The sequence below is a fragment of the Paenibacillus sp. OK060 genome, assembly GCF_900101205.1.
GTDB classification, from domain to species: domain Bacteria; phylum Bacillota; class Bacilli; order Paenibacillales; family Paenibacillaceae; genus Paenibacillus; species Paenibacillus marchantiae.
The window spans coordinates 1-57,671 of sequence record NZ_FNFR01000001.1; the positions used below are offsets into that span (position 1 = coordinate 1).

The window sequence follows — 57,671 nt, forward strand, 5'->3', positions numbered from 1 at the left end:
GGAGCCACTGGGGCAACGGGGCTTACTGGAGTAACTGGAGCCACGGGAGCGACAGGATTTACTGGCGTGACAGGTGCAACGGGTTCAACTGGGGTAACTGGTGCGACAGGTGCAACCGGAACAGGAGCTACGGGAGCCACTGGTGGAACGGGCATTACTGGGGTAACTGGTGTGACAGGTGCAACCGGAACAGGAACAACTGGAGCCACAGGTGCAACGGGTCTTACTGGGGTAACAGGTGTGACAGGTGCCACCGGAATAGGAACAACCGGAGCCACTGGTGCGACGGGTGTAACTGGGGTGACAGGCGCAACCGGAACAGGAACAACTGGAGCCACAGGTGCAACGGGCTTAACTGGGGTCACCGGTACGACAGGATCAACGGGAACAACCGGAGCCACGGGAGCAACGGGTCTTACTGGAGTAACTGGTGAAACAGGCGCAACCGGAACAGGAGCAACTGGAGCCACAGGTGCAACGGGTTTTACTGGAGTAACAGGAGTGACAGGAGCAACGGGAACAGGAACGACTGGAGCTACTGGTGCAACGGGTCTTACTGGAGCCACAGGCGCGACGGGTTTAACAGGTATAACTGGTGCAACAGGTGCTACCGGAACGGGAACAACAGGAACCACCGGCGCGACAGGATTTACTGGGGTAACAGGTGTGACAGGTGCCACCGGAATAGGAACAACAGGAGCCACAGGTGCAACGGGTCTTACTGGAGTAACAGGTGTGACAGGTGTAACAGGAACGGGAGCTACAGGGGCAACTGGAGCCACCGGCTCAACTGGGGTAACTGGTGGAACAGGTGCTACCGGAACCGGAGCTACGGGAGCCACTGGTGCAACGGGGCTTACTGGAGTAACTGGAGCCACGGGAGCGACAGGATTTACTGGCGTGACAGGTGCAACGGGTTCAACTGGGGTCACCGGTACGACAGGATCAACCGGAACGGGAATAACCGGAGCGACCGGCGCGACGGGTCTTACCGGGGTAACTGGTGCGACAGGTGCAACCGGAACCGGAGCTACGGGAGCCACAGGTGCAACGGGGCTTACTGGGGTAGCTGGTGCGACAGGTGCAACCGGAACGGGAACAACCGGAGCTACCGGAGCAACGGGTTCAACTGGGGTCACCGGTACGACAGGATCAACCGGAACAGGAACAACTGGAGCCACTGGTGCAACAGGACTTACTGGAGTAACAGGTGCGACAGGTGCAACAGGAACCGGAACGACTGGAGCCACAGGTGCAACGGGGCCTACTGGTGTAACTGGTGTGACAGGTGCAACGGGAACAGGAACGACTGGAGCTACCGGAGCAACAGGACTTACGGGTGAAACAGGTGCGACAGGAGCCACGGGAACGGGAACAACGGGAACAACCGGCGCCACAGGATTTACTGGTGTAACTGGTGTGACAGGTGCAACGGGAACAGGTATAACCGGATCCACAGGCGCGACAGGATCTACTGGGGTAACAGGTGTGACGGGCGCAACCGGAACCGGAGCCACAGGTGCGACGGGTTCAACGGGTGTAACGAGTGCAACTGGTGCGACAGGTGCAACGGGAACGGGAACAACAGGCGCAACTGGGGCTACCGGGGCGACTGGAGTTACTGGATCCACGGGAGCCACAGGGGCTACGGGTGCATCAGGGCCCAATCTAGCTGCACAAGGATTTTCTGCATTTTTGGCTAACCTATCAACAACAACCAGTGCACAGTTAACCAACTGGAGTACAGCAAGTCCTTACTATGGTAATGCAAATTTTAATGCAACTACAGGCAATTACACGGCGCCGAATACGGGGACCTACTCGATTGTGGCAACAATCAATTTTTCTACAACTGCCGCAATCGCCATCTCATTGGGTGCTGGGGTCAATCCAGCGTTTCTGGTGCAAAGAACATCCCCCACTACGACAACATTGGTCAATGGACTATTGCCAATCCTGAATATCAGCGTAACGCTACTTACGTTGCGGGCAGTTCTTGGTAGTGGAGCCGTAACGCTAGCGGCGCAGGTTACGCTGAATGCAGGCGATGTGATTGGGTTGTTTTACGCAGCGAATGGATTAACGATTACTCTGAACTTGGGGATTGGAGCAACGAACGGTATTGTATGGTCAGTACACGAATTGACATGAGGTATTAATTCTTCAGCACCCCACCTATTTAAAAATAAGACAACACGAAAACAGATCCGGGTTGGATCTATCGTTAATATCCAACCTGATCTGTCTTTTTTACATACAGGACGAGATCATTAAAATTTGGTTTCGTTATAGTTAACAAGCATGTTAGATATTTTTAGGTCTGATGACAAGAAATCTGTCGTGATATTCAAAAAAATGACCCCAACTCATATAATAACGCTAATCCTTATGAAAATGATGTAAGGGATTGAGACGGAATCATCGTCTTTATCCATATGGTAAATGAATTAGGCTGCTTTGAACTTGCAGAATATCCATTAAAAAAACAAATTATTACACAAACATAACATTAAACGAGCGGTTCGTAGCAGCATACGAGTGGACGTTGAAAGGGTTGATGAATGATGAGCCTTGAAACATTAAACCAACGAGTACAAGATGATCTGGCTTATCTCGCATATGGAGGTGCGGATTGGATTCGCCCACGCGAACATGACGAAGGCCATATCTATGATGTCGTTATTGTAGGTGGTGGGCAGAGCGGTTTGGGGGCTGCTTTTGGATTCCTGCGTGAGCGGATATCCAACATTCTGGTCATTGATGAAAATGCCGCAGGGTTGGAGGGACCTTGGGAAACTTACGCGCGTATGGTCACGTTACGTACACCAAAACACCTGACTTCCATTGATCTCGGTATTCCTTCGCTGACGTTTCGAGCATGGTGGGAGGCTCAATCAGGCTCCTCCGGATGGGATGCGGTTGATAAAATTCCGCGCAGCGAATGGATGAACTATCTGCGCTGGTACAGGCAAGTGCTTAATCTGCCTGTCATGAATGAAGTGAAATTGAGACTGATTGAACCTGCAGATGGAGGCATACACCGACTGCACATTACAGGTGTAGGCGCTCCAAGTAATATGTTGCTGGCACGAAAGGTTGTTTTGGCTACGGGCATCCAGGGTGGTGGGGAGTGGCATGTACCACCTCTGATCGCTGAGAAAGTACCTAGGCATCTTTACGCTCACACATCGGAGCTGATTGATTTTGAACGGTTACGAGGAAAAAGGATTGCCATACTTGGCGGCGGAGCTTCAGCCTTTGATAATGCCAACTTTGCACTAGCCACAGGTGTGGCTGAGGCCCACGTATTTGTGCGGCGGGAACAATTGCCGAGCATTAACCCGATACGTCAGATGGAACAATCCGGTATGATCGAACGGTTTCACGTTTTGTCGGACGAGGATAAGTATGCGACCATTTCCCATTTTTTCAAATACAATCAGCCACCAACCAACGATACCTTCAACCGAGCCGCTGCATGGCCAGGCTTCCAATTACATCTTCAAGCGCCTTGGATGGATATACAGATGAAGGATGGGAAAGCGGTAGTGACTACGCCACAGGGACAGCACTCCTTTGATTTTCTGGTCATAAGTACGGGGATGGTGAGTAATCCGTCACTGCGTCCCGAGCTCAGAATGGTGGAGGCACATATTGCACGCTGGGCAGACCGGTTTCAAGCTCCGACGGTACAGAGGAATGCACTGCTTGACGCACATCCCTACCTTAGTCCCGGGTTTGCAATGACCAGCAGAGATGAGGAGGGGCAGGATAAGCTGCGTGGGTTGTTTGTCTTTAACTACTCTGCACTTGCAAGTTGCGGCCTGTCCGCCTCAGCAATATCGGGGACAAAGAATGCTGTGCCGAAGTTGGTTTCAGCTGTAGCCGACCAGCTTTTCCTAGATGACCGGGAACAGATCTTGGAGCAATTTTTTAAGTATAACGAGCAGGAATTTACTGCGAGTTGGGTGAAGAGTGAAGTTGGAATCTGAGTATTCAAAATAACCGTACAGCGGGGTAAGATGCTGTACGGTTTTCCTTTTTCTAAAGTTACATTTACGGGTGCTTATATAATGCTGTAAAATATCGAATTATACAGCGTTAAGGCAGGCGATAGATTATTGTGAGAATCATGGATTATGAGGGGTTCAGAACCCATTTGAAGAAAGCGTCACGCAAACGAAATGAACCCTTGATCAAAATTGTAGCTTTTCAGGAAAAGTATATGAAGATTGAAGAGATCCAATATTATGATGTAGAGCAGAACTATATGAGTGTTCAGGCGTGTAATACGCTGTGGATGAACTTGAAAGATAAATCGTTCCGCAATCTGGTGTCCCATGATCTGAAGTATTTCCAAACCATGGACAACCTCGGCCGTCATTCATTGGAGAATCTAATTAAAGAACTGTACGACATGGCTGTTCCAATCCTGCTGGATTATGATCCAAGTGATTTTTATAGTTTGCAGCAGTTGTCTGAAATTCTGGTACTGGATGAGATGAAGCTAGTAGAGAAATTGGAGATGGGGCGTTTCAAGGGTGCATTTATTAATGAAGAAGGAAATTGGGTAAAACCCAAACCAGACAGGGCTGAGCTAATCCTATAATTGAAAAAAGAGACTCGTGTCAATTCCATAATGACCGTATATCCATTCTGCAATGGTACGCCGAATACGGCACATTGCAGTTTTTTTCATTAACGAACTGTCTACGAAGAAGTCTCAGCCGTTTCGTTTCACGACAAAAGAGTCACCGCTTGGTCCTGGTGTTCCTGGAATGGAAACAACCTGTTTTTGCTGAATCATGATGCCTTTCTCTTTGACGATGAAGCCGGGGCAGCGACCGTTCAGGCGACAACACTTGAAGGTGACAGGCGTGATTTTTGCCATCCGGGAGATGGTGTTTCCCAATGATGGAGCTTCTACAATCCATTCCGCGGATGATTGCTGGCCTGTATATTGCTGAACGGTGCGGAAAGTCCAATTTTGGGTCAGGTTATGAAGTGTGATACACCAGCGAGTTCGATTGATTCTGTAAATGGCCGCTCTCATCCGATCTCCCGGTGATACAGGAAAAGGGATGATCGTTTCAACGTCCGGAAGAATTTCCCACCAGGCATAATAACTAGCTTGGCCGTTAACCCAATCATGGCCTGTTCCAGTCTGAATGAGATTGGAATTCTCGTATCCATCAATTCCGATCCAGGCTGAGGAGTATGAGGACTTGGACGATGGTAAAACAAAGGGCACGTTCCATTCAGCCGAGATACGTCTGAATTCAGCTTTGTCACCCGCTCGGGCATAACCACTCCAGTTGGAGGAAATCCACCCGAAGCGTAGTGAAGAATTTGTTTTGCCTGTATGAGGTATACAGGGTTTTCGGCGTTTGTTTCGATTATTCGCCATACGGCCACCTCCCATGTGAAAATAGAGACGAAATCATTCGTTCGATATTATCAAATGCATGGAAGACGAAAGAGGACATGGACAATCTGAGAAAGAAATAAGGTTTGAATGATTTTGAACGATATTTAGGGTTGAATGCGATCTTTGATGTCTATAAAATGTCGAATGTTGATGGTTTTTGAATGATTTTAAATTAATTTGAATGAAAGTGATTGTTTTTTGAGGGATTTATGTTACTATAAAAGCAGTTGGAGGAATGAAAATGCTAACTGAAGAACGATATGCTGCAATTATAGAGCGCTTACACGAAAGAGGCATTGTGAAACTGCAAGAACTCGTCGATGTGCTGGGTGCTTCTGAATCAACGATACGGCGTGATTTAATTGACCTGGAGAGCCGTCAGATGCTGAAACGCATACATGGTGGTGCTGCTCTAGTGAATGAAAAGACGCCGGAACCCGGTATGGAAGAAAAAACGTTCAAAAACATTCAACAGAAAACAGCGATTGCTCGTTTAGCTGCGCAGGAAATCAACAATGGTGAATGTATCTATCTGGATGCAGGGACGACGACATTAGCCATGATTGCCTATATTGAGGCCAAGGACGTTACGGTAGTGACGAACGGACTTTCTCATGTAGAAGCGCTGGTAAGTAAACGAATACGCAGCTATCTGCTTGGCGGAATGATGAAAATTCACACCAAAGCCGTGATTGGCAGTATCGCATTACAGAACATGGACAACTTCCGTTTTGATAAATGTTTTATCGGAACCAACGGAGTGGATGCCGAAATGGGGTATACAACTCCCGATCCGGAGGAAGCCTTGATTAAAAGACGTGCACATCAATTGTCCGGGAAATCTTACGTGCTGGCTGATTCCAGCAAAATTGGGGAAATTACTTTTGCCAAACTGTTTGACCTTGAGGAGGCAGACTTGATCACAGAACGTATGCCGGAACACTGGCGCTCTGTAATCGCCCAGAAAACTAAAATAATTGAGGGATAGCCATGATATATACCGTAACACTTAATCCTTCCATTGATTACATCGTGGAAGTGGATGATCTGAAGCTTGGTGATTTGAATCGTATGAATCGGGACCTGAAACTTCCTGGAGGCAAAGGCATTAACGTATCGCGAGTGCTTAATCAACTGGGAGCCAAAAACACTGCACTCGGATTTCTGGGAGGGTTCACAGGCCGTTTCATTAATGACAAATTGCAGGAAGACAAGATTCTGACGGACTTCGTTACCATCGCAGATGATACCCGAATTAACATCAAGCTGAAGCATGGGGAAGAGACAGAGATTAACGGACTGGGACCAGCCATTCGACCAGAGGAAGCAGAAGGGTTGCTTAACAAGTTATCCGCATTGCAAAAAGGAGATATCGTCATTCTTTCGGGAAGTGTACCACCTTCACTGGGAGCTGATTTCTACAATCGTCTGATCAACGTGTGCAAACAAACGAGTGCCGAATTTGTAATCGACACGACAGGACCCGCTTTAATGGATGCTTTGGTACATGAACCGCTGCTGGTGAAGCCGAACCATCACGAACTAGCTGAACTTTTCGGAGTAACCATCGACACTCAAGAGGAACTGGTGACCTATGGTCGCAAGCTTTTGGAAGCAGGTGCCAAACATGTGTTGATCTCCATGGCAGGAGAAGGAGCGCTGTTGATTACCAAAACAGATGTCTACCATGCGAGCGTTCCAAAAGGTGTCGTGAAAAACTCGGTTGGTGCTGGAGATTCCATGATCGGTGGATTCGTAGGTACATTTGGATTAAACGAAGACCTGCTTGAAGCGTTCCGAACGGGTGTTGCTTCGGGTAGTGCAACGGCTTTCTCAGATGATCTGGCGACTCGTGAACTCATCGAAGAGCTGCGTACTCAAGTCACCATAACCAAAATATAGTCCGTACAAAATGAATGGAATACAGGCCCCTTTTTAGAAGAGGGGATTCAGTTAATAGCAGATAACAGCGTAAAAAGTACAATTATAAGTCGGTCTGTATCACGCAGGCTGACTGAATTTAAGGGAGTGTACCAAATGAGAATAACAGACCTGATGATCCAGGAAACGATGATCATGGACCTGCAAGCCACGACGAAAGAAGAGGCTATTGATGAACTCATTGCAAGTTTAAACCGTAGCGGACGTATTAATGATCCGGTTCTGTTTAAGGAAATGATTTATAAACGCGAAGCGGAATCCAGCACGGGGATTGGTGGCGGTATTGCCATGCCTCATGCCAAAACAACAGCAGTTAATGAACCTACGGTTGTATTTGCCAAGAGTCGAAAAGGACTTGATTTTGAAGCGCTTGATGATGAACCGGCTCATATATTCTTCATGATTGCAGCTCCAGAGGGGGCGGCCAATACGCATCTTCGTACACTTGCGGCTCTTTCCAGGCTGTTGATTGATAGCGATTTCATCTCGCAGCTAATGAGCACGGACACTCCTGAAGAAGTGACTGCATTATTCGATGCCAAACAGGCGGAAGAAGCGGAGAAAAAAGCTGCCAAAGAAAAAGCCGAAGCGGAGAAAGCAGCAAATGCTGCAAATGGAACAAACGCTGTATCTGGCGCGGGCAATGCGAATGGACAGAAGCAGAATACATCAGGCCTTATTGTTGGTGATGCGGCATCTGAAGATTTTGTCGTTGCAGTAACCGCTTGCCCAACAGGTATTGCTCACACGTTCATGGCTGAAGACGCTCTCAAAAAGAAAGCACAGGAAATGGGCATTAATATCCGAGTAGAGACCAACGGTTCCGAAGGAGCACAGAACGTACTGACAGCTGATGAAATCGCTCGTGCCAAAGGGGTTATCATTGCGGCAGATAAAAATGTGGAAATGGCCCGCTTTGATGGCAAACCGGTATTACAAAGACCCGTAAGCGATGGCATTCGCAAATCCGAAGAACTGATTCGCAAAGCAGTTAACGGGGACGCTCCGATCTACCGAAGCCAAGGCGGCAACGGTGGGAAGGGTGAAGGAGAAAGCCAAGGCAAATTGAGCATGGGCAGCAAGATTTATAAAGATTTGATGAATGGGATCTCGCATATGCTTCCATTTGTTGTAGGTGGCGGGATTTTGCTCGCCATATCCTTCTTGTTTGAACAAATTGCGAGTCCGGACAATCCTATTGTGCAATTGTTGCAGACCATTGGTGGCGGGACCGGTGCGTTCCACTTCCTGATTCCTGTCCTTGCCGGATTTATTGCGATGAGTATTGGTGATCGTCCGGCCCTGATGCCTGGTATGGTCGGTGGATTGATGGCTGTGAATTCGAACGCTGGTTTCCTTGGTGGTCTGGCTGCCGGTTTCCTGGCAGGTTACGTTGTAATTGGTCTGCGCAAACTGTTTAAAGGACTGCCTAAAGCAATTGACGGATTGAAACCAATCCTGCTGTATCCTGTGTTCGGATTGCTTATCGTTGGTGCAATAAGTTTCTATGTCTTTGATCCAATCTTCGGTTCTCTTAACACATGGCTTGTAGATGCACTTGGAAACCTGGGTACTGGAAATGCTGTATTGCTTGGCTTGCTGCTTGGCGGCATGATGTCCATCGATATGGGTGGACCGTTTAACAAAGCGGCTTATACATTTGCTATCGGTGTATTCACATCCAGCGGAAATACAGATGGTGCTTGGATGGCAGCTGTTATGGCAGGCGGTATGGTACCGCCGCTGGCGATTGCACTCGCTACAACGTTCTTCAAATCCAAATTTACGGAGCAAGAACGCAAATCAGGTTTGACGAATTATGTGCTCGGATTTTCCTTCATCACAGAAGGTGCCATTCCATTTGCTGCGGCTGACCCGCTACGTGTTCTGACATCCTGTATTCTCGGTTCTGCTGTTGCAGGTGGACTGACTCAACTGTGGAGCATTAACGTACCTGCTCCGCATGGCGGAATCTTCGTTGCGGCACTGGCGAATCACGCATTACTCTTCCTGCTTGCTGTAGCAATCGGTGCAGTAATCTCCGGTCTGATTCTCGGACTGTGGAAAAAATCGCCGACCGTTCTGAAATAAGTCAAAGGGTAAAGTTTCCCTAAAAGTTATAAACAATCTCTATCTCATAGATTATTTAAAATAAGATGGCATCTCCTCAGTGAAATTCACTGGGGAGATGCTTTTTTATTTCGCTGCAGGTCATTCTGTGATAAGATAAATAATATCTAATTAATGAAACAATGTTTCATCTAATGAAACTATAAGGAGGGAACAGCATGTCTAATGATCAGATTAAAGGACAGGTACGCAAACAATTTGCGAAAAATGCGGAGAAATATGTGACTAGTGCCGGTCATGCCAAAGGTGATGATCTGGCATTGCTTGTGGCTTCATCTCAAGCAAGCTTGGATATGAAGGTGCTGGATATTGCCACTGGCGGAGGACATGTTGCCAATGCATTAGCTCCGCTTGTTGAGCAGGTTATCGCATTGGATTTAACGGATGAGATGTTACAAGTGGCTGAACATTTTATCCGGGGAAATGGGCACCAGAATGTGGATTTTGTTGCAGGAGATGCTGAACACGTCCCTTTCGAGGATGATTTCTTTGACCTTGTGACCTGTCGCATTGCTGCACACCATTTTCCAGACGTATCTTCCTTTGTATCCGAGGCGCTTCGAGTAATGAAACCTGGTGGCAGACTGTTATTAATTGATAATGTGGCACCTGAACGTGATGAGAATGACCAATTTTACAATGAAATCGAGAAGTGGCGTGATGGAAGTCATGTTCGGGCATGGCGTAAGACGGAATGGATTCGGATGTTGGAGCTTGCCGGATTTCGAATGGAAGCGATGGTTTCCTTTGAGAAACACTTTATATTTGAAGACTGGTGCAATAGGGCTGGACTCCCGGAGTCGGAAAGTAGAGAGCTTGAAGCAAGCATGCTGAGCGCGCCATCTGTGATTAAGAAGTATTTCAATTTTGAAGTGACGCATTCTGGCAGACTCGTTAGCTTCAAAGGAGAAAGTGTATATATTCAGGCGGTAAAAGGAAAATAAGGTTTCGCCATTATTAATTAATTCGTTTAAGTGAACAAAAGCAAAAGCAAAAAAGGCAGAGGGCCCGCGTAAGGGACATCTGCCTTTTTAGATCGTCGTCACATAATCAAGGTTTCAGTATAACTTTGGTACACTCGTCTTCGTGTTCGTAGAAAATCCGGTAAGCTTCCTTCGCATTCTCCAGCGCAATGCGGTGAGAGATGATCTCGGTAGGGTCGAATTCGCCAGCCGTGATTTTGCGGAAAAGCTCCGGCATATAGTGAATAACAGGGGCTTGTCCCATTCTCAGGTTGATGTTTCGTTCAAACAGATTGCCTAGGGGGAACATGTTATAGGTCGAGCCATAAACACCCGTCAGTTGCATCGTCCCGAATTTGCGCACAGCCTTGATACCGATCTCAATTGCACTTAATGTACCGCCTTGAATTTTCAGCTTCTGTCCAATTTCCTCCAAAGTGGATTTCTTGCCATCCATGCCTACACAGTCGATGACAACATCCGCTCCGCCTTGGGTTATTTCGCGAATATGTTCACCCATATCATCGTAATCTTCAAAATTAAATACTTCGGAATTATTCATTCGTTTGGCTTTGTCCAGTCGATACGGAAGACGATCCACAGCAATGACTCGCTTGGCACCTTTCATCCAGGCGAATTTTTGTGCCATCAGGCCAATCGGCCCGCTGCCAAGCACAGTTACAGTGTCTCCCGGCTTCACCCCGGCGTTCTCAACACTCCAGTACGCAGTAGGGAGCACATCGGACAGGAATAACAGGGCTTCATCCTCGAGCTCACATGATTCGGGAATCACAAAAGGCATGAAATTCCCATAAGGAACACGCAAAAATTCAGCCTGACCGCCCGGATAATTTCCGTATCGTTCCGTGAAGCCAAAATAACCTCCGGTATGAACCTCCGGATTGCGGTTTGAGTTATCGCACTGGCTCTCCATGTCGTGATTGCAATAAAAGCATTCGCCGCAGGAGATGTTAAAAGGCAACACCACACGATCTCCTTTTTTTACTCGCGTCACTTCAGGTCCCACTTCCTCAACAATGCCCATCGGCTCATGGCCGATGACATAATCCTTCTGGGCTGGCAGAGCTCCCTGATAAATATGAAGATCTGATCCACATATGGCTGTAGAAGTAATACGCACGATGATGTCATCCTTTTGCTGCAATCGTGGATCTTCCACCTCTTTGACTTGAATATCCTTGGTTCCTTGAAAAGTAACAGCTTTCATCTTCATATTCCTCCTAGATGTATTCCTATTAAACAACAGGCCATTTTTCTTTACGCAACGAATGGAGCAGTTCGGGGGAAGCGTTCAGGTTGTCATGCACTAGCTCTTCCGGGGTTAATGCCATCCATTGATTCAGGGAGATATCCTCAAAGCGGTCACTTCTAAACATCTCCAAAAACCATAACGTATCGGTGCCCGTATTCTGAATATAATGCCCCATGGCTACAGGAACGTATCCAACATCTCCAGCCCGATAGTCGAATGTGCGTGCAATGCCATTCCCTCCAAAAACCGTCATTCTTCCTTGCCCGGTCAAATAGTATTGCCATTCATCCGCATTGGGATGCCAGTGAAGTTCGCGCATACCTCCAGGCTTGATTTCCACGAGTGCTGCGGCAACGGTTGTTGAGATCGGAAAGTTAGTGGAGTCCACAATGCGCACACTGCCTCCCGGTGTAACGATCGGTTTCTGAGCTAATAGCCGATGTTTGAAGGAGAGCGGAACCGTGCCATAGGGGGACTGCACTTCCTGGCTTGAGAGGGAACCAGGGACCTGATCCTGAAAAATGTAAACCTGTTCTGTTGGCATGGATTGGAACGCGGATTCGGGTATGCCAAAATTGACGGACAACACTTCCGGTGGCGTATGCGCAAACCAATCAGAGATGGATAATGTATTCAGATCGGAGAAGGACCCATCATCAAATACAAGCAAAAACTCACATCCATCGGCCAAGCCCTGAATGGAATGGGGCAGACCTTTTGGGAAAAACCACAGATCTCCCGGCCCCACATCTGCAATAAAATTACGACCTTGCTGATCCACGGACGTAATTCGTGCCGTACCCCAGATCATATACGCCCATTCCGATTGCTGATGCCAGTGCAACTCCCGTACACCTCCAGGTGTAAGGCTCATATTCACACCAGCTAGTGTCGTAGCGATGGGCAGATCCCGTACCGTAATTTCGCGGGACCAGCCGCCATGGTTCAACTGCATATGTGTATCGGAAAAAGACATTCTCAGGTTGGGTAATAAGCCGTTGTCGGTTACCGGAGGTACCAGCATATCCGGATTTTGTAGATCTCTCATCACATCCCGAGGCCCCAGATCCGGACTTCCGGCACCGTCTTTTCGTATCGGCTGCGGTATAATTAATGGCTTGCCATTGTTGTTGTTTTCATTTTTCATATGCAGATTCCTCCAGTTCATCACTTCGTCCCATGACAGATGTCGGTATAGTGAAGATTATGAACCAGAGCCTGGCAATTATGAGGGACGGGAATAATCTGCGTTGGCGAAGTGGAAAATAACGTGAAAATTCACGATAGGTGGTGAGAGGAATGCGCAAACGTTTCAGGTTATTGCTTTACATCTGTTTCATTGTTGGGACTGTCGCTTCTTCAATCGCTGCGAGGCCACTGGAGGTTCTGGCCAGTCCGGATGACATAAGGAAAGACAATGTAGCTTCTTCACAGGAACAGTTGGCTTATTCGCTTGGGGTTCAGGCTTACATATACGGCTATCCGCTGGTAGTTATGGAACAAACGAGACAGATGGCTCTGAAAACAAGAGCCCCACTCAATCAGTTTTATTACTCCAGCATGCTGGCTTCTCCGCAATATCACGATATTGTAACTCCTAATAGCAATACACTTTATTTTAGTGCCTGGCTGGATCTCTCCAAAGGCCCGGTGATACTGAACGTTCCGGCTAACACGGATGACCGTTATTACACCGTTCAAATGCTCGATGCGTATACCAATACGTTCAGGAATGTGTCCAATCGTACGACAGAAAACAAGGCAGGGCAGTTCACCATCGTTGGACCCGGTAGAAGCAGTGATATAACTAAAGCATCTATCCATGCCCCAACGCCAATCGTTTGGCTGCTCGGACGTGTGCAAGTGAATGGTAAAGAGGATCTGAACCGTGCAGTTGCTTTCGAGAAACAATTCACCCTGTCAACGCCAACCAGTAATCCTTCCAGTGGTATAACAGACGGTTCGTCTTCGAATCAGATGTCTTCCATGAAGAACGACCCGTTTGCTTTCTATAAAATCATGACGGAACAGATTCGGCAAAATCCTCCGCCCGCCTGTGATGCAGTTCTGCTGGATCAGTTCAAGCTAATCGGCATTGATCCTGCCAAGGGATTTGAATCAGCTGATCTGAATGCTGCCACGAAAGCCGGACTGTTGCGTGCCGCAAAGGATGCGCAACGTATTATTGCAAATTCAGTCAAGTCGATTCCGACCGCCAATGGATGGTATATCGGCCATGATATTGGAACCTATGGTACCCAATTTCTGCTGCGAGCTGTCGTTGCATATTCCGGTTTGGGCGCCAATGTCCCGGAGGAAGAGCTATATGCACGTGCATTTGTAGATCAAAATGGGGAAAAGCTGCATGGCAAGCAACGTTATGTGTTGCATTTTAACAAGAATGATCTTCCGCAGGTGACCGGATTTTGGTCTCTCACCCTGTATGGTTCGAATTTTTATCTGGTCGATAATGCCATTGGCAGATATTCGATTGGGGATTTGACGAAAGGTTTGCTGTACAATCCTGATGGTTCACTGGACCTTTATATTCAGCAGTCTGCTCCTGAAGGGAAGGAATCGAATTGGCTTCCTGCACCACCAGGAGACTTCAATTTGGTGCTAAGGATGTTTGCTCCGAAACCATCCATGCTGGAAGGGGAATATGAAGTACCTCCGGTCGCTCGGATACAATAAGAAGCCTGGATACCATACATGTAAGGAGTAAAATGAATCCAAAGGAACAACAAAAAGACGTGACCGATACGCTCGGTCCCGTCTTTTTGAAGAAAGCTCAGACACTTTTTTTGCTTACGGGATCGGTCTTGGAGTCAAGCTGCAAAAATTCATGCTCATAAATTTCATGTACTCTGTTCAAAATTGCCGAGCCTTGATCCGTAAAACGAAGATGGGCGGGTTTGTTTTTCATCAGGAACGTACCGGATGTAAGTTTGGTTTGCGTAATGGCAGCATTATAAAGCAGAGAAGCTCCGTGACTTGGATGTGGGAAGAACAGCTTCATGATTGGTTTGATATAAAAGGGCAGTCCAGATGTTTTATTACCTCTAAGTGTATTGTTGCCCCCGGGGTCCACACTGAGTAACCGAATTCCTTTAGCCGCAGGGGTAGAAGCAGCTTCGCGTGTCCATAAAGACAGTGCGAGCTTTGAAGTCGCATAAGGACCGAACAGTTTTTTGAACTCGGCTGGATGTTCCAGGATGTCCAGGTTAAACTGTTTAACCATATTGAACGCACTGGTGGATGTATTAATAACGGTTTTCAAGGTGCTTTTGTGAAGAAGATCCTGTAGTTCCATGTAAATGATGTACGGCACCACGGTCTGTAATTCAAAGTGCATTTCATGTCCCTGATCGGACAAACGAAGATCATAACCGCTGCCCCCGGCATTATTGAACAACACATCGATGGTATCCGTTTCGGATTTAATTTGATTCAGTGCTTTTCTCAGATTATCGTACTGAGTAAGATTAGCTTGAACCCAACGGAGCTGACCGGAGCGCAATCCGTCCTGAATATCACTGTCTTCCTTCGGAAAAGCGGAACGGTTAAGGCCGATAACTTGCCAGCCTTCCGCTAACAAGGTGCGGGTCAGTTCAAGACCGATTCCCGAAGTTGAGCCTGTAATTAAGGCTGTACGAAGTGTATGGTTTGAATTCATATAAATACCTCCTGAGTGAATGGTGTGACAGGGCCAATCTGTCTAATGCGCTCATTCTACAATTTGGAGTCGACTCCAAGTCAAGCGTGCTGTTGGTTTATATTTTAATTTTTTGGATGCGGTATCCATAAACGCATAACAACCTTGACTTGGAGCTGACTCCAAGTTGTAAGATAGAGATCAATGAAGGCGGAGGAGGTCGACGATGATGAATGATACTGAAGTGTTCTCCATTAAAGAGACGTCAGAACAGGCCGGGCTATCGGAAGATACCATTCGTTATTATGAGAAGATTGGACTTCTTCCCCGGGCTGAACGCAAGGCCAATCGCCATCGGGTATACCGTCCGGAGGACATCCAGACAATGAAGCTTATTACTTGTTTGAAAAAAACAGGCATGTCTCTGGAGGAGATGAAGCCTTATCTACAGATGTCGATGGATTCGGACCTTGAAGATTTCCCGGATGAGCGTGAAATGCTGCTGAACCATCGGAAAAAGATTGAAGCCCAGATTGCATCCTTGCAGCAGATCGTCGATTTTATCGATGAGAAGATGAAGAAGCGTAGCATGTTTCCGGATGAGTGCCCGATTACCGGGGAGAATCAGATGTCTGTATTTGAAAAGAAGAACATCTTCTCCTGAGCGCTGCTAGCCAGCGGAACAAAAAAACCACGTCATTATGACGTGGTTTTTTTGCTTATATTTAGCATTCGATATGGAGTATATGGCGAAGGCGTTTGATATCACTTTTGGGAGGAAGACCATACATGCGAGCGTACTCCCGACTGAATTGGGAAGGACTCTCGTACCCAACCTGGAATGCAGCATCGGCTGCATCGGTTAAACCTGCAAGCAGCATTCGCCGTGCCTCCTGCAATCGAATCTGTTTTTGATATTGTAGTGGGCTCATGGCGGTAATGGCTTTGAAATGATAATGCAATGAGGATGTACTCATGTTGATCATGGAAGCCAATTGCTCGATTCGTAGCGGATGGGCGTATTCTGAATGAATCAAATCAATGACTTGAGCGATGTGCTGTGCGTGACTGTTCTGGACTGCAAACTGCCTGATGGAATGTCCATGTTCATCCTGAATCAGGCGATATAGAACCTCGCGGATCATAAGCGGTGCAAGTACGGGAATGTCTTCAGGTGTATCCAGCAGTCGAACCAATCGGATTACGGCTTCCAGAAGCGGAAGTTTGGTTGAACTTACAAACAATCCACGACGTGTTGAATTGTCGGGTTTGGTTTGTGTAGAGGGAGAATCCTGAATAAGATCAAAAATCTGACCTGAATCAAAATCAAGTCGCAGACAGAGATAGGGATGTTCTGTCGTAGCCTGTACAACTTGCCCTGAAATAGGCAAGTTTATGGAAGCAACCAAATACTGTGAAGAGTCATAGGTGTAGCTCTCTTGTCCGAGAATAACCAGTTTGGACCCTTGGGCCACAATGCACAGGGCGGGTTCGTGTACGGCATGAATGGGCTCTGAAACATGGGAAGCACGAATCAAAGCAAGCGAAGGAATCGCTGTTAGATGAATCCCGTCTTCATGGGTGAAACGGCCGATTAAGCGAGCCAATTCCTGCTGCTGCTGAATAATAGCTGTATCCTGTTCCATTTTTGAAAGCATCGATTGCTGGCCCTCCTTTCCTCGTACTCGTTTAACTATTTTAGAATGTGCTGGAGGAATAGGCAAGAATACTATGGGATTCTTCTATCGCACATAGACTGATCCCTTACATAATGAAGGCAAGCAATTGAATCTGTTGGCAATAGAAAGGAGTGTCGTGGAAATATGGTAGGCAATAGATCAGGAGATAGACAAGAAGTGAAGCACTCGTATGTTGGGATGTGGGTGACGAAGGATGGGTACATCAGGCATGAACTTCTCCCTGACGGTCGCTATGATGAAGCACGGGGAAATAGGCAAAGTGCATATCAAGGACGATATGTAGTCGATGGAGACCATATTGAATATGTCGATGATACTGGCTTTACCGCAGATGGAGACTTTAAGGACGGCGTGCTTTATCATGCGGGCATGATTTTGTACAGAGAAAATGCACAATAAATTATCTAATAGGGAGAGAAATCAACATGTCTAATGTAAAAGGGAAAGTCGTTGTGATCACTGGTGCAAGCAGCGGAATTGGGGAGGCAACGGCGCGTCTGATAGCAGAGCAGGGAGCACATGTTGTCATTGGTGCAAGACGAGTGGAACGTCTAGAGGCGCTGGCGTCCTCCATTCGCTCGGAAGGTGGTTCAGTAGAATATCATACACTTGATGTTACACAGCTTGAAGAAATGCAAACGATCGTAGAGCTTGCGCTCAATCGTTATGGACGTTTGGATGTGATTGTTAATAATGCGGGAGTCATGCCGCTATCACCCCTTGAAGCACTAAAAGTGGACGAGTGGAATCGTATGATTGATGTTAACATTCGCGGAGTTCTACACGGCATTGCAGTTGGGCTGCCTGTTATGAAAGAACAGGGTTCCGGCCAGTTTATTAATATCGCCTCCATCGGAGCTTATGCCGTGACACCAACAGCCGCGGTATATTGTGCAACCAAATACGCAGTCCGTGCGATCTCGGAGGGTCTGCGCCAGGAGGTAGGCGCAGATGTCCGCGTGACCCTTGTATCGCCAGGTGTGACTGAATCCGAACTTGCCGAATCCATCTCTGATGATGAAGCACGCGAGCTTATGAAAGATTATCGGCGCATATCCATTCCGGCCACGGCTATTGCTCAGAGTATTCTGTACGCGATCAACCAGCCGGCTGTGGTGGATGTGAATGAAATCGTGGTGAGACCCACAGCAAGCATGGCTTAAATCTCGCAGTAAGACACTAAAGATGTCCACAACCATATGTACGGGTTGGGGGCGTCTTTTTATACCCTGAAAGAGAGCTCGTCTGGGTTGCAATATGGTATAGTATGATCAAGTAACGCACCAGAGAGAGGGGAATAATACATTGACGCTGCAACAGCTAAAATATGTGATTGAAGTCGCCACGCGTGGCTCGATGAATGAAGCCGCCAAGCGGCTGTTTATTTCCCAGCCCAGCCTGTCGAATGCCATCCGGGATCTGGAGCAGGAGCTGCGGATTACCATTTTTGAACGCACGAATAAAGGGATAACCTTGTCCAAAGAAGGCGTGGAATTTCTAAGTTATGCACGCCAGGTAGTGGAGCAGGCGGAATTACTGGAGAATCGTTATTTGAACGCGAAGCCGTCTCCGCAACATTTTTCCGTCTCCACACAGCACTATGCGTTTGCAGTAAATGCATTCGTGAAGCTGGTGCAGCAGTATGGACAGGATGAATATGAACTGGCTCTGCGGGAAACGAAAACGTATGAGATTATCCAGGATGTAAAAAGCCTGCGCAGCGAAATTGGCATACTATATCTGAATGAATTCAATTCCAAGGTAATTAACAAATTGCTTAAGGATGCGGGGCTGGTGTTCAACAGTCTGTTTGTTGCCAAGCCGCATATTTTTATCAGTGTGCAAAATCCGCTGGCGAAGCAGGAATCGGTTGCGATTGAACAGCTTCAGGATTATCCATACCTGTCCTTTGACCAGGGGGAGTATAACTCCTTCCATTTTTCAGAGGAGATCCTAAGCACGCTTTCTCATCCCAAAAGCATACAGGTTAACGACCGAGCCACGCTGTTTAATCTGCTGATCGGTTTGAACGGATACACCATCTCAACAGGTGTGCTTAGTGCCGACCTGAATGGGAATGAGATTATCCCCGTCCCGCTGGAGTGTGAAGAGACCATTAATGTTGGCTGGATCAGCCATAAGAATGCTTCGCTTTCCAATCTGGGCGTGGAGTATGTCCAGGCTCTGCATGAGGCGATTCAATCCTAAATGGTCATGGGAAAACCGTTTCCGTTCCAGCGGAGTCGGTTTTTTTTTAGAAACACACTTATACTTATAATCATTGCGTAAAAGTACGAAGGGAGAACGGTCAGTGCGAGTTTTATACCGAAATAAGAGTGAACAGCATGAGTTGACGATATATGATACATCCAAGCTTTATGGAGATAAGGGCCGATTTCGTGTGCTGGAATTCTCCAATGCAGCAGTTCAGGGGGCAATGGATCTGGACGAGCCATCCCGAATGGTACTGGAGTATCCAAGAGCAATGGTTCACTTGATGGAACGAAATAATCCCGATTATGAATCGGTTTTTATAATTGGACACGGCATCGGAACCCTATCAAGCTACTTGTCTAACCGTCAAGTAAAAGTCGCTGAACTCGATGCGGAAGTCATTGAGCTCAGCAGAACTTTCTTTGGATATCGTGGAGATCATGTGCTGGTTGGTGACGGTCGTGAACTATTGGAGCAGGAGGCATCAGACTCATACCATTATATTATTGTAGATGCTTTTACGGCTACGGGAACACCTGCACAGTTTACTTCAAGCTCATTTTTCACGATACTAAAAGACAAATTGCATTCTGGTGGTATCGTATTGCTGAATGTATTTGGGCGTGCGAGCAATGACAGACTGGTGAATGCGATTCATACCACGTTACAGGAACACTTCGCTTATACGCGCTCATTTGCATTGCCAGCTGAAACAACGGATGAAGTCCAAAATCGTATTTTGGTCGGTTGTGACGAACCGATTGCATTTCAAACGCGTCATATGGCTGGGTTTGTAGAACAGCAGCCTGGCGAGGGATATGTTATTGTGGATTCAAATGAATCTTAATCTCAAATACAGTTCCAGATGATTTCGAAGAAAAGTGTCATATCATGTTATCAATTGTCATTAAATCGTCAATCTTACTATGTAATTATTCGAACTTCACAAACTATTTATTTCTTCTTAACAACTTTCGTATAAGATAGAAGGAATATGCCTTTTCATGAAAAACCGGGGGAAGCAATAATGATCGCAAAGAATAAAACATCCAGATTAAGAAGAAAAGTAAGGGAGATCAAAAAAATCAGCCTTACCGCTCTGTTGAGTGGATTGGTCACCATTGCCGTTTTGATGACATTGACCATTATGTTTATTTCGTCTTATACATCCCAGAAGCAATCGCTGATTGATAATACGCTCTCACTTAATTATTCAAGTGCCATGCAGATGAGCCAAACACTGGACTCGTTGTTTCAATCCATGCAGGGCAGTTTGAAGTATTCAGCCAACTATTTTCCGGATATAGACTATGCAGACGCCAAAAAACTAGATCCCACACTGGATTTGATTCGAAACAGCAGTAATTATTTCAATTCGGTTTCTCTGATAGATGAATCGGGAATAATCCGGGGTTCATCTCCTTATTTGGAAAAAAGCCTCGGACAGCCTATAACTTCTAATGCAGCGAAAAATGCGTTTAAATCGAGGTCTTCCTATATATCCGAAGCGTATCGTGCGCCTTATTCGGAACGCAGAGTCGTTTTTGTGAGTGAACCGATCTTCAGTCCATCAGGTGAATTCAAAGGTTTAATTAGTGGGAGCATCTATCTACAGGAAAATAACATTTTGAATCTGTCATTTGGCAGCCAACTGAGGACCAGTAATGGCTCTTATTTTTATATTGTGGATGCCAACGGGACGTTGTTGTTTCACCCGGATACGGAAAGAATCGGTGAAAATCTAAGCAAAAATCAAGTGGTGCAGAAATTGCTTAACGACCATACGGGCAAAGAACAATATAAGAATCTGGCGGGTGTGGATTCACTCGCAGGTTATTATAAGGTTCCGACAACAGATTGGGGAGTTGTCGTTGTATCTCCAACCCAGATGGTATACGATCAGCTGAATCAACATATTCGCATGTTGCTGCTGTACACCTCAATTCCGTTTATCATTCTGACACTTATCGTTATTCGTGTAGCGCGCAAGCTGGCCAGTCCATTTGTTTATCTTGCAGACCTGGTTAACCAGGTGGATCAGGGTAAAGTAGATCTGCCTGTAATGAAGCCGCATTGGAACAGGGAAGCGGATTTGTTAACACGAACCGTGCTGACTGCATTGGCGAATTTTCGCAAGCAGAAGGATCAACTTACTTATGATGCCAGAACGGATGTATTAACCGGAATGACCAATCGTAGAACATTTGAAGAAGTCATTCAGCAGTGGATTGATGAAGAAGTTCCGTTCTCCATTGTGGTACTGGATATTGATCGCTTCAAATCCATAAACGATACGTATGGGCATCATGCGGGGGATCAGGTTCTGAAGCATATCGCGAATATCATTAAACTGTCGGTTCGGACGCAGGATATATGTTCCCGGTTTGGCGGGGAGGAGTTTGTTGTGTTATTGCGACATACGGATTCGAAAACAGCGTATCAGATTGCCGAGCATATCCGTGTATCGGTGGAACAAAGTATATTGCCCATTGATCGTTCTGTGACGATTTCGGCAGGCATTGCCGAATATCCACTGCATTCCACAACAGCGACAGAGTTGTTCCATTTGGCGGATAATGCGTTATATCAAGCCAAGGAAGAGGGACGTAATCGGACCATTACCATTCAAACGGTCATAAAATAAGGTTTACTCATCTTTCATTTCGAAATCAAAAGAAGCTAATCCCATCTAAGAGAGGGATAGCTTCTTTTGTCTTTTGTTTAGACATCTTGTGATCTGGCCTGGACTTCATTTGTATACTGTTCTCCCCAGTCTCGCATGCTGTAAATAATCGGCTGGAGCGTTTCTCCAAACGGTGTAAGCGAATATTCCACTTTGGGTGGAACCTGAGGATAGATTTCCCTGTGAACAATTCCGCTGCTTTCCAGCTCTCTTAATTGGAGAGTTAACATCCGCTGAGTAATATCAGGGAATAACTTTCTAATCTCGTTGAATCTTAACGAGCCGGAGAATAGGTGATATAGAATCGCACCTTTCCATTTGCCTCCAATGACGCTCAGCGTGACTTCGACGGAACAGCCATAAGGCGAGGGGCACCCATCGGCCGGGTTTTTTCTCATTATAATTGCACCTCCAGTTCGTGGTGGTTATTTATAGTATCAATTTTAGTACTACAGCACATAAATGTACATATCACTCATCTATGAGCATATCACTTCTCCCTTGGATTATAAACCCCATCCCATACATCTGCATGAAGATAAAACAACAAAGAACCCCGGTTTCGTATCACGAAACACCGAGGTTCTCAGGAATGAAAGGCTTGATTAGAATAAAGTGTCCAGGGAGTAAGCTCCTGCACCCGCAAGTGCAACACCGATCAGTGATCCGAGCATAACCAGATTGTACTCGAATCCTCCGTTCAGATTCCAAAGTCCTTTACCTGCATGAACTTTTGCTATGGCAACAACCATAGGGATGATGAGCAAAATGACAGCAAAACCAGTCCACAGACCTGCTCCAAACAGGAATCCGCCGATCAACTCAATAAGACCTCCACAGACAGCCATAACTCTTGCGGGCCTCAGACCAATCGCCCCGAAAAATTCGGCTGTTCCTGATATGCCTTCTCCACCAAACCAGCCAAATAGTTTCTTGCATGCATGACCCATCATAATGAAACCAATAACAAGTCGAATGATAAGTAATCCGGCGTCTAACATGTGCTTCTTTCCTCTTCTCTAGTTGTATAAAATGATTGGTCTTATATATCATATGAATGTCAGATCAGCGACGCCAGAATGGTATCACATAACGCCATGGTTTCAATATTATCCTTACCACTGGAATGTGGATCAGATTTGTTCTGACAGCATTCCATAAAATGAGCCATCTCCCCTACAAATCCTCGTAAGTAGAGGTCGCGATAAGCGCCTGACATAGGAGAGCCGGAGGGAGTGAAAACAGTATCCTGCTCCTCAAGGGATTTCCAGGGAAGGTTATCCCCTGTACGAGATTGATGAACCGTAAGTGTATTAATCTCATCTGCTAACGCAAATCCGTCGTCAAAGGTGACTAGTACACTTTCGCTTTCGCGTGACCATGCACTCATGCCAACAAAGTAGGCACTGCCCACCACACCATGATCAAATTTCAGGGAAATGCCCTGGTTAATATGTTCTCCGTCCTTAACCGTTGTGCCTGTGACCTGTACGGCTTCCCCGAACAGAAAACGCATCAGATCGACCATATGAATGGCAGCGAGCTTCATGAATTGTTCCTCATCCTTGCAGAATGGTGTGCTATCTACAGCAAATTTCATTTGGAAAGAACGTGCTCTGCCCATTGTTCCACCATCAATCAGTTCCTTGAGTTTCATGTAGACCGGTGCATATCGTTTCATGAATCCAACCATAACAACCACACCGGCCTTTTGGGCAGCTTCAGCCACAGCAGCAGCTTCGGCAGCGTTCCATCCGAGGGGTTTATCCACGTATACATTTTTGCCAGCCCGGATGCATTCAAGGGCAAGTGCTGTCTGATCCTCTGGTTGCGCCACAACAACGACGCCGTCACAGTCTTCATTCTGCAGCATCAGCTGAGTATTGTCATAGGCTTTCCCTCTGCTCCCAAAACGAAGGAGAGCCGCCTCGGACCGTTCAATACTGCGAGTGGCGATGGCCTGAATGTCTGCTCCTGCTTCAATAGCAGAAGGATATAAATTCGTGGATGCATGGAATCCTGCACCGATAAAACAAAGTTTGGCTTTTCTCATATGGACCTCTCCTTTAAATTCATATCACCATTCTTAATGACTAGATCTTGTAGCTTAAATGCTTCAGCATCTGTCCGGCAATGGTGTTGTTAACGCTATGAGGAACCGGCTGTGGTCCGAGGGTGAGATGTTGGCGTTGCTGTACAAGATATAGGAGGGAGGCGGCTTGCAGGGACAAGCCTAGATCCATCGTTTCGGCAGGGTTGCCGCTGCCACCAGCCAGGTTCAGCATCTCGCCTTGAGTAAGTAGCATGAGTCGACGTCCGTTATTTAATGTAAATTGTTCGATATCCGCTGTCAGTTGTTCCGTATGCTCCGCCTCCTGACGGAGACTTTCCAGATCCATCTCCCAAGAAAAATGTCCGGCATTGGCGAGGATCGTTCCATCATTCATTTGATTAAAATGTTCCTTCAGAATGGCGTTAGGACGGCCAGTGACAGTAATGTACACTTGGGCAAATGCAAATGTATCCTCCAATCGTGCCACTCTGAACCCATCCAGCGCCGCTTCCAGGCCAGCAATCGGATCGGTTTCAACAACGACGACCTGACTGCCCAGATTTCGCAAATATCTGGCGATGCCTCGTCCACAGGTTCCATAACCTACGATGACGAAACGACGTGTAGGCAGAATCAGGTTTGTAGTACGCATGAAACCTTCAATAATGGTCTGTCCAACACCATGTTCATTTTCCATGATTCTTTTGAGTGGACTATCATTAATAACAATGATGGGGAAAGGAATGTTCTCATCCGTCTCTTCACGCAGAAGATTGGCCCCGGTCGTTGTCTCCTCCGTACCACCAATAAGAGAGTTAGTATCATACTGTTGAATGAAGGTACGCGCCAGATCAGCTCCATTATCCATGAGGAGATGGGGTTGGTGACCAAGTACACTTTGGATATTTTGCAGGTGCTCATTGCGCCTGTCCGCACGTTGACCATATACCGTGATGCCTTCTTCTTGCAGAGCTGCTGCGACGGCGTCTTTGGTTGTACCCGGGCTGCCAGTCAATACAACGTTGGCTCCACCTGCTTGGAGTGTGCGGCATAATACAGCTGTTTTAGGTTCTACATGAATACATATACCGATGGTTAAACCAGCAAAAGGCAGCTCTTTGGCAAAATGGGATTTCAATTCCCCGAGCAGGGGCATATGCATTTCCGTCCAGTGAATGCTGCGTTTTCCTTCTTCAATACGTTCATGTGTTGTGTTCTTGATCGTCATGCAAAACTCCCCTTTTCTATGCAAGGTATAGCGTGTCCAACAGGACACTTGATCTGCTTAATGTCTACGATAGGGAGTTTGATGGGGTTAAAAAAGGACATATGTCCTATTCATTGCAGCTTGGAAAAAAGGTATTGCAAACTTATTACAGAGCATGTATACTCTTAATTACGGTAAAACAAGCAATTGCTTGACCGGAGTACTTTTCATCCATGATGAGAAGATACATATTATGCGGTCGTGGCGGAATTGGCAGACGCGCACGGTTCAGGTCCGTGTGGGCTAACCCCCGTGGAGGTTCGAGTCCTCTCGACCGCATCGAAGAAAAAAGCTCGCAAAATTGCTCTAAAGGCAATTCGCGAGCTTTTTTTGTTTTTTTATTTATTGAAAATGAATTGTTGCACACATAGGCCTGCAATCGCTCCAGCAATACCAAAGAGCGCAACACTTGCCATCACCTCATATGCCTGGAAGCGAAACAAAAAGGCGATGCCGCTGCCAAATGTCGTTCCTGCGAGAAATCCGAGAGAAATTCCTATTTCTTTGGTTAATTTCATAGGTTCACCTGCTTGGGAATGTGAGTTTGGGGTTTGCAAATTTTTAATACAGGAAGTAAAGTGTGATCAGGAAAATACTCACATTTTATTTCCTTTTTTCATTTTGTGGTTTTAACCATGTAATTATGCATGATATTTCTTAAGGGAGGTTAAAAACGGATGAATATGAACAAGCGAATTGCCGTATGGAACGAAGAAGCGCAAAATTGTACTTGTGGGCATGATCATCGGTTGGTGCAAATGCAGGTCTATCTGGAGCATGGAGCTATTCAGCGGTTACCTGGCTATTTGTCCGAGCAAGGGTACAGACATGTAACAGTGGTATATGATCGATTTACAGGTCCGGCAGCGGGACACGAGGTGGTAAAGAACATCCGAGAAGCGGGCGTTCATGTGGATGAGATATGCATGCCAGAGAACAAAGCAGGCGACGTGATCGCCGATGAGGGTGGGATTGTGCAGGTACTGCTCGGTGTGAAACAAGAAAGTCAGGCGATCATTGCTGCTGGTTCAGGGACCATTCATGATCTGGTGCGATTTGTTTGCTCCAAAATGAACAAGCCCTTTCTGTCAGTGCCTACAGCAGCTTCGGTTGACGGATTTACCTCAGCGGGTGCACCTCTTATTGTAAGCGGCGTCAAACAAACTTTCCAGGCGGTACCGCCTAAAGCTATTTTTGCGGACATCGATATTTTGGAGCAAGCCCCCCAAGAGATGAATGCAGCCGGATTCGGAGATATGCTTGGTAAATATACATCACTTGCGGACTGGGTGGTTTCCAGGGATCTGGGTGGAGAACCGTTCTGCCCCGTAGCTTATCGCATGACAGAAGAAGCACTAACGACCTGTGTGGAGCATGTAAATGGTATCGCTGAAGGACGGGCCGATGGTGTGAGTGTATTGATGGATGCGCTGATTGCTTCCGGCATTTCCATGCTAATCATTGATCATTCTCGTCCGGCATCCGGTGGAGAACATCATCTGTCTCATCGGTGGGAGATGGATCTGATGGAGTCAGGGCACAAGCCTGTTTTGCATGGTGCCAAGGTGGGAGTGGCCTGTGCACTGCTTACCATAAAATACAAAGATCTTGCACAAAAATCCGACGAGCCGATATTCCATGTATACAATAATCTGCCGGATGCATCTCAGCTTATAGCTTGGCTTGAGCAAGTTGGGGGACCTACAACGACTGAACAACTAGGTGTATCCATGGAGATGGTGGAACATGCTTCCAACACAGCTCATTTGCTTCGTGATCGTTATACGGGACTGAAATATATCAACGAGATTCTAAACGTGGGTTCGAAATAAGGATGGGAAAAATAATATGAACAAGTGTTATCTTATGGATTTAGTTGTACGTACAAATTAAGAGTGAATCCTGTAATGTACGAGACAAGGAAGTGTTGTTGTTTGCGCTAGAGGTGCTTGTGCTTAATTCGATAGCAACAAATCACATGAATTTTTGAAAAACACGGTCTTACAAGGGATAAGGATAGATCGAACCAAACGTTATACGAGCTGAATTAGAGTTTGAATTAAGCCTACTCCCTTAAGGGACAGGCTTTTTTTTATACTTCATATAAAGTGTTGGGTTAAATTGTTCGTACAAATATATTATGAAAATGAAGCTAACCATGAAGTTCTATTTCTTTAAATGATCCATGATTTAATGGACTGGTTGGTTAGCATTGATGAGGTATATATGGGTATAAGTCGCCGCGCCTTTCGACAATGGGATTTTCGCCTCGTTCAGAGAGCACGCTGTACCGGCCCAGGTTAAGGAGTGACTGGGAATGAAGGAATGATGCATCCAAAGCTGTTTGGAGGGCAAGAGGGCCGCTTATCGCCCCTGAGAGACGATGCTGAGTACACCCGACTGGAGAAATGGTAACCTAATAAAATTTGTACGATGAAAGTGGTATTTTAAAAAGGCTCTGTCTTTCCCAATGGGGAGAGGACAGAGCCTTTTGGTTGTTCGCTAATTTAGTTATTGTGGCGATCTTTCAAGATGACATCTGCGAACAAAATAGTTTTCGGGATGCGGAAAAATTGTTCCGCTTGTTCCTGAAACGCAGCAGAAGGCAGCGTTCCCTGATGCAGCCATTTGCGGAAAGTGCCGGGGTGAACCCCGATCCAGTGGCTGACATCTGTCACCGACAAATCATGGACCATACACAAGCCTGTTAGAATACGGTTGCTAACCGGAGAACGGGTCACCGTACGCTTCATGAAGCGGGAAGGCTCGGGCTGACAAATGACAGGGCTTTTGCGTACCACCTCTTCATTAAAAAGAATGTGGCGCGGGTAGCCGAGCAATTGGCATGCCTTGTCCAAATTGGTACTGCCGGGTATCCGTCCTTCATACACCCACGCGCTGACGCTGCGTGAAGAGATGGATAGATCTTCGGCGAGCTGAGACAACTTGATATCATTGGCCATCAGCACGGCAAGAAGAACACGGTTGCGGATTTGACAGCGTGTCGGTTTTCGGAATCGTTTAACACGGACGCCTTTTCCCAAATATTTACGGTTGATCAGAGACCACGCCTGGATGGAATGTTGTTCTGGTTGATTAGGCATATTTCCTCCGATTTTTTTAACCAAATACTACAATAAGTACGGGGGTACTTTCAAGTGCCGGGTGCACCTGTTTCAAATGAGTGGATGCGCGAATCCGCTACAAAGGAGGAATTATGAACTAGACCAGACGCAATTCACATCCTAGTATATTCCTAGATTACAATGTTTCACTAAATTTAAGGGATCAAATAGATAATGAATAAAAATAAAATGAGTCTAATTACCTATTAGTGAGACTTTAGTACTTTTATCTATTTTTTGTTGATATGATGCGGTTTATTTCCCTGATTTACCCATAAATATTCGATTCCCGTTAAAGGAACCCATTTCCAATGTGCACAAATCTGAAATTAGAAATCCGCGTGTTCAGCAAGGCATGTGGACTGTCAAAATCTCTTATTCTTACATATCTTGTATGGAGATCAAGTGAGAGGGAGAGGTGAGAAACGTGAGTCCATCCGTAAGTACCTTTGCTGCCATTTCAGGGGCGTTCATGACGTTTGCTTTTGGTGGATGGGATCAGCTGCTTAGCTTGCTGGCGGTTGCAATGGCTGTGGATTATATTACGGGTCTCGCTGCGGCAGTAAGAACGGGAAAAGGATTGAATAGTAATGTTGGATTCTGGGGGCTCGCGCGCAAAGGTCTCATGCTAACGGTTATTCTGCTTGCCCACCGAATTGACATGCTCATGGGAACTGACATCATTAAAGGGGGAGCCATCTACTTTTATCTGGTGAATGAGCTGATATCCATTACCGAAAATTATGCCCGCATTGGGCTTCCATTGCCTGACAAGCTCAGACAGGCTATAGCGGTGCTGAAAAAACAGGAGGGGTTGTCTGACAGGGAGTGGCCTCAACCACAGCCGAACGTGGAGAATAAGGAGACAAAAGAACAAGCAGCAGAAGTCGTACCGGAAAAACAGACAAACCAAAGTGAACAGACGGATAATATGTCTCAGGAGAAATCCAAAGGGAATGAAAGCAGCCCCGATTAGATTGTCTTTGAAGAGAACGTTTCCAAGTATCCTTTCGTAATAGAGGACGTTATGATATATTTTGGATACAAGAAAATTCAATCATACCAATTATTATACTTAAATGAGGTGCTTGTTTGATGATTAAACATATTGTTCTGTTTAAAATGAAAGATCGTTCTCCTGAAAGTATCGAAGCGGCTGCGAATGTTCTTCGCAATCTGCAAGGGAAAATTGATGTTCTGATCTCGCTTGAAGTGGGTATTGACGTGCTTCGTTCGGACAGATCTTTTGACATCTCACTTACGGCAGAATTTGCATCACTGGAAGATCTTCAGGCATATCAGGTGCATCCGCTGCATCAGGAAGTCATCAAGTATATGAACGAGGTCAGAGAGCAGTCGATTGCAGTGGACTACGAAATCTAATCTGTTATTCATTCTATTTTGGATAAAGGGGACTCTGCATGAGCGATTTAAGAGACGTTATGGAATTTTTATATATTTTTGTCGTGTTTCTGATCGCTTGTCCTGTGATGTTATTTTGGCTGAAGCGAAGAGGAAAAAGGAACCGATAATTCACTGAACGGGAAGTGAACACATTGTATTACGTAAACAGAGAACAGATTGCCCGCCGGCTTGCTGCCGTACCGGAGGTGGCTGAAGGTCTTCGTCGCGCGTCACAAGCTTGGGATGGCAGTCTCATGCTGGGTCTGGTACAGGAACGCTGTCTTCATCTGGCGATTGAAATCGTTACGGATGTTGGGAGTTATCTCATTGATGGCTTCATCATGCGTGATGCGAGCAGTTATGACGATATTATTGAAATTAACCACGAAGAGAAAGTTTTTGATCATGCAACCTATGAGGTGCTTAGTCGCCTCGTATCGTTGCGCAAGCCGCTCGTTCAGGACTATTACAGCTGGGAGCGGTCTGAACTGCATCCGCTGAGCAGTGACTTGCCGGGCGTGCTTGAACATTTTTCCCATCAGGTCAATACCTATGTGGAAAAAGAACTCGGACCTTTCCAGACTGCACAGGCCGAGGGACAGAGCAAGGAATGAGGGGAAACAGCATGACGAACGAACGGAAAGAAGCTCGAGAAGTAAATAATGAAACGAATGACATACCTTCCGGGTTTCATCCGGTATATATGATTGAGCTGTTATTTCAGGAACGTCCTGTTATAGATCAGGGGCGTTTGCATGATGCACTGAGCCGTCATACCGGACAAGTCCGGCTTGACGTGAAGCAGGGTAATGAGGAGCATAATCCTGAGATGCTGGTTTTCTACCACCTGGATTATAAGGTTTCTTTTCAGGAAGGTAATATTCCAGCACAGACTTGCATGCTCCCCATTACTGAAATTGTAGATCGTGCCCGCTTTGGAGGGGCTTTACAGCAAGCCTGGCATTGGCCAGAAGCAGGACAAGCTATGGAAACGATCCAATATTCTATCCGACTTCATGATATGTTCACTGCTGCCATGCCGCGCAAACAACGACTCGAATTGTTCCAAAAGACGATTCAGGCTGTCATGGAAGTGTTGCCTTGTGAGGCGTTATACTGGTACGGCAGTGACAAATTAGTTGAACCAGAAGCCTATGTGCTGTCACAGGAGCGTGAGGAGCATCTCTACGCTGCGATGAATGTGCGCATGTATCAGGCTGGGGGCACGGAGGAACAGCGTCAGCTGGTTATGGACACGGTAGGTTTGTCAGCACTTGGTGTGCCTGATGTACAGTGTCATTTTATTGGACTCGATCCGGATACGGTAGCCCAGACATTACTGGGTGCCGCCTATTACATATTTGATCAGGGAGATGTTCTACAGGATGGACAGACGCTGGGATCTTCCGGCGGACGACGCTGGCGTTGTGAGCATCAGGCGGCGTTGATTGCACCAGGACGATATGTAATTGACCTGGACCCGGGTGATGAACATGCTGCTGCTCCGCTTGAGCCGGCGCGGCAGACCTGAGACATATCTCGATAACGTCAGAAGGTGCGAAGACGGCATCCAGAATTTTTTTTGGTATCCGAGTGTCAGGTCAAGCCCTTGCTGCTTATACTGCATCAACAGAGTAGGCATTCGCCCGGATTGACGAGCAACAGGCCGTTGCTTAGTTATTCGGTACTTCATTTAAGGTAAAGGGAGAGATGAGACGTGAAGGATTCTAACAAAAGTTTGTTGTGGGGAGCATTAATCGGCTCGGTTGTAGGTTCAGTGACAGCTTTGCTGCTGGCGCCAAAATCCGGACGCGAACTTCGTCAAGATATTTCGGAAGGTGCACGTCAGGTGAGTGAGAAGGGTCAGGAACTGGCTAGCAAGGTAGGAGAACAAAGCGCACAGATCGTATCCAAAGTAAAAGAGACGGCAGATGTCGTTATCCAGGATATCCAATCGTGGCGCAATTGCGCTGAAGGTAAAGAAGTGCGCGTATCCGCCGTCATTACTGATTCCGATTCTTCCATCGATGCAGATGCAGCAAATGAGTCTGGCATTGAAGTCATTGCGAAGCTTCCTGCCGACGACTCCAAAGATAACATCTAAAGCTAAGCTTGAACGCGAGCAGGCTTTCCTCCATCTGGAGGGGAGCCTGCTTTGTTGTGCGTGGTCGTGCAGGAGTTGTACGATACGGCATTTTGTTTGAACCCTGCGATGAAATCGGGTAAGATGTAGGTACCTTTTTGCCTGAAAATTCATACGGTAGGAAGAAAGCTCTGGGAACCAATATGTTAACAGAACCAATTCAATGAAGAAGGAAGCGGTGTGTTCGTGCAGCAAGCAATCGCTATATTAGACTCCGGTGTAGGGGGATTGACGGTCGCCAAGGAAGTGATGCGTCAGCTCCCACGGGAAAAGATCATATATTTTGGAGATACTGCCCGGACACCGTACGGACCCCGTTCGTCCGAACAAGTTAAACAATTCACGGAACAAATCGTTGATTTCTTGATCCAGTTCGATCCGAAGGTTATCGTTATCGCCTGTAATACGGCTACGGCAGCAGCGCTCGACTATATTCGAGCCAAGGTGAATGTGCCTGTCATTGGTGTCATTCATCCTGGAGCACGAGCAGCCATCACAGCGACACGCACAGGACGCATCGGTGTCATTGGCACCGTGGGGACCATTGGAAGTGGTGCATATACGTCTGCACTCAAACAGTTGTCTCCCTATATTGATGTGGTCAGTCAGGCTTGTCCGGCACTTGTGCCACTGGTGGAGCAAGGCGAATTCCGTTCCGAGCAAACGACAAGTACGGTGGAGCAATCTCTAGGCCAGATTAAACAACAGCCGATTGATTGTCTTATTCTGGGTTGTACGCACTATCCTTTTCTCATGGATACCATTCAGGAGGTTATGGGGCAGGAAGTGAAGCTGATTAGTTCGGCAGATGAAACGGCAAGGGAAATCAGTACGATTTTGTATGATAAACGAAAGCTGGCCAGTGGGGATGAGACGCCGGTCCATCAGTTTTTTTGCACAGGGGACCCCCGCATGTTCCAGAATATTACCCGCCAATGGCTCGGAGAGCAGATCTCCAAAACGCCAGTTGTGTGGCAGGTTACCCAATTACCATAACTTTTTTTGATTTCAATGCTTATAAGAATCCCGGAACACTAAGTGTTCCGGGATTCTTTTGTTTATATCCGAAAGTATAAGAAGCTCAGATGTATCATCACGTTTTTCTTATGTTGGAGGGATTTACGCGATTCATGTCACATGACGGACAACCAGACCCGCATACATATTACATACAGTAAGGACACAGGCGAGAAAAGGACGGGAGATTACACAATTTCCTAAGGGAAAGGAGATCGACATGGAGCTGCAATGGATTATTGTTCAACAGGGAGATACCTTGTCGCGTATTGCGGCAGCGAACCATATGACGAAGGAGTTACTGGCTGCTCTCAACCCTGAAGCAGCGTCCCAGCCCTATTTGCTAACAGGACAGATGCTGCACATTACGCCGGGAATGGGACGCAGGTATGCAGTGCAACCAGGGGAGAAAGTGGCTGTGATTGCATTACGTTTTGGAATGAATGAAGAAGAATTGCGCGAGGCCAACCCAGAAATAGCGAACATTCCGGACTGGTGCGGACGATGTATTCATATTCCAGATTCAAATGGAAAAACTATCGTCAAGTTGCAGGGAGAGTATGGTTATCGTGAAATGAGCCGTGATATCGGTTTGCTCGAAAAGAAGTATCCATTTATCGAGATTGGCTCCATTGGCAGCAGTGTCATGGGCAAGGATTTGCCTTATCTGCGTTTGGGTCAAGGCCCCAGACATATTCATGTCAACGCATCAGTTCATGCAAATGAGTGGCTGACAACGGCGGTTCTGATGCGGTTCATTGAAGAATATGCGAAGGCCTACAGTACACATACGCCATGGCATCAATTCCAGACGGAACGCTGGATGCAGGAAACTACGCTGTGGGGTGTGCCCATGGTCAACCCGGATGGAGTTGAATTGGTGCAAGAGGGCGTGGTCAATGATCATCCCCATGCAGAAGAATTGCTGGCATGGAATGCTGGACGCTCCCATTTTACGCATTGGAAGTCTAATATCAGGGGAGTAGACCTTAACGATCAATTCCCGGCTTATTGGGAGGAAGAAGCAGCTAGAAGAGGGATAACGACTCCAGGGCCCAGAGATTATGCAGGAACCGCTCCCTTATCGGAACCGGAGGCATGGGCACTTGCACAGTGGACCGAGCAACATCATTTCGATGCTGTCGTTTCGCTGCACAGTCAGGGACAAGAAATTTATTGGAACTACCGAGATTTGGAGCCAAAGGAGAGTGCCCCGCTTTCACGCAGACTGGCAAGGGCTTCGGGATACAAGGCAGTTAAGCTGGGTGGAAGTGATGCAGGGTACAAAGACTGGTTCATTCAGAAGTTTCGAAAGCCCGGCTTCACGGTAGAAGTGGGACTTGGGGTCAACCCGCTGCCCATGGATCAGTTCGATGACATCTGTGTAGAGGTTGGCATGCTGTTGGCTGAATTATTAACAGATCGAGAGCACTAACAGGGAAGACCGGGAATCCATGAAATCTGACTTCACATAATCTGGATGGGAAGACATGAAACTTAAAGGTTGTCCACTCGTATAACAGGAACGGGCGCTGTGACCGGCGTTCGTTTTTTTAATCTGCATATTGCATCATTCGTTCCGGATCGCTCTGGAACGGGTAATGATGGGTGTGACTATAACGTGTTCTGTTTTATTTCAGTGCAATAATCATACGGAGGGGTTCATATGAAGTGGAGAAGACTGCTGTCATTCAAACGATGGACACAAGTATTCAAACGGCTGCCGCGTCTGTTGCGGGCTCCTCAGATCCCTTTGGGTGAGAAGCTGCTGTTCATCATCCCGGCGCTGCTCTACTGGGTGCTTCCTGACGTGATGCCGTTCATGCCTATAGATGATATCGGGGTTACGTTGTTGCTGATGAACTGGTTTGTAAGTCGTGCGGAGCGCAAATATCCGGTACTTACAGCGGGTGCGTCGTCTTAATCCGACACAAAATGGGTGGTTTTAACATCGATTTTGCATCAATGTTATTGCGAAGCGCAGTAATTTTCTTTACAATAGATGCTGGAGTTTAGAAATACTGAAAAATTGTTGGAACCAGCAATTACGATATAGGAGATGAATGAAATGAACTGCAAAATTACACGTAATGCCGCGAAAGTATTGAAACTTGAACTGGACAAGCCTGAGAACGAAGGTAAATTGCTGCGCGTTGTGATCACACATGCACATGGAGATCATGCCCACTACGGACTCGATATCGATACGCCAAAAGAAAATGATACGGTTGTATCTACCGATAAAGAGATCGACGTTATTCTTGAGAATGATCAGCCTTTGCTGGATGGCGTTAAAATTGATTACCTTTACTTCCCTGAAGAAGGCTTCGTTATTACGAACCCATCCCAAGGCAACCACGGCGACCACTAAGGGAGCGAAGAAGGGGAACTCATGGCTAACGATATCCGCGTATGCGAAAAATGTAATCATATCAGACTAAAATCGATTGTAGCCAAGTTGGAGAAAATGGCTCCGGATACGGAGATCAAAATTGGTTGCAAATCGTATTGCGGTCCTTGCGCGAAGCGTGCTTTTGTTTTCATCAACGGTAGGTACATCAGTGCTCCGTCAGAAGAAGAAGTGCTTGCAAAAGTAGCGAAATTCGTAAAGTAATTGTATGAATTTACATTGGGCAAACTTGTCCACGAAAGGAAAGAGAGGCCGCGGCCTCTCTTTTTTTAGTTGTGATTAGGAACGGTACAGGGTTAGAACGTAAAGCCCTGCATCATTTCAAAAATCTTAAAGGTATCCTCTTGAATCTCAATGGCGATGATAGTATCGCTTTTTTTAAAATAATGAACATTCCCCATTCGCTCTTCTTCCACTTCAACCCATCCGGCTTCGGATAACTTCTCGAAATAATCGGAGGGTACATATAATCCCTGTTCTCCCCCGATATGTTTCAATTCATATTTAATGCCCGTTTTAATGTTTGGATTGTCTGAATATGTCGTTACGTTCAGCTGCTTTGCATTCACGGGGACCGGAATCTCGTTATTAATAGAGGAGCCTGTATATCCCGTTATTTCATACGTCGAAGGTGTACAGCCGCTGATGAGCAGCAATAAAGATAGCAGTATGAACATAATCCCAAAGTTCTTCAAACACACGCCTCCTTGTGAAAAGGTACTTATCAAATAAACGCAGTCACACCGGAAAAAGTTATACACATCATTGATATTTATCACTAATCGTTTAAGGGGAACAGTGAAGCGATCCGTCATTGTTTTAGCAAAAGAAGAATAAGGAAGGCCGATGTCAACCATCCTAAAGGGGTAACAGGAACATGATCCCAAGGAGGAATACTCATGCCGAAGCGTTATGATTCCAGTTTGCAAGCCGATACGACCGTATCCCAGGCGCAGAATGCAGTGAACAAACTTCATTATGCCGTTTCACAGGCAATGTCACATCCAACAGAACAGACCATTGAACAGGCAGAACGCCGTTTGGCGCATACCGAGCAGGCCATGCGTCAAGCTGAACGTTCGCTTGGAGGTCAGGGCGTTGAGCTGGCAGAAGAGATGTTCATTGAGGAGAAGAGAAGATTGAACTCGATCCAGAGTCAGAATGGGCAAGGGGATCTATAGGCGTTCCTGTCACACCAGAAACCCGCAGAGCAGCAGTGCTTTGCGGGTTATTCATGTCTCTTTTGAATGACCCCAAGAAGTGGATCCAGCCAAACTGTATGCAAAGTGCCGCTTAAAATTTGGTGAGAAGGTTAATAGACCAAGAGCAGGCAAATTTCACACAGGAGGTACAGAATGACAAAACATATTACAGATTGTACGATTCTGAACAACGGAGTGACGATGCCATGGCTGGGATTTGGGACTTATCGAGCAAAAGGCAAGGAAGTACAGCAAGCGGTGGAGACTGCATTGGAAGTCGGATATCGGAGTATTGATACGGCGTCCGTTTATGGAAATGAAGAAGAAGTGGGACAAGCCATTGCGAGCAGTGGTGTTGCTCGGAATGAGCTGTTTGTGACAACCAAGCTGTGGAACGAGGATCAAGGGTTTGATTCGACCTTGAGAGCATTTGAGGCCAGCCAGAAGGCGCTTGGATTAAATGTCATTGATCTATACTTAATTCACTGGCCTGGTAGAGACCAGTATAAGGAGACGTGGAGAGCATTCGAACGTCTATATAGCGAAGGAAGTGTACGTGCCATTGGTGTAAGTAATTTCGAAGTACACCATTTGCGCGATATCATAGATGAAGGTGGAACGGTACCTGCGGTGAATCAGGTGGAACTGCATCCAGGTCTGATTCAACAGGAACTGCAGGATTTCTGCGGGGAGCAGGGCATTCAACTGGAGGCATGGAGCCCCATTATGAGAGGTAAACTGAACAAGGAATCGGCTTTGAAAAGTCTGGCCCAGAAATACGGAAAAACACCAGCGCAAGTTATTCTGCGTTGGGATATTCAGAACCAGATCGTGACGATTCCGAAGTCGGTTACCCCGGAGCGGATACGCGAGAATGCGGACATCTTTGATTTTGAACTGACTCCCGATGAGCTGAAACTGATTGATGCGCTGGATTCGGATAAACGGACGGGACCACATCCGGATCAGCTGTTTTGGGATTGAGCGTGTAGCTCAATTCCAAAATGAGTGTTTAATGATCTGCTTGTGGATGTTCCGGTGACGGATCGTTCTTCGTGATATAAAATGAAAGCATAATCCTTTACAGTAGGCCACTACGTGTGCAGAACAATCTTTCGATCGCCGTTATCCCCGGATTTTTGGAATTCCCTATCTTCAAAGGGTAAAATCCAGTGATAAATGCGAAGTATATGCTTCCGTTGCAGCTTTCTTTCAGAAAGCTTTTAGCGCCGCTTCTCCAGATTTGTTCTGCCCTCTCCGTTATAATGTAAATTATGAGTTCATCTTAAGTGGATGGATTTAAAAGGGAAAAGTGAAAAAAAGCAGCAGGTTCAGGGGATAACCCTTGATCCTGCTGCTTTTGTGTTATTTGGATTGGTCCGGTTGCGGAACCTCGCAGCCGTCTTCGGTGCATACTCCACTGCCATCTGCGTCAGTGGTGTTGGACTCTACTATTGTGAAGGGGGAACGCTCGTCCCATGCTTTCTGGATAGCGTCAAGGAACACCTCATCCGGTTGAGCGCCAGATACAGCGAACTTGCGATCAAATACGAAGAACGGTACACCCCGGATGCCTAACTGTTCGCCTTCTGCCTGGTCGGCACGCACTTGGTCTGCGAATTGATTACTGGACAACACTTCTGCTGCTGCATTGCGATCTAGACCTACTTCTTCAGCCAACTCGATCAGTACATCGGAATTGCCGACATGTTTACCTTCAATGAAGATCGCTTGAAATAGTCGTTCGCTCAGCTCAAGCATTTTTCCTTGTGTTTCTGCCCAATGCGTCAGACGGTGAGCAGAGAAGGAGTTGGTAGGGATCATCTCATCAATGTTGTATTCCAGTCCAGCCGTACGAGCATTGGCATTCATTTGGGCATTCATGCCGCGTGCCTGCTCCACACTCATATTGTATTTGGCAGCCAGATATTCTGCGTTGGTTTTGCCACTATTCAATTCAGCATTTGGATCGAGCTCAAAACTTTTGAACTGTAATTGCACTTCATCGCGGTGGGGGAATTGTGCGAGTACATTCTCCAGACGACGTTTGCCAATATAACAGAAAGGACACATAAAGTCGGACCATATTTCAATATTCATTCATTAAAACCTCCATCATCTATAAATGAAACCAATACAGTTACAATTATATAGCGACTTTCCATCATTCGCAAGGTTGTGGTTATTACTAGCCTCGAAAAAAGAAGTGCTGAAGCATGCAACGGATTGCAGCCTCAACACTTATAATTTAACTTCTTACTTATCCCGGTATGCCTTGGTCCAATGGTAAGGCTGAATTTCGTCCAACCTCTTGTAAATTAAAGCTCCATCCGGATCGTACACGGCAGCCTTCACGTCTTCTCCCCAGAAAAACAATCGTTCCTGGCACACACCACAAGGGGTGAGGACCTTGAATTCTGAGTGCTCATCGTCACGTGCCACACAGATCGAGTGGGTGACCCGCTCGTTTAATTTGTGTGCTTCTAGATAGGCTCCTGTTTCCATACATAAGTGCGTGGCGTCGTTAATCACTTCTGGAGCTACGCTGATTAACAGCGATCCAGCTTCGGTATAAACAGCAGCTGCGCCGCCCCACCCTTGAGGGTAGCGATGTTTGACAAAGTTTGCAGCTTCTTCGAACAGCTTTTGTTCGATATTGAATTGGTCAGGATGTGACGTCATGGTCATGCACTAGCTCCATTTCATTGTAGTATCGGTTTAATTTTGAAAAATGAATTATACAGTTCCGTCAGCTACCGTTACATTCTGTTAGGATTCAGACGCAGGCGCTTGCTCCTCGCGAAAACGCGAGATCAGGTCAAACGTATTAACCGTATCTGACACATGCAGTCGCTTTGTTGCTTCATCATGACCAGATCGGCAAGCATTAATATCCGTTTTGGTACCAGTAGACAGATCGTAACAGGAGCCGCTGTCATAGATGTAATCATCCGAAGGGATATAGAACAGGGAGCCATCTGTAAATGCACCACTGCGCAATACCACCATACGGGAGGAACCGTCGTACACATCGTTGCCCATGTGGTAGTAGGATTGATCTGAAATACCGAGCAGATGCAGTGCTGAAGGTGTAACATCCAGTTGTCCGGCAGGCTCGTCAATCGTTCCCGCTGCGGCTCCGTCAGGCAGATGCACCAGCAAAGGCACTTCGTTCATAATCTGCTCCATATCCAGATCAGTTAGTGAACGTCCGAGAAATTTCTCGTATTGTGGCTGCTCCTTAATGGAATTATCGTGATCCCCATAGAACATGAAGATCGTTTTGTCCCATAATCCCCGATTTTTCAGGTCTTCCACCATGTTACCGAGCGCAGAATCCACGTAATGAACGGATTGCAGATAGTTGCCAAACATCGTTCCTTTGAATTCACCCACATCCAGCTGCTGTTTATCTTGGGGTAACGCGTATGGATGATGACTGCTGAGCGTAATGAGGAATGAGTAGAAGGGCTCTGTAACCTCACTGCTCATTTTTTCAACCGATTGGCGGAAAAAGGACTCATCCGACAGCGACCAGCCAAGCGGGTCATCCTGTTCAAAATCATTTTTACTGTAAAACTTGTCATACTTCATATTCTGATACATCGTATAACGATTCCAAAATCCGCTCTCATAGGCATGAAATACATTCGTACTATAACCATGATCCTTCAAGATAGAAGGCAGAGAATCATAACTGTGGTCTGCGTAACGGACAAACGCTGATCCAACCGACAGTGGATGCAATGAAATATTGGCCCCAAAGTCAGCATCCGATGTTCGCCCCTGACCTGTCTGGTGATAAAAGTGACTGTAGTACTGGCTTTCCTTCATCAGCTCGTTAAAATGAGGCGTAATTTCCTGTCCGCCAATGCTCTGACCAATCATGAAATTCATGAAGGCTTCACCTTGGACAATGATCACATTGCTGTCTTTGTACTTGCCAAACATCTCATCCTTCAGTGGATCAGCCTGCTGTCTGCTGGCGAAATAAGCTTCCGCCTGTTCGAGATCGGCAGGATCGACCTCCGGTCCAGAGCCGAGCTGGTCTTTGGCATAGTTGTACAGATCATAGCCATGAAAAGCAAGAAGTCCGGTAACATTGTACATGGATACGTTCCACCAGTTGTTATCGAACAACCCTTTTGCCCAGGTTTTACTATAAAAATATATCGGACCAACCGCGAGCCCCAGACCCAATACCAGAGCAATGCTGCCTGCGGTGAGTCGACGACGCACACTTGATTTGCCTGAATTTGACGAGTAGGAGTTCAACCCGTTCGAATATGCGCTGGAACGTCCACGACGGTTACGTTTGCTGAACAGCAGGATCGCTGCGTATGGGATAATCACCAGCCAATCGACGAAGAACCACAGATCACTGGCGTAAATAAGCGTAGCAATACTGTCTCCCAAAGCGTCAACCTGTCTGGCTTGCATCAGCACAGGGATTGTTAGGAAATCCTGAAAGTAGCGATAATAAACCATATCCGCATAGATCAGTGCAGTGAGCAGCAGATTGAGTATAACGAGTGATATAATCATGCCCCGGCGAGGCAGCCACCAGGTCCAGAAGGACAGAAGCAGCAGCGAACCGATGGCAATCACTTTGTCCAGAAGACCCATCGTAATGTTGTAAGCGTGCAGATTGTGGTGGAGCCACATTAATTTGAGCAGCATGAGTACAAGAAAAATAAGATATAACGTAAGTGGATGATTCAGAAGCCCACGCGGCGTAAAGCTGCGTGTTGGCTTAGTGACAAACATATATGTCTCCTCCCTGATGAATGGTTTTGTTAACGGAATGTAAAATAGGACTTTATCCATTATAGCGTGGTGTCATGGCTTTTCAACTATGCCCAGGGGAGAAAATCTTCATGCGGAAGCAATGTTAACAAGATCATCCATAAGTATCCCGAAATACATACAAAAAAACGCCCCAGCCGTGAACGGCAGGAGCGCTTGATCATTCCAATATTATTATTGTTGTGGTGTTTTATTACGTGGAGGCAGTGGGCCCAAATACTGATAATATTGGGTTTCAATGCGTCCATTGAACAACTTACGGCGCTTGTCTGCCTTGTGTCCAAAGTCTTCCTCGAAAGATTTGGTCGACGTGATGGCAAAAAAGGACCATGTCGGTAAATCGAGGTAACTGCGCCCTAAAGAACGTAGCAGCTTCTGCACTTCTTTCTCTTCACTCAAACGTTCACCATATGGAGGGTTGGTAATAATGACACCATATTCGCCCTGTGGTCTTGCACGATGAGCGGGCAGGACGCTGACTTCAATATCTTTGGCGAAGCCGGCACTCTTGATTGCTGCCTGTGCTACTTCAATAGCTTCCGGATCGATGTCGCTGCCCGAAATTTGCAATGGAATATCGTCGCGAACCGCGTCAAATGCTTCTTCGCGCGCCTGTTCCCACAATTCTTCAGGAATGACAGCCCAGTTCTCGGAGTTGAAGGTCCGACGAAGTCCAGGTGCAATGTTCCAGCCGATCATGGCGGCTTCAATCAGCATGGTGCCTGAACCGCAACATGGATCATAGAATGGACGGGAAACATTCCAGCGGCTGAGCTGAATAAGTGCCGCAGCAAGCGTTTCTTTGAGTGGTGCTTCGGTTACGAGTTTACGATAACCCCGTTTATGCAGACCTGGTCCCGTCGTATCTAAAGTAAGCAGGGCGCGATCGTTCAGCAGAATGACCTCAATCACATAACGAGACCCATCCTCGGGGAACCACTCCGTGTCATAAGTCAGCTTCAGTTTCTCTACGATTGCTTTCTTCACGATCCCTTGTGATGCAGGCACACTGCTCAACTGAGATTTTTGGGAGCGACCTTCAACCGGAAATTCGCCATCGGCTGGAATCCATTCCTCCCAAGGTAATGCTTTGGTACCTTCAAATAATTCATCGAAAGTTGTCGCCGGGAATTCACCCATTTTGACCAACACCCGGTCGGAACTTCTCAGCCACAGATTACACCGGCAAATATCAATATAATCTCCAGTGAAGAAAACCCGGCCATTGTCGATCGTAACATCCTCATACCCCAGTTGCTTCAGTTCCCGGGCGACAACAGCCTCGAGTCCCATCGCCGAGGTCGCAATCAATTGCAATTGAGCCATGTGATTCATTTCAACTCCATTTCAAGCTGGGGAAGGAATATCCTTCTCTCAGCTGTATAGTGACGGTGCGGCCTTGCCGCTTTCCGTGAAAAAACTTACAATGAGAAATGCGGTGAGCTAATGCATTCATCTTTCGAGCCGATGCAGCAGTTCAACCGCCTGTGTTTGACAACAAACATTTATTATAGAACATTGGCATCCATATGGAAAGCAGTCCAAGTGTCCAAGGAGGATTTTAGCGGTGAATCTGACCCCTGACGAATATGTAAATCAATTATTTCAAGAGGATGATCTCTTGTTAAAGGTAAAAGAAGCCATCCGATCGAACGGCATGCCGGAAGTTTCGGTTGCAGCGGCTTATGGCCGTTTGCTCACTTTTCTAGCGAAGACATCGAAAGCGGAGGCTGTACTCGAAATCGGCGTGTTGGGCGGATACAGCGGTATCTGTCTTGCTCGCGGTTTAAGTGACGGGGGAACCCTGACTTCGCTTGAATTAAAAGAGCAATACGCAGCGATGGCTCGTGGTCATCTGGAGGAAGCGGGCTTTGCGGATAAAGTCGAATATCGAATTGGCCCCGCAGCTGACAGTCTGGAGCAGCTGGCACAGGAAGGACGTACCTTCGATTTCTTCTTCATTGATGCAGACAAGGAGAATTATCCCGTATACCTCGATTACGCCATTAAGCTCGCGCGGCCCGGGGCGGTCATTGTGGGAGATAACTGTTTCCTGCGCGGCCGTACGCTGAATTCAGACAAGCAGGGTCCGGCTGTCCTCGCGGTTCGACGCTTCAACGAGCAGATGGCCAGTGACCCGCGCCTCGTAACAACGATGCTGCCGGATTATGATGGTCTGGCTCTGGCCTGGGTGAAGTAAGAAAAGATGCAGATCCGTTAAAACGGATGGAATGCGCATTCAATTCGAAAAGAAAGAGACGATAACACTCCTGAATCTCAGGGTATTATCGTCTCTTTCTGCTTATTGGAGTGAAGTGATGAGAGTCTTATTAAACTTCCGGCGTTCCGTAAGTCTCGAACCATTTTTGGATCGTGTCAAAATCGTCGCTAAAGGACAGGCCGAGCATCAACAAAATGCGTGCTTGCTGAGGACTGAGGTTGTCACCGGCAATAACGCCTTTCCCACCGCCATATACACTGCCTGAACCTGTCCGAGTGGTCGTTACGAAGATTACGCCATCCTCGACCGCTTTGGTACGTGCTTGTCCCATCGCTCTGGAGATACCGCCTGCTCCGGTACCGGACGTTACGATCCCCTTGGCGCCGCCCTTCACAAATCCTTCAATAGCTTCGCCGCCAGCTTCCTGATAGGAAATCGCAATTTCCACCTTGGCGAGATCTGCCTTCGTGATTTTGCTCAGGTCGAATGCCGGTTTCAATGTACCTTCAGGCTTCAAGGCACGTGCAGGAGCACGGTAAATTCGAATGTTTTCTTCATCAATGTAACCTACTGCACCAAGCATCGGAGTTTCGAACGTGTCTGTTCGATAATCATTCGTTTTGGTCACGCCGCGTGCCAATTGAATGGTATCGTTCAACATTAGCACGGTCCCAAATGAAGTGGTGCGCCCGCTGCCTGCGAGCTTGATGGCGTTGTACAGATTGGCTTGTGCATCTGAGCCGATAACTGTCCAAGGGCGCATGGACCCTGTAATGATGACGGGTTTATCACTTTGTACGGTCATGTCAAGGAAGTAGGCGATTTCCTCCATGGTATCTGTACCGGTGGTAACTACAACGCTGTCATACTGAGCCAGAGCCTTGTCTACGGTTTGAGATAAGTCATAGAGATCAGCCATGGTATAAGAACCTGAACCTGAATTTCCGAATTGGAGTGTGCTAACATCTGCAATCTTCTGTTTGTCCGGTAAGGCGTCGACCATTTCTCCAATCGGGAGTGTGCCAGCTTTATAGTTCTGGAAGCTGGTTGCATCCTCGGATTGACCTGCAATCGTACCACCCGTTCCAATGACCAGAACATTAGGCAGAGCGGATTGTTTGAACGAATCTGATAGAGCAGGGATGGTCGTATTGCGAGCCGGAGTGGATAATGCGGTCTGAACTGCACTAGTTGTACCGCTCACTTCTACCGTAGCCGCCTGAGCCGCATAGGTCCCGATGGGGGACAGGGAAATGGTCAGAGCTGTCAAAGCGGCTGTGCTCCATACAGCCCAAGGACGAAGATTTGAAGTTTTTTTCATGAATAGCACTCTCCTTCAGGTTAGTTTCGTGTGATGTTTGTTAAGGATGATATGTATATGAATTCAAATTGATTGTATTTCATGTTAAATAATATGACAATTGTAGATATAGATAGAGTAATCGGTTACATTGATAGAAATGTAGAGTATATAGCGTATTTATGAGGTTTTATGGATAAATATGAGAAGGTAAAAAAGAGAATGAGGAATATGAAATCATAATAAATAAACTTTTGTGTCATATTTTATTACATTTGAGTCTTTTGACCTGATAGATTTAGAAGGAAACTTTGGGGAAGTGTTGCAGTATCGTCCATAGCTGAAGTGATCTTATCCAAAACGAATAGCGGGGGTATTAGTTAGCAAGTCTTGACGATTTTTGTAATACGTTCTAGGAAAAGAGGCTCAATTATTGCCAAATATTTGTATGCCCGCAGTGTTGAGTCTATAATATATGGTGATTTCAATATGTAAATAAATATATATTAATGATTGGAGGAGAAACGATGAACCGAGCACCCAAAAAATATGCCAATTACATTCCGATCCGGGAGCTGGAGGCGGTGGAGCAGCAATTATTTCCCTTCCAGGTGTACGCTGAACTTCGTGACAATACTCCAGTCCGCTATGACAACCATCGAGAATGCTGGGATGTTTTCCGTTATGAAGATGTGCAATATGTGTTAAAAAATCCTAAACTGTTCTCTTCTGAACGTGATCGCGCAAACGCCAGCATGCTTACTACAGATCCGCCGAAGCACAAACAACTACGGGATCTGGTTAATCAGGCGTTCACACCTAGAGCGATCGAAGCGTTAGCTCCGCGTATTCAGGAAATCGCTGATGAATTATTGACTCCGCATTTTTCAGAAGGTCGTATGCGTCTTATCGATGATCTTGCTACTCCACTTCCAGTTATCGTGATCGCTGAATTGATTGGAGTCCCTGCAACGGATCGCCAGAAGTTCAAAGACTGGTCTGATGCACTCGTGAAGGGGGCGCGGGATGACAGTGACGAAGCTTTCCAGGAATTGATGGAAGAAAAGAAACGGAACCAGCAGGAGTTGGCGAGCTACTTCACGGCCATAATGGAAGAAAGACGTCAGCGACCAGAGGATGATCTGATCTCTATACTGCTTGCTGCAGAGATTGAAGGGGAGAAGCTAACGGCAGAGGAAGTGGTCGGATTTTGCATCTTGTTACTTGCTGCCGGTAATGAAACCACAACCAATCTGATTACCAATGCCGTTCGTATTCTGTCAGAGCAGCCTGAGCTTCAACAGCAGCTGCGAGAACATCCTGAACTTATCCCCACTGCGGTAGAGGAAACGTTGCGTTATTATCCGCCAATTGTGGCTATTGGGCGTATTGCCAAAGAAAACGTAGAATTGAACGGACAAACGATTCAGGCGGGGGAACAGGTGATATCCTGGGTAGGATCGGCCAACCGGGATAGCGCTCAATTCGATCAGGCAGAGAAGTTCGTGCCCGACCGCAAGCCGAACAGACATATGGGTTTTGGTTTTGGTATTCATTTCTGTCTCGGTGCGCCGCTTGCACGACTTGAGGCGAGGGTTGTACTTCAGACGATGCTTCGGCAAATGGAAGACATTCAGCTTGTGCCGGAAACCGTTCTGCAGCCGATTCAAAGTGCTTTTGTATTTGGAGTTAAAGAATACCCGATTCAATTCACAAGCCATCTGACTTAATGACTCAATGAATCAATTTTAAGGTTTAAACAAATGAATGCCAAAAGCCGCTTTCATGCCTAATAGGCGCTGAAAGCGGCTTTTTATAAGAACAAATAACATTGAATCCAAGCGTCAGGATTCTCTGATCAGAGGGGGCTTTTTGTACAGCTTGAGTCTTACCCACACCATGTTGAGCAGCAGCAACCCACCAGAGACGATGAACAGTCCTTCGATGCCAATGAACCCAGCCATAAAGCCGCCGATTACGGCTCCAAGCATGTTACCGAGCGCGAGTGTACTCGTATTAAAGCTGAAGGCCCGACTAATCATGCTATCTGGCGTATAGGAGCGAATGAGCGCGTTGACACTCGGAAGCAGGCCGCCCATGAATACACCCATCATGAAACGGACGATGATGAGCTGCCATACCGTCTGCACGAAAGCTTGAGGTATAAGCATGAGCCCTGTTCCTATGAGAGAGAAGGTAAGTACCTTGTGTGAACCTACCCTGTCACTGAGTTTCCCGAGAATCGGGGACATGGCCATGTTAGATAGTCCCGTGACTGCACCGACAAGCCCTGCCCAGAAGGCAACGTTGACATCCGAACCGTGTAATTTCTGTACATACAGCGGCAAGAGTGACATCGGGCTGATCATGGCAAATTGCAATAGGAATGTTACAGCGAATAGCGCAGGTAACTGGGGAGACTTATTCAGTTCCTTCAGACCGGACAATACGGATTGTTCCGGCAGTTTGGCTGCTTCCTTGCGGTCAAACTTCTCTCTGACCAGGAACATGGCGAGCATGGAAGCCGCAAAGATCAGTCCGCCAGTAATATAGAAGATAGGGCGGAAGCCCACTGCATCAGCAAGCAAACCGCCGATCAGCGGACCTAGAATCGTACCGGCCACTTGGCCGGATTGGCTGATGCCCATGGCAAAACCCATGCGATCCTTCGGCGTTGTACCCGAGATCAATGCAACTGCTGCCGGGTTGAAGCCGGAGATCGTACCGTTGAGCAGTCGTAATAAAAGGAGCTGCCATGGGTTCTGTGCAAAACCCATCAAGGCAATAACAATCGCCATCCCGAATCCGGAACGCAGCAACATAATTTTCCGTCCGTACTTGTCAGACAATTTGCCCCACAAGGGCTGGAACAAAAATGAGGTGAGGAAGTTGGCAGCAAATATAAATCCCGCCCATATGCCAATTTCATGCTCACCAACCACGCCAAGATCCCTAGCGAGATAAAGGGACAAAAACGGGGTAATCATGGTCATGCCCGAGTTGACCAGAAATTGTCCAAACCAAAGCACAATGAGGTTTACTTTCCACGTTTTCAAAGTGCTTTCACTTCCTTTCCGATCGTTTCTGCAACGTTTCAAAAAAACACGATTCTTTCATTATAACATAATTTGCATATGGATGAGGGGATGTAAGGAATGTCATAGTATTGTCATCGGAACAGATCGACACGTGGTTGTTACCGCTCTTTAAAAAGGGCATAATGTTATTTATGAGTCCAAAAACTATTGGAGGCTTCTTACATGAGCTATAATGATCGTCTGATTCAGGCCAGTTTCAAACAGCAGGTGGACCGTGTTCCCGTGTGGTACATGCGTCAGGCTGGGCGTTATGATCCCGAATATCGCAAGATTAAGGAAAAGTATTCTTTGCTCGAAATTTGCCGTCAACCTGAGCTAGCAGCTGAAGTTACACTCATGCCGGTACGTAAACTCGGTGTGGATGCGGCTATTTTGTATTCCGATATTATGAATCCGGTTGCTTCCCTCGGTATAGATTTTGATATTGTTAAAAATATTGGACCTGTTATAGACAATCCAATCCGCACGGCGGCAGATGTGGATCGTTTGCGTCCCATTGATGTTGAAGGAGATCTGTCTCATATTCTGGAGACGATTCGAATTCTGGACAAGGAACTGGATGTACCCCTGATTACGTTTGCCGGTGCACCGTTTACCATTGCCAGCTATTTGATTGAAGGCCGACCTTCCAAAGGGTACATACGGACCAAAACGATGATGTACAGTGAACCGGAAGTGTGGCATAAATTGATGCAAAAACTGGGCGATATGGTGATTACATATGTCCGTGCTCACATTGCGAACGGCGGCAAGGCATTCCAACTGTTCGACAGCTGGGTGGGCGCACTTTCGCCAAACGACTTTAGAACGTATGTGTTGCCGACGATTACTCGTATCTTTACCGAATTATCGGATTTGAATGTACCGAAAATTTATTTCCCGGGTGTGGCTTCTGGTGAATTGCTGCCAACCCTGCATGATCTGAAAGCTGATGTGATTGGGCTGGATTGGAGAGTATCGATCTCCGAGGGACGTAAACGACTGGGCGGAAAATTTGCTGTGCAAGGTAACTTGGACCCTTATGTGCTGACTGCACCGATGGATCTGATCAAGCAGCATGCCAAATTGATTATTGACGAAGGTATCAAGGAGCCAGGGTATATTTTCAATCTGGGGCACGGACTATTTCCTGAAGCGTCTTTGGATAAATTAAGAGAACTCACGGCGTATATTCATGAATATTCCGCTGAAGCATTGAAGACTGGGGTGACGGTTACTAATGACTAATACGGTAGGTGTACTGGTGATGTCGTATGGCACACCTGAGAATATGGAAAGTATCGAAGCGTACTACACACATATCCGGAGAGGACGTCCGCCTGAACCGGAACAACTGAAGGAATTAACCGACCGTTATGAAGCGATCGTTGGGGGTGTATTCCCTCTTCGAGAAAACACGGATAATCAGGTGAAGGCCCTCCAGGAGACGTTAAACAAGGATGACCGTTCCAATGAGGTTGAATTCCGTTGTTATCAAGGGTTGAAGCATGCGTATCCGTTCATTGAGGATGGCGTGGAACAGATGGCGAAGGATGGAATTCAGACTGCAATAGGCATCGTACTGGCACCACATTTCTCCACGATGAGTGTAGGGAGCTACATCAAGCGTGCTCGTGAGAAAGCGGAAGAACTGGGTATCCAAATGTCATTCATTGAGAGTTATCATCTGCATCCGAAATTGATTCAGGCTCTCTCCACACGTGTTAGCGCCAAATTGGATGCTTTCGAGGAAGCGGGGGCCAAGCGCGGGGATGTACGAGTGCTGTTCAGTGCACACAGTCTGCCTGCGCGAATTGTAGATATCGGTGATCCATATCCGCAGCAACTGCTGGAGACTTCGGAAGTTATTGCTTCCCGTTTAGGAATTACCAACTGGCAGTTCACGTGGCAGAGTGCGGGGCGGACAGCAGAGCCATGGCTGGGCCCTGATATTCTGGACACACTTCAGGATCTTGCTCGTGAACAGGTTGAGGATGTGCTTGTAGCACCGATTGGATTCGTATCGGATCATCTGGAAGTGCTCTATGATCTTGATATTGAGGCCAAAGCGATTGCCAAAGAGATCGACATGCGCCTTATGCGTATTGATTCTCTCAATAGTGACCCACTTTACATGGAAACGTTAAGTGATGTCATTATTAGCCAGTGGCAGCAAGGAACGGATGAGTAATGGAAGACCATAAACGTCGTGTCGTTGTTGTCGGCGGAGGTCTGACCGGCCTAAGCGCGGCATTTTATATTCGGAAGCATTACCGGGAAGCAGGGGTTGAACCTGTCATCACCTTGGTTGAGAAGAGTTCTTCCATGGGTGGCATGATTGAAACGCTGCACCGGGATGGGTTCGTCATTGAGAAGGGACCAGATTCTTTCCTTGCCCGCAAAACGGCGATGATTGATTTGGCTAAAGAGCTGGAAATTGACCATGAACTGGTCAGCCAAAATCCGGAATCCAAAAAAACGTACATCATGCAGCGTGGCAAGCTGCATCCTATGCCGGCAGGACTCATTCTCGGTATTCCGACGGAGTTGAGACCTTTTCTGAGAAGTGGTCTTGTATCTCCGGCAGGCAAGCTGCGCGCATTAATGGATTTTGTCATCCCTCCCCGTCGTACAACAGAGGATGAATCGCTTGGTTATATGATTGAGCGCCGCCTTGGAGCGGAAGTGCTGGAAAACCTGACTGAACCGTTGCTCGCAGGCATCTATGCAGGTGATATGCGGCGATTGAGTCTTCAGGCAACCTTTCCGCAATTCGGTGAAGTGGAGCGGGATTATGGTAGTTTGATCCGAGGAATGATGACGGGCCGCAAACCGACAGAGACCCATACGGGAACGAAGAAAAGTGCTTTTCTGAACTTCCGTCAGGGCTTGCAGAGCCTGGTTCATGCGCTTGTACATGAGTTGCAGGACGTGGATCAACGGCTGAACACTTCCGTGAAATCTCTGGAGGTTCAGACTGGAGATGCGGCCAAGTATAGCATTCAACTGGATAACGGAGAACGTCTTGAAGCAGATGATGTAGTCATTACCGTGCCTACGTATGTTGCATCTGAACTGCTGCAACCACATGTGGATACAGCGGCTCTGGATGCAATCAATTACGTATCGGTAGCGAATGTGGTGCTGGCTTTTGAGAAAAAGGATATCGAACATGTATTTGATGGGTCTGGTTTCCTCGTTCCGCGTAAGGAAGGTCGAAATATTACAGCATGTACTTGGACATCAACCAAGTGGCTGCACACCAGCCCAGATGACAAAGTACTACTTCGCTGTTATGTTGGCCGTTCCGGAGACGAACAGAATGTGGAGCTCCCGGATGATGCACTAACAGATCTGGTACTCAAGGACTTGCGTGAAACAATGGGCGTTGAGGCCGTTCCGATCTTCTCGGAAATTACTCGGCTCCGCAAATCCATGCCACAGTATCCGGTAGGTCATCTGCAGCAGATTGCAGCACTGCGCGAACAACTTGGCAGCAAATTGCCGGGGGTATACATTGCCGGCGCTGGTTATGAAGGGGTAGGCTTGCCTGACTGTATCAAACAGGCGAAGGAAATGTCAGTTCAAGCTACGCAATTGATTGCTGCAAAGTAATTAACGTATTTGGCTGTCTCGAACGTAGATTTTTTCTACAGGGAGACGGCCTTTTTTGCACCATAAAGCGAAAAGGGGAGAGGTCGGAACTCTTTCATTCCAAGGAATGATGGAAATCCAGAATATGCCTGATATAATATGATAAGGATTGCTGTGAAGAAGAGGAGCTGCCTATGTATCCCCCAAGATCAAAACGAAGTGTACAAAAGAAAAAAGTGAAACGTGCCCGAAAACGCCGGATTTGGATCATTAATCTGGTATTGATTGCTGCAATTGGACTCGTCGGCATCTATTACGCAGTAGGCATGCAGGAGCAGCAAATAGACCCGGCGGTGACAGAAACGGCTGTGAATCAGGAACCAGTGAATGAAGAGGGCCCTCAGGGGGGTGATCAGGTGAGTTCACCTGACACGGATTCGGAGGCAAGTAATACCCCGGATGAAGAATCGGAGGATTCTGATAAACAGGTAACTGAAAATTCCGGCGGTACGTCGGGTGAGAAAAAGCCTGATGCTACAGACTCCAAGGTAAATGGAAAGACAGATACGGGAACGAAAAAACCGACGGATACTACCGCTTCTTCCGGCTCAAAGGGAAGCGAAGGTGCCGGAACTGGGGCGACACAGCCATCTCATTCGGCGAAGGATGTAACCATTAACTTTGTTGGGGATATTCAGTTTTCCGGCAAAGTGGCTGAATTGTTGGAGAAGAACGGTTATGACTACCCCTTTGCAAAGCTTGGCAACTTGTTCAAGGAAGATGATCTGACCATTGGAAACCTTGAAACTCCCGTAACCCTTGGTGGAACTGGTGCTGCAGACAAAACCTATGTATACAAGTCTTCGCCAAAGGCGCTCGAAGCAATGGCTTCAGCAGGATTTGATGCTGTGAATTTGGCCAACAATCATATTTTGGATCAAGGTGTAGAAGGCTTGGTCGATACGTTAACTTACCTTGAGCAATATGGTATAGCGCACACAGGAGCCGGTATGAACAGGGATGAGGCTTATGCACCTGCATATCTGGAACGCAAAGGCATGAAGATTGCACTGCTTGGATTCAGCCGGGTTGTACCTGAAACAAGCTGGAAAGCGGAAGGGAATCGGGCCGGTGTTGCCGAAGCTTACGATTCTACAGGTGCAGTAAAGGCGATTCAGGAAGCCCGTGAAAAAGCTGATCTGGTTATCGTTGTTGCACATTGGGGAGAGGAACGGGTCAGCACTCCAAATAATGATCAGACTCGACTGTCTCATGAATTTGTAGATGCCGGAGCCGATCTGGTCATAGGCGGGCATCCCCATGTCTTGCAAGGGGTAGAGTACTACAAAGGCAAATGGATTGCATATAGTACAGGCAACTTTATTTTCTCGAAATCAACAACAGAGGAAACGTGGAAAACAGCGGTTTTTCAGGCGAGTTGTAGTAAGGATGCCAAATGCAGCATGAAGGTTATCCCTTATGAAGCGGGGTTGGGTCAGGCCATTCCGATGGTGGATCAAGCCAACAAATTGCTGCTGGAGCAGATGGCGCAGCTCTCGCCAGGTATTCGTTTTGATGCGAACGGATTCGCATCGCCAAATTAAGATGCATTTTTTTGAGGAGGGGATGAAATGAACAACCTTTGTGTAGCGCACCGTGGATTTTCGTCCATTGCACCAGAAAATACGATGGCTGCATTTCTGCTTGCCATGGAACAGCCAGAGGTTCAGTGGATGGAGCTGGATGTACAGTTATCACGTGATGGTGTGCCGGTTGTTATTCATGATTTTACGTTAAACCGGACCACGAACGGTGAAGGCTTCGTACGAGAGACGGACTGGGCAGATATACAGCAGTTGGATGCGGGATCGTGGAAAGGAAAAGCCTATAAAGGGGAACGTGTTCCTGCGCTTAGTGAAGTGTTGGACCGCACCTGTGGCAAAGTGAGATTGAATATCGAACTGAAAACGCAAGGTAATATGTATCCCGGTCTGCCGGCAGCGGTTATTCATGAGGTGAGGAAGAGACATATGCAGCATGATGTGGTCATCACTTCGTTTGAACCTGCGGCTCTGGCTGAAGTGAAGAAACTGGCCCCTGAGTTCAAAACAGGTTTGATTATTGATGCACGGCCAGGGGATCTGGCAGCAGTGCTGCGGCAGATGAATTGCAGTTTTCTTTCCATCGGGTACACCAATGTGGACAAATCGCTGATGCGTGAGATGCGTATTGAAGGCATTCAGGTAATGGCTTGGACAGTGGACGACAAAATCATCATGAAGCGGCTTGCGGCGATTGATCCGGAGCTGATGTTATGTACAAACCGGCCTGATGTGTGGGAACAGGCTTTTCAGGAAACGAGCAGCCGATTTTTCAGACCATAAACTCCAATTTTTTGAATAGCGAAAATATGATATGTACTTATATAATAAAAAGATGAACATGATCCATATACGCTAATGAATCCGATAAAGGTGGTCGTAAACCCATGCTGACAAACATTCGAAATGTATACTGTGTAGGACGAAATTATAAACTTCATGCAGAAGAATTGGGTAACGCGGTTCCGAATGAACCGATGATCTTTATGAAGCCTTCCCATGCGGTTGTGGCCTTGAATAGTGAAACGCTGCAATTGCCTGCGACAAAGGGCGAAGTTCATTATGAGGCTGAACTAGTAATCCAAATCGGGCGCAGTTATGAGCCGGGTATGGCTGTGGATGAATTGATAGACGCGTATGCGTTTGGCATTGATTTTACATTACGTGATGTACAGACGGTTATTAAGAAAAAGGGCCATCCGTGGACAGCGGCCAAAGGGTTCAAGAACTCGGCTCCTGTTACTGCATTCCAGCCATTTCCGGGGGCCCAGGCTCTTCTTGAGAAAGACTTTACACTCACCAAGAACGGTGCCGAGGTCCAACGTGGCAATATTCGTAACATGATCTTCAGTCTACAGGACATTGTGGATTATGTAGGTCATCATTACGGCCTGGGACCTGGAGATGTCATCTTTACAGGTACACCAGAAGGGGTTGGACCAACGGCAGCAGGAGATGTGCTTGAACTGGCCTGGGACGGAGAACCTTTGGGTAAATGCACGATTGCAGCAGCAGTTAAGTAAGTATCATGCATCATCAATCTGCTTACTTAGAGCAAATATGAAACAGATAAAAGGGGCGCTTCGACGCTCCTTTTTGCCATGCCCTCATTCTCTGCCATAGCACATGGGAGACTTTTCATTTACGCCAAGTTGTAGGCTGTATTGGCACTCTCCGTGACCAACTCCTCCAGTTCACTGCTTTGCACTGCGTGTTGCTCCGCGCTAATACTTCCACTTGCGAGTCGTTGATCTAATTGCTCCCTGAGCTGCCTTATTTGCAATGCGACAACCTCGTTAAAATCACCATCATTTTCATCTGCAATCATCCTCAGCGATTTACCCGCGTACAGATCCTGAACCAAGTCATCTTCCGACTGTTGATTCAGAGCACTCAGCAACTCATCTCCGCTCTCGTCTTTGGTATCGATGTTAACGATGGACCATTTCGTCAAAGGTATAGGGGATATCGCTGATCTGCCCCAGGCTGTTCCGGCGAAGGACATGGTAACAATCATTGTTCCGACAATGATTACGCGCTTCATATTCATATGTGTTATCCTCATTTCTATGGTTAAGTACGAACTGAATCGTAGCTGGTTTGATGTAACGCTCTGAGGATAGTGTAACCGGGAAAGCTGAAGTGAAACTTAAAACCGGATAAGTTATCTAAATATGAGGGACATCTGGCTACGAAAAAACAAATTTAAATTCACACTTGACAGGTTGGGTTAGTGGGTTATATGATGAACTCAATTATTTTAACACTAATTAAATGAACAGTGAAATAATTTGAACTGAAGCGAGCTGATTGGACCACCAAAGGCTCCCGGGACTACTCCACTATGGAATGTCCGCGGGAGCCTTTTTTCGTATTTGCTGTCGTTTCAGTTAGACAGGGAGGATGAAATGAGCAATAACGACTGGGAAGCGTTGGAGAAGACAGATTGGTTGTTTCGTAAAATGGTCAGACGATTCGTGAAAGAACGAGATCGTATATCGGTAGAGGGGGTCAGTTTACCGGGCATGCTCATCCTGCACAAAATCATTCGTGAAGGGGAACAGCGGTTAGGGGATTTGGCTGAACAACTGGACTTCACTTCAGGTGCCATTACAGCGTTAACAGACAAGTTGGAGAAAAAGGGACTTACGATCCGCAGGCGCAAGGAAGATGACCGTCGGACGGTATTGCTCGACATTACTGCCAGTGGGCGGGAGATGTTTGCACGGAACAGCAATATCGGTGCCCGATGTATCACGCTTCTGTTTGAGGGCTTTACGACGGAGGAACTGGAGCAGCAAAGCCAATTTTATGAGCGGGTGATAGCGAATCTGGAGGGGTTCTCGGATACGCTGCTGGAATTGGCAGAGAACAACGGGAAGCAGGGACCCGATCCGTCCATCAAAAGTGACCCTGAACAGAAGCAGAGGGAGAATACCGGAAAGAGCAATTATCTCAGTTATTAACGTTTGATCCAATGTGAAAACAAACAAACCAAGGGAGAGATGATCAATGGGGCATTCAACAATTTATCCAACCGGGGCAACCGTATATAACCCTGATAAGGCTTGGGGCGGTTATACCGTCTATCAGGCAGGCGAGGAAGGTGTTGTACTGATTGATATGAATGGTAAGGAGGTTCACCTGTGGAAGGGGCTGCTGGGCTTTCCGGCCAAAGTTTTCCCTGGTGGCTTCGTATTGGGCAGCACGGGGCGAAGAGATCCGAAGTTCGGTATCCAGGACAACGTCGATTTGGTTCAGGTGGATTGGGATGGCAATATTGTATGGAAATACAACAGCTACGAACACATTGAAGATCCAGGATATGAACCATTGTGGTACGCACGTCAGCACCATGATTTTCAGCGTGAAGGCAATCCTGTCGGATATTACGCCCCCGGGCTTGCACCAAAGACACAGAGCGGGAAGACTTTGATTCTTGCTCATAAAAATGTGAACAACCCGTCCATTTCGGATAAGCCTTTGCTCGATGATGCGATTATAGAAGTGGATTGGGAGGGCAATGTATTATGGGAATGGCTGCCGAACGAGCACTTTGAGGAACTTGGATTCGATGAGGCCGCCCGTAATGTTCTGTTCCGTGACCCGAACACACGCTCATTTGGACATCTCGGTGGTGGGGTGGGGGATTGGCTACATATTAATTCAGCTTCTTATGTTGGTCCAAACCATTTCTATGAACATGGAGACGAGCGGTTCCATCCCGACAATATTATCTGGGATGCCAGAGAAGCAAATATTATCGCAATAACCGACAGACAGAGTGGAAAGATCGTATGGAGACTAGGGCCGGATTACTCTTTGCCTGAAGTGAAGCATATTGGCACCATTATTGGACAGCACCATGCACATATCATTCCCAAAGGTTTGCCTGGAGAGGGGAATCTGCTGGTATTCGACAATGGCGGCTGGGCCGGTTATGGCCTGCCCAATCCGGCTTCTCCATACGGCTTGAAACACGCCGTTCGCGATCATTCACGCGTACTGGAGATCAATCCGGTGACCCTGGAGATCGTTTGGCAATATACATCCGCAGAAGCCGGATTTTCCGTTCCGACAGATTCCTATAAATTTTATAGTCCGTATATCAGCTCCGCTCAGCGCTTGCCTAATGGAAACACGCTAATTACGGAAGGTTCCAATGGCAGACTGTTCGAGGTTACATCCGAGTATGAGCTAGTGTGGGAATATGTATCCCCTTATAAGGATGGACGGAACACCAATATGGTCTATCGTTCGTATCGCGTGCCTTATCACTGGGTACCACAGCTGGAGAAGCCGCAAGAGGTTGCTATTGAAGCCATTGATGTTTCCGACTACAGAGTGTCGGGAGCAGCACCCAAAGGTTCTTCATCCGTTGTAAGTGTTGAGATAACACTGCCGTTTGTTGAAGGTGCAGCCTGTGTGGCAACGTCAGATGAAGGCAAGTAAGGTGGCGAAGAGC

The 57,671-nt window shown here is 46.9% G+C and carries 54 protein-coding genes, 1 tRNA gene and 2 pseudogenes; 38 read left to right on the plus strand and 19 right to left on the minus strand.

Going from position 1 to position 57,671, the window contains the following annotated elements; all coding sequences use genetic code 11:
• The 3 genes and pseudogenes from BLS14_RS00005 to BLS14_RS00015 all read left to right on the plus strand — a co-directional run.
• Window positions 1–2,151 (plus strand): annotated as a pseudogene (locus BLS14_RS00005) (collagen-like protein); the annotation flags it as partial.
• 413 nt (window positions 2,152–2,564) lie between these two features.
• The gene (locus BLS14_RS00010; protein WP_090948872.1) at window positions 2,565–3,992 is read left to right on the plus strand and encodes an NAD(P)-binding domain-containing protein; all 1,428 of its coding nucleotides are present in this window, start codon (window positions 2,565–2,567) and stop codon (window positions 3,990–3,992) included.
• A 200-nt stretch (window positions 3,993–4,192) separates the two neighbouring features.
• Complete coding sequence (locus BLS14_RS00015; protein ID WP_176854264.1) at window positions 4,193–4,609, plus strand: hypothetical protein; 417 nt, start codon at window positions 4,193–4,195, stop codon at window positions 4,607–4,609.
• Window positions 4,610–4,723: 114 nt separating this feature from the next.
• On the opposite strand, the gene BLS14_RS00020 is transcribed toward BLS14_RS00015, so the two are convergent.
• Window positions 4,724–5,407, minus strand: a complete 684-nt coding sequence (locus BLS14_RS00020; protein ID WP_090948877.1) for a G1 family glutamic endopeptidase — start codon at window positions 5,405–5,407, stop codon at window positions 4,724–4,726.
• A gap of 262 nt (window positions 5,408–5,669) precedes the next feature.
• Here BLS14_RS00020 and BLS14_RS00025 point away from each other — a divergent pair, with 262 nt between their 5' ends.
• The 4 genes from BLS14_RS00025 to BLS14_RS00040 all read left to right on the plus strand — a co-directional run bounded on the left by BLS14_RS00025 (window position 5,670) and on the right by BLS14_RS00040 (window position 10,443).
• Window positions 5,670–6,416, plus strand: a complete 747-nt coding sequence (locus BLS14_RS00025) for a DeoR/GlpR family DNA-binding transcription regulator (protein ID WP_063564923.1) — start codon at window positions 5,670–5,672, stop codon at window positions 6,414–6,416.
• Between the two features lie 2 nt (window positions 6,417–6,418).
• Window positions 6,419–7,330 (plus strand): 1-phosphofructokinase, encoded by a 912-nt coding sequence (gene pfkB / locus BLS14_RS00030; protein WP_063564922.1) that lies wholly within the window; start codon window positions 6,419–6,421, stop codon window positions 7,328–7,330.
• A 135-nt stretch (window positions 7,331–7,465) separates the two neighbouring features.
• On the plus strand, window positions 7,466–9,460 hold the full coding sequence (locus BLS14_RS00035; RefSeq protein WP_090948878.1) for a PTS fructose transporter subunit IIABC: 1,995 nt from the start codon (window positions 7,466–7,468) through the stop codon (window positions 9,458–9,460).
• Between the two features lie 197 nt (window positions 9,461–9,657).
• Window positions 9,658–10,443, plus strand: coding sequence for a class I SAM-dependent methyltransferase (locus tag BLS14_RS00040; protein ID WP_064639244.1), 786 nt, complete (start codon window positions 9,658–9,660; stop codon window positions 10,441–10,443).
• 106 nt (window positions 10,444–10,549) lie between these two features.
• On the opposite strand, the gene BLS14_RS00045 is transcribed toward BLS14_RS00040, so the two are convergent.
• Window positions 10,550–11,689, minus strand: coding sequence for a zinc-dependent alcohol dehydrogenase (locus tag BLS14_RS00045; RefSeq protein ID WP_072732279.1), 1,140 nt, complete (start codon window positions 11,687–11,689; stop codon window positions 10,550–10,552).
• A gap of 28 nt (window positions 11,690–11,717) precedes the next feature.
• On the minus strand, window positions 11,718–12,881 hold the full coding sequence (locus BLS14_RS00050) for an oxalate decarboxylase family bicupin (RefSeq protein ID WP_090948880.1): 1,164 nt from the start codon (window positions 12,879–12,881) through the stop codon (window positions 11,718–11,720).
• Window positions 12,882–13,033: 152 nt separating this feature from the next.
• On the opposite strand from BLS14_RS00050, the gene BLS14_RS00055 reads away from it, so the two are divergent.
• The gene (locus BLS14_RS00055; protein ID WP_090948881.1) at window positions 13,034–14,428 is read left to right on the plus strand and encodes a DUF1254 domain-containing protein; all 1,395 of its coding nucleotides are present in this window, start codon (window positions 13,034–13,036) and stop codon (window positions 14,426–14,428) included.
• Window positions 14,429–14,525: 97 nt separating this feature from the next.
• On the opposite strand, the gene BLS14_RS00060 is transcribed toward BLS14_RS00055, so the two are convergent.
• On the minus strand, window positions 14,526–15,410 hold the full coding sequence (locus BLS14_RS00060) for an SDR family NAD(P)-dependent oxidoreductase (RefSeq protein ID WP_090948883.1): 885 nt from the start codon (window positions 15,408–15,410) through the stop codon (window positions 14,526–14,528).
• Window positions 15,411–15,615: 205 nt separating this feature from the next.
• Between BLS14_RS00060 and BLS14_RS00065 the strand changes: the two genes are divergently transcribed.
• Complete coding sequence (locus BLS14_RS00065; RefSeq protein WP_090948885.1) at window positions 15,616–16,053, plus strand: MerR family transcriptional regulator; 438 nt, start codon at window positions 15,616–15,618, stop codon at window positions 16,051–16,053.
• 61 nt (window positions 16,054–16,114) lie between these two features.
• Here the strand turns inward: BLS14_RS00065 and BLS14_RS00070 are convergent, their stop codons facing one another.
• Window positions 16,115–17,047, minus strand: a complete 933-nt coding sequence (locus BLS14_RS00070) for an AraC family transcriptional regulator (RefSeq protein ID WP_090948887.1) — start codon at window positions 17,045–17,047, stop codon at window positions 16,115–16,117.
• 165 nt (window positions 17,048–17,212) lie between these two features.
• Here BLS14_RS00070 and BLS14_RS00075 point away from each other — a divergent pair, with 165 nt between their 5' ends.
• From BLS14_RS00075 to BLS14_RS00095, 5 genes are all read left to right on the plus strand, one after another.
• Window positions 17,213–17,488 (plus strand): Atu4866 domain-containing protein, encoded by a 276-nt coding sequence (locus BLS14_RS00075; RefSeq protein ID WP_090948888.1) that lies wholly within the window; start codon window positions 17,213–17,215, stop codon window positions 17,486–17,488.
• A 26-nt stretch (window positions 17,489–17,514) separates the two neighbouring features.
• A complete protein-coding gene (locus BLS14_RS00080; RefSeq protein WP_090948890.1) occupies window positions 17,515–18,252 on the plus strand; it encodes an SDR family oxidoreductase in 738 nt (245 codons plus the stop codon).
• A 142-nt stretch (window positions 18,253–18,394) separates the two neighbouring features.
• Complete coding sequence (locus tag BLS14_RS00085; protein ID WP_053783582.1) at window positions 18,395–19,297, plus strand: LysR family transcriptional regulator; 903 nt, start codon at window positions 18,395–18,397, stop codon at window positions 19,295–19,297.
• A gap of 103 nt (window positions 19,298–19,400) precedes the next feature.
• Window positions 19,401–20,150, plus strand: a complete 750-nt coding sequence (locus BLS14_RS00090) for a spermidine synthase (protein ID WP_090948892.1) — start codon at window positions 19,401–19,403, stop codon at window positions 20,148–20,150.
• Window positions 20,151–20,330: 180 nt separating this feature from the next.
• Window positions 20,331–21,947 carry a sensor domain-containing diguanylate cyclase gene (locus tag BLS14_RS00095; protein ID WP_090948895.1) on the plus strand — a complete coding sequence of 539 codons (1,617 nt, stop codon included), beginning with the start codon at window positions 20,331–20,333 and terminating at the stop codon, window positions 21,945–21,947.
• Window positions 21,948–22,024: 77 nt separating this feature from the next.
• On the opposite strand, the gene BLS14_RS00100 is transcribed toward BLS14_RS00095, so the two are convergent.
• The 4 genes from BLS14_RS00100 to BLS14_RS00115 all read right to left on the minus strand — a co-directional run bounded on the left by BLS14_RS00100 (window position 22,025) and on the right by BLS14_RS00115 (window position 25,267).
• Entirely contained in the window at window positions 22,025–22,384 is a 360-nt protein-coding gene (locus BLS14_RS00100; RefSeq protein WP_063564912.1) for a winged helix-turn-helix transcriptional regulator, read from the minus strand.
• 207 nt (window positions 22,385–22,591) lie between these two features.
• Window positions 22,592–22,987, minus strand: coding sequence for a DoxX family protein (locus BLS14_RS00105; RefSeq protein WP_063564911.1), 396 nt, complete (start codon window positions 22,985–22,987; stop codon window positions 22,592–22,594).
• A 59-nt stretch (window positions 22,988–23,046) separates the two neighbouring features.
• Entirely contained in the window at window positions 23,047–24,039 is a 993-nt protein-coding gene (locus tag BLS14_RS00110) for a Gfo/Idh/MocA family protein (RefSeq protein ID WP_090948897.1), read from the minus strand.
• A 40-nt stretch (window positions 24,040–24,079) separates the two neighbouring features.
• A complete protein-coding gene (locus BLS14_RS00115) occupies window positions 24,080–25,267 on the minus strand; it encodes an adenosylhomocysteinase (RefSeq protein ID WP_090948899.1) in 1,188 nt (395 codons plus the stop codon).
• Window positions 25,268–25,501: 234 nt separating this feature from the next.
• Between BLS14_RS00115 and BLS14_RS00120 the strand changes: the two genes are divergently transcribed.
• A tRNA-Leu gene (locus tag BLS14_RS00120) sits at window positions 25,502–25,585 on the plus strand.
• Between the two features lie 59 nt (window positions 25,586–25,644).
• On the opposite strand, the gene BLS14_RS00125 is transcribed toward BLS14_RS00120, so the two are convergent.
• Window positions 25,645–25,824 (minus strand): hypothetical protein, encoded by a 180-nt coding sequence (locus BLS14_RS00125; protein WP_063564909.1) that lies wholly within the window; start codon window positions 25,822–25,824, stop codon window positions 25,645–25,647.
• A 159-nt stretch (window positions 25,825–25,983) separates the two neighbouring features.
• On the opposite strand from BLS14_RS00125, the gene BLS14_RS00130 reads away from it, so the two are divergent.
• On the plus strand, window positions 25,984–27,138 hold the full coding sequence (locus tag BLS14_RS00130) for a sn-glycerol-1-phosphate dehydrogenase (RefSeq protein WP_090948901.1): 1,155 nt from the start codon (window positions 25,984–25,986) through the stop codon (window positions 27,136–27,138).
• A gap of 675 nt (window positions 27,139–27,813) precedes the next feature.
• Here BLS14_RS00130 and BLS14_RS00135 read toward each other — a convergent pair.
• Window positions 27,814–28,410: a helix-turn-helix domain-containing protein gene (locus tag BLS14_RS00135; RefSeq protein WP_024629188.1), complete on the minus strand. Its 597-nt coding sequence runs from the start codon at window positions 28,408–28,410 to the stop codon at window positions 27,814–27,816.
• A gap of 439 nt (window positions 28,411–28,849) precedes the next feature.
• Between BLS14_RS00135 and BLS14_RS00140 the strand changes: the two are divergent.
• The 10 genes and pseudogenes from BLS14_RS00140 to BLS14_RS00185 all read left to right on the plus strand — a co-directional run.
• Window positions 28,850–29,242, plus strand: a pseudogene (locus BLS14_RS00140) (holin family protein); the annotation flags it as partial.
• Between the two features lie 284 nt (window positions 29,243–29,526).
• A complete protein-coding gene (locus BLS14_RS00145) occupies window positions 29,527–29,814 on the plus strand; it encodes a Dabb family protein (RefSeq protein WP_064639229.1) in 288 nt (95 codons plus the stop codon).
• Window positions 29,815–29,987: 173 nt separating this feature from the next.
• Window positions 29,988–30,449, plus strand: coding sequence for a DUF86 domain-containing protein (locus BLS14_RS00150; RefSeq protein ID WP_063564905.1), 462 nt, complete (start codon window positions 29,988–29,990; stop codon window positions 30,447–30,449).
• Between the two features lie 11 nt (window positions 30,450–30,460).
• On the plus strand, window positions 30,461–31,366 hold the full coding sequence (locus BLS14_RS00155; protein ID WP_063564904.1) for a DUF4261 domain-containing protein: 906 nt from the start codon (window positions 30,461–30,463) through the stop codon (window positions 31,364–31,366).
• Window positions 31,367–31,552: 186 nt separating this feature from the next.
• Window positions 31,553–31,939, plus strand: coding sequence for a YtxH domain-containing protein (locus BLS14_RS00160; RefSeq protein ID WP_063564903.1), 387 nt, complete (start codon window positions 31,553–31,555; stop codon window positions 31,937–31,939).
• Window positions 31,940–32,164: 225 nt separating this feature from the next.
• Window positions 32,165–32,974, plus strand: a complete 810-nt coding sequence (racE, locus tag BLS14_RS00165; protein WP_063564957.1) for a glutamate racemase — start codon at window positions 32,165–32,167, stop codon at window positions 32,972–32,974.
• Between the two features lie 241 nt (window positions 32,975–33,215).
• Window positions 33,216–34,430 (plus strand): M14 family metallopeptidase, encoded by a 1,215-nt coding sequence (locus BLS14_RS00170; RefSeq protein ID WP_371121098.1) that lies wholly within the window; start codon window positions 33,216–33,218, stop codon window positions 34,428–34,430.
• A 231-nt stretch (window positions 34,431–34,661) separates the two neighbouring features.
• Entirely contained in the window at window positions 34,662–34,919 is a 258-nt protein-coding gene (locus BLS14_RS00175) for a hypothetical protein (protein ID WP_062322197.1), read from the plus strand.
• Between the two features lie 144 nt (window positions 34,920–35,063).
• Window positions 35,064–35,366, plus strand: a complete 303-nt coding sequence (locus BLS14_RS00180; RefSeq protein WP_063564902.1) for a hypothetical protein — start codon at window positions 35,064–35,066, stop codon at window positions 35,364–35,366.
• Between the two features lie 21 nt (window positions 35,367–35,387).
• Window positions 35,388–35,609, plus strand: coding sequence for a YuzB family protein (locus BLS14_RS00185; protein WP_024629198.1), 222 nt, complete (start codon window positions 35,388–35,390; stop codon window positions 35,607–35,609).
• Between the two features lie 92 nt (window positions 35,610–35,701).
• Here the strand turns inward: BLS14_RS00185 and BLS14_RS00190 are convergent, their stop codons facing one another.
• Window positions 35,702–36,100 (minus strand): hypothetical protein, encoded by a 399-nt coding sequence (locus tag BLS14_RS00190; RefSeq protein WP_063564901.1) that lies wholly within the window; start codon window positions 36,098–36,100, stop codon window positions 35,702–35,704.
• Window positions 36,101–36,304: 204 nt separating this feature from the next.
• On the opposite strand from BLS14_RS00190, the gene BLS14_RS00195 reads away from it, so the two are divergent.
• Window positions 36,305–36,586, plus strand: a complete 282-nt coding sequence (locus tag BLS14_RS00195) for a hypothetical protein (protein WP_090805070.1) — start codon at window positions 36,305–36,307, stop codon at window positions 36,584–36,586.
• 174 nt (window positions 36,587–36,760) lie between these two features.
• Window positions 36,761–37,591, plus strand: coding sequence for an aldo/keto reductase (locus BLS14_RS00200; protein WP_063564899.1), 831 nt, complete (start codon window positions 36,761–36,763; stop codon window positions 37,589–37,591).
• 381 nt (window positions 37,592–37,972) lie between these two features.
• On the opposite strand, the gene BLS14_RS00205 is transcribed toward BLS14_RS00200, so the two are convergent.
• The 4 genes from BLS14_RS00205 to BLS14_RS00220 form a co-directional block, all read right to left on the minus strand.
• Entirely contained in the window at window positions 37,973–38,707 is a 735-nt protein-coding gene (locus BLS14_RS00205; RefSeq protein WP_090948903.1) for a DsbA family oxidoreductase, read from the minus strand.
• A 156-nt stretch (window positions 38,708–38,863) separates the two neighbouring features.
• On the minus strand, window positions 38,864–39,289 hold the full coding sequence (locus BLS14_RS00210; protein ID WP_063564955.1) for a cytidine deaminase: 426 nt from the start codon (window positions 39,287–39,289) through the stop codon (window positions 38,864–38,866).
• A gap of 87 nt (window positions 39,290–39,376) precedes the next feature.
• The gene (locus BLS14_RS00215; RefSeq protein WP_090948905.1) at window positions 39,377–41,374 is read right to left on the minus strand and encodes an LTA synthase family protein; all 1,998 of its coding nucleotides are present in this window, start codon (window positions 41,372–41,374) and stop codon (window positions 39,377–39,379) included.
• Between the two features lie 213 nt (window positions 41,375–41,587).
• Window positions 41,588–42,739: a THUMP domain-containing class I SAM-dependent RNA methyltransferase gene (locus BLS14_RS00220; protein ID WP_063564896.1), complete on the minus strand. Its 1,152-nt coding sequence runs from the start codon at window positions 42,737–42,739 to the stop codon at window positions 41,588–41,590.
• Window positions 42,740–42,980: 241 nt separating this feature from the next.
• Here BLS14_RS00220 and BLS14_RS00225 point away from each other — a divergent pair, with 241 nt between their 5' ends.
• Complete coding sequence (locus BLS14_RS00225; RefSeq protein WP_090948907.1) at window positions 42,981–43,613, plus strand: O-methyltransferase; 633 nt, start codon at window positions 42,981–42,983, stop codon at window positions 43,611–43,613.
• A 130-nt stretch (window positions 43,614–43,743) separates the two neighbouring features.
• Here BLS14_RS00225 and BLS14_RS00230 read toward each other — a convergent pair whose 3' ends face one another.
• Window positions 43,744–44,955, minus strand: coding sequence for an asparaginase (locus BLS14_RS00230; protein ID WP_090948909.1), 1,212 nt, complete (start codon window positions 44,953–44,955; stop codon window positions 43,744–43,746).
• Window positions 44,956–45,461: 506 nt separating this feature from the next.
• Here BLS14_RS00230 and BLS14_RS00235 point away from each other — a divergent pair.
• Window positions 45,462–46,664 (plus strand): cytochrome P450, encoded by a 1,203-nt coding sequence (locus tag BLS14_RS00235; RefSeq protein ID WP_090948912.1) that lies wholly within the window; start codon window positions 45,462–45,464, stop codon window positions 46,662–46,664.
• A 114-nt stretch (window positions 46,665–46,778) separates the two neighbouring features.
• Here the strand turns inward: BLS14_RS00235 and BLS14_RS00240 are convergent, their stop codons facing one another.
• Entirely contained in the window at window positions 46,779–47,990 is a 1,212-nt protein-coding gene (locus BLS14_RS00240) for an MFS transporter (protein ID WP_063564892.1), read from the minus strand.
• Between the two features lie 204 nt (window positions 47,991–48,194).
• On the opposite strand from BLS14_RS00240, the gene hemE reads away from it, so the two are divergent.
• From hemE to BLS14_RS00270, 6 genes are all read left to right on the plus strand, one after another.
• Entirely contained in the window at window positions 48,195–49,259 is a 1,065-nt protein-coding gene (gene hemE / locus BLS14_RS00245) for a uroporphyrinogen decarboxylase (RefSeq protein ID WP_090948915.1), read from the plus strand.
• Window positions 49,252–50,202: a ferrochelatase gene (gene hemH, locus BLS14_RS00250; protein WP_090948918.1), complete on the plus strand. Its 951-nt coding sequence runs from the start codon at window positions 49,252–49,254 to the stop codon at window positions 50,200–50,202. The genes hemE and hemH overlap by 8 nt, the downstream gene beginning before the upstream one ends.
• Window positions 50,202–51,626 carry a protoporphyrinogen oxidase gene (gene hemY / locus BLS14_RS00255; protein WP_063564889.1) on the plus strand — a complete coding sequence of 475 codons (1,425 nt, stop codon included), beginning with the start codon at window positions 50,202–50,204 and terminating at the stop codon, window positions 51,624–51,626. The genes hemH and hemY overlap by 1 nt, the downstream gene beginning before the upstream one ends.
• A 215-nt stretch (window positions 51,627–51,841) precedes the next feature.
• Window positions 51,842–53,209 carry a CapA family protein gene (locus tag BLS14_RS00260; RefSeq protein ID WP_371121105.1) on the plus strand — a complete coding sequence of 456 codons (1,368 nt, stop codon included), beginning with the start codon at window positions 51,842–51,844 and terminating at the stop codon, window positions 53,207–53,209.
• A gap of 27 nt (window positions 53,210–53,236) precedes the next feature.
• The gene (locus BLS14_RS00265) at window positions 53,237–53,989 is read left to right on the plus strand and encodes a glycerophosphodiester phosphodiesterase (protein WP_090948924.1); all 753 of its coding nucleotides are present in this window, start codon (window positions 53,237–53,239) and stop codon (window positions 53,987–53,989) included.
• 104 nt (window positions 53,990–54,093) lie between these two features.
• Window positions 54,094–54,729, plus strand: a complete 636-nt coding sequence (locus BLS14_RS00270; RefSeq protein ID WP_090948926.1) for a fumarylacetoacetate hydrolase family protein — start codon at window positions 54,094–54,096, stop codon at window positions 54,727–54,729.
• Between the two features lie 119 nt (window positions 54,730–54,848).
• Here the strand turns inward: BLS14_RS00270 and BLS14_RS00275 are convergent, their stop codons facing one another.
• Window positions 54,849–55,256 (minus strand): hypothetical protein, encoded by a 408-nt coding sequence (locus BLS14_RS00275; protein WP_090948928.1) that lies wholly within the window; start codon window positions 55,254–55,256, stop codon window positions 54,849–54,851.
• A gap of 358 nt (window positions 55,257–55,614) precedes the next feature.
• Here BLS14_RS00275 and BLS14_RS00280 point away from each other — a divergent pair, with 358 nt between their 5' ends.
• A complete protein-coding gene (locus BLS14_RS00280; RefSeq protein WP_063564884.1) occupies window positions 55,615–56,172 on the plus strand; it encodes a MarR family winged helix-turn-helix transcriptional regulator in 558 nt (185 codons plus the stop codon).
• A gap of 46 nt (window positions 56,173–56,218) precedes the next feature.
• Window positions 56,219–57,658, plus strand: coding sequence for an aryl-sulfate sulfotransferase (locus tag BLS14_RS00285; protein ID WP_090948930.1), 1,440 nt, complete (start codon window positions 56,219–56,221; stop codon window positions 57,656–57,658).
• The last annotated feature ends 13 nt before the right edge of the window (window positions 57,659–57,671 follow it).

Excerpts from the sequence above, each read along its gene's own strand:
- BLS14_RS00010 (WP_090948872.1), top strand. The coding sequence starts at position 2,565 with ATGAGCCTTGAAACATTAAACCAACGAGTACAAGATGATCTGGCTTAT.
- BLS14_RS00020 (WP_090948877.1), bottom strand. The coding sequence starts at position 5,407 with ATGGCGAATAATCGAAACAAACGCCGAAAACCCTGTATACCTCATACA.
- BLS14_RS00025 (WP_063564923.1), top strand. The coding sequence starts at position 5,670 with ATGCTAACTGAAGAACGATATGCTGCAATTATAGAGCGCTTACACGAA.
- pfkB (WP_063564922.1), top strand. The coding sequence starts at position 6,419 with ATGATATATACCGTAACACTTAATCCTTCCATTGATTACATCGTGGAA.
- BLS14_RS00035 (WP_090948878.1), top strand. The coding sequence starts at position 7,466 with ATGAGAATAACAGACCTGATGATCCAGGAAACGATGATCATGGACCTG.
- BLS14_RS00040 (WP_064639244.1), top strand. The coding sequence starts at position 9,658 with ATGTCTAATGATCAGATTAAAGGACAGGTACGCAAACAATTTGCGAAA.
- BLS14_RS00045 (WP_072732279.1), bottom strand. The coding sequence starts at position 11,689 with ATGAAAGCTGTTACTTTTCAAGGAACCAAGGATATTCAAGTCAAAGAG.
- BLS14_RS00050 (WP_090948880.1), bottom strand. The coding sequence starts at position 12,881 with ATGAAAAATGAAAACAACAACAATGGCAAGCCATTAATTATACCGCAG.
- BLS14_RS00055 (WP_090948881.1), top strand. The coding sequence starts at position 13,034 with ATGCGCAAACGTTTCAGGTTATTGCTTTACATCTGTTTCATTGTTGGG.
- BLS14_RS00060 (WP_090948883.1), bottom strand. The coding sequence starts at position 15,410 with ATGAATTCAAACCATACACTTCGTACAGCCTTAATTACAGGCTCAACT.
- BLS14_RS00065 (WP_090948885.1), top strand. The coding sequence starts at position 15,616 with ATGATGAATGATACTGAAGTGTTCTCCATTAAAGAGACGTCAGAACAG.
- BLS14_RS00070 (WP_090948887.1), bottom strand. The coding sequence starts at position 17,047 with ATGCTTTCAAAAATGGAACAGGATACAGCTATTATTCAGCAGCAGCAG.
- BLS14_RS00075 (WP_090948888.1), top strand. The coding sequence starts at position 17,213 with ATGGTAGGCAATAGATCAGGAGATAGACAAGAAGTGAAGCACTCGTAT.
- BLS14_RS00080 (WP_090948890.1), top strand. The coding sequence starts at position 17,515 with ATGTCTAATGTAAAAGGGAAAGTCGTTGTGATCACTGGTGCAAGCAGC.
- BLS14_RS00095 (WP_090948895.1), top strand. The coding sequence starts at position 20,331 with ATGATCGCAAAGAATAAAACATCCAGATTAAGAAGAAAAGTAAGGGAG.
- BLS14_RS00100 (WP_063564912.1), bottom strand. The coding sequence starts at position 22,384 with ATGAGAAAAAACCCGGCCGATGGGTGCCCCTCGCCTTATGGCTGTTCC.
- BLS14_RS00105 (WP_063564911.1), bottom strand. The coding sequence starts at position 22,987 with ATGTTAGACGCCGGATTACTTATCATTCGACTTGTTATTGGTTTCATT.
- BLS14_RS00110 (WP_090948897.1), bottom strand. The coding sequence starts at position 24,039 with ATGAGAAAAGCCAAACTTTGTTTTATCGGTGCAGGATTCCATGCATCC.
- BLS14_RS00115 (WP_090948899.1), bottom strand. The coding sequence starts at position 25,267 with ATGACGATCAAGAACACAACACATGAACGTATTGAAGAAGGAAAACGC.
- BLS14_RS00125 (WP_063564909.1), bottom strand. The coding sequence starts at position 25,824 with ATGAAATTAACCAAAGAAATAGGAATTTCTCTCGGATTTCTCGCAGGA.
- BLS14_RS00130 (WP_090948901.1), top strand. The coding sequence starts at position 25,984 with ATGAATATGAACAAGCGAATTGCCGTATGGAACGAAGAAGCGCAAAAT.
- BLS14_RS00135 (WP_024629188.1), bottom strand. The coding sequence starts at position 28,410 with ATGCCTAATCAACCAGAACAACATTCCATCCAGGCGTGGTCTCTGATC.
- BLS14_RS00145 (WP_064639229.1), top strand. The coding sequence starts at position 29,527 with ATGATTAAACATATTGTTCTGTTTAAAATGAAAGATCGTTCTCCTGAA.
- BLS14_RS00155 (WP_063564904.1), top strand. The coding sequence starts at position 30,461 with ATGACGAACGAACGGAAAGAAGCTCGAGAAGTAAATAATGAAACGAAT.
- BLS14_RS00170 (WP_371121098.1), top strand. The coding sequence starts at position 33,216 with ATGGAGCTGCAATGGATTATTGTTCAACAGGGAGATACCTTGTCGCGT.
- BLS14_RS00175 (WP_062322197.1), top strand. The coding sequence starts at position 34,662 with ATGAAGTGGAGAAGACTGCTGTCATTCAAACGATGGACACAAGTATTC.
- BLS14_RS00180 (WP_063564902.1), top strand. The coding sequence starts at position 35,064 with ATGAACTGCAAAATTACACGTAATGCCGCGAAAGTATTGAAACTTGAA.
- BLS14_RS00185 (WP_024629198.1), top strand. The coding sequence starts at position 35,388 with ATGGCTAACGATATCCGCGTATGCGAAAAATGTAATCATATCAGACTA.
- BLS14_RS00195 (WP_090805070.1), top strand. The coding sequence starts at position 36,305 with ATGCCGAAGCGTTATGATTCCAGTTTGCAAGCCGATACGACCGTATCC.
- BLS14_RS00200 (WP_063564899.1), top strand. The coding sequence starts at position 36,761 with ATGACAAAACATATTACAGATTGTACGATTCTGAACAACGGAGTGACG.
- BLS14_RS00205 (WP_090948903.1), bottom strand. The coding sequence starts at position 38,707 with ATGAATATTGAAATATGGTCCGACTTTATGTGTCCTTTCTGTTATATT.
- BLS14_RS00210 (WP_063564955.1), bottom strand. The coding sequence starts at position 39,289 with ATGACGTCACATCCTGACCAATTCAATATCGAACAAAAGCTGTTCGAA.
- BLS14_RS00215 (WP_090948905.1), bottom strand. The coding sequence starts at position 41,374 with ATGTTTGTCACTAAGCCAACACGCAGCTTTACGCCGCGTGGGCTTCTG.
- BLS14_RS00220 (WP_063564896.1), bottom strand. The coding sequence starts at position 42,739 with ATGGCTCAATTGCAATTGATTGCGACCTCGGCGATGGGACTCGAGGCT.
- BLS14_RS00230 (WP_090948909.1), bottom strand. The coding sequence starts at position 44,955 with ATGAAAAAAACTTCAAATCTTCGTCCTTGGGCTGTATGGAGCACAGCC.
- BLS14_RS00235 (WP_090948912.1), top strand. The coding sequence starts at position 45,462 with ATGAACCGAGCACCCAAAAAATATGCCAATTACATTCCGATCCGGGAG.
- hemE (WP_090948915.1), top strand. The coding sequence starts at position 48,195 with ATGAGCTATAATGATCGTCTGATTCAGGCCAGTTTCAAACAGCAGGTG.
- hemH (WP_090948918.1), top strand. The coding sequence starts at position 49,252 with ATGACTAATACGGTAGGTGTACTGGTGATGTCGTATGGCACACCTGAG.
- hemY (WP_063564889.1), top strand. The coding sequence starts at position 50,202 with ATGGAAGACCATAAACGTCGTGTCGTTGTTGTCGGCGGAGGTCTGACC.
- BLS14_RS00265 (WP_090948924.1), top strand. The coding sequence starts at position 53,237 with ATGAACAACCTTTGTGTAGCGCACCGTGGATTTTCGTCCATTGCACCA.
- BLS14_RS00270 (WP_090948926.1), top strand. The coding sequence starts at position 54,094 with ATGCTGACAAACATTCGAAATGTATACTGTGTAGGACGAAATTATAAA.
- BLS14_RS00275 (WP_090948928.1), bottom strand. The coding sequence starts at position 55,256 with ATGAATATGAAGCGCGTAATCATTGTCGGAACAATGATTGTTACCATG.
- BLS14_RS00280 (WP_063564884.1), top strand. The coding sequence starts at position 55,615 with ATGAGCAATAACGACTGGGAAGCGTTGGAGAAGACAGATTGGTTGTTT.
- BLS14_RS00285 (WP_090948930.1), top strand. The coding sequence starts at position 56,219 with ATGGGGCATTCAACAATTTATCCAACCGGGGCAACCGTATATAACCCT.